Genomic DNA, 57,671 nt, shown 5'->3' on the forward strand with positions numbered 1-57,671 from the left:
TGGATGCGTTTTTGCAGCCGGTGCCGGTGGGGGTGCGTGGTGAGTTGTATGTGTCGGGGGTGGGGCTGGCGCGGGGGTATGCGGGGCGTGCTGGTCTGACGTCGGGGCGGTTTGTGGCGTGTCCGTTCGGTGTGGATGGTGGCCGGATGTATCGCACGGGTGATGTGGTGCGGTGGTTGGCGGATGGGCAGTTGGAGTTCTTGGGGCGTGCGGATGAGCAGGTCAAGATCCGTGGGTTCCGGGTGGAACTGGGCGAGGTCGAGGCCGTCCTCGCCGCCCACCCGCAGGTCGAGCAGGCCGTGGCCGTCGTACGGGATGCGCGGCTGATCGGGTACGTCGTCGGCGACACGGATGCCGCCGCTCTGCGCGCATTCGCTGCCGCGCGCGTGCCGGATTACCTGGTGCCTTCCGCGGTCGTCGTCCTGGACGCGTTCCCGCTGACGGTGAACGGCAAGGTCGACCGTGCTGCTCTGCCGGTGCCGGACCTGGGTGCCGGTGCGTCTCGCGGGCCCGCGACTCCGACGGAGGAGACGCTGTGCGGGCTGTTCGCCGAGGTGCTCGGCCTGGAGCGGGTCGGCGCCGAGGAGAGCTTCTTCGAGCTGGGTGGTGATTCGCTGCTGGTGATGCGCCTGATCGCCCGTATTCGCTCGGTGCTGGAGGCGTCGGTCGGAGTCCGGGAGGTCTTCGCGGACCCGACCGTGGCCGGTGTGGCGCGGTTGGTCGACACCGTCGGGGCGTCGGCGGGCGTGATGCTGGCCCGCCGGGAGCGTCCCGAGCGCGTACCCCTGTCCTTCGCCCAGCAGCGGATGTGGTTCCTCAACCGGATGGACGAGGTGGCGGCTTCCGCCTACAACCTTCCTTTCGCTCTACGGCTGACTGGCAGCCTCGACGTCGAGGTGCTGAAGTCGGCACTGGGTGATGTGGCGGATCGGCACGAGAGCCTGCGCACGGTCTTCCCGGACGCGGAGGGAGTGCCGTATCAGGAGATCCGTGAAGGCGCCGAGGGGCGCCCGAAGCTGGTCGTCGTCGAGGCCGGCGAGCGGTGGCGTGAGGCCATGCAGGCAGAGGCGGGGCGCGGGTTTGACCTGGCGGTCGAACTCCCGTGGCGGACAACCCTATTGAGGGTCTCGGAGGCGGAGTGGGTGCTGCTGCTGGTCGCCCATCACATCGCGACCGACGCCTGGTCGATGGGCGTCCTCGCGAACGACCTCCAAGCCGCCTATTGCGCACGGCTGTCGGATGCCGAACCCGGATGGGAGCCCCTCCCCGTCCAGTACGCCGACTACGCGCTCTGGCAGCGGGAGGTGCTCGGCGAGCTGGACGACCCGGAGAGCCCCGGGGCTGGTCAGATCGCCTACTGGCGGCGGGTGTTGGAGGGTGCGCCGCAGGAGACGGTGCTGCCCTTCGACCGGCCGCGTCCGGCGGCGCCCTCGTTCCGCGGCGGTCAGGTGCCGGTGCGGGTGGACGCGGAGACGCATGCCCGGTTGGTAGAGCTGGCCGCGCAGGGCGGCGCGACGATGTTCATGGTCGTGCACGCGGCGCTGTCGGTACTGCTCTCCCGTATGGGCGCGGGAGAGGACGTCTGCATCGGCACCCCCGTCGCGGGCCGCTCCGACGCACAACTGGAGGGGCTGGCCGGCCTCTTCATCAACACGCTCGTCCTGCGCTCCGACTTGGCGGGGAATCCGTCGTTCCGGGATCTGCTGGCGCGGGTGCGGGAGGCCGACCTGTCGGCGTACGCGCATCAGGACGTGCCCTTCGAGCGGCTCGTGGACGAGCTGAACCCGGAGCGCTCCGCGGCCCGCAACCCGTTGTTCCAGGTGATGCTGGCCCTCCAGAACGTGCCCGAGCCGCACTGGAACCTAGAGGGGCTGACGGTCGAGCAGGTTCCGCACGCAGAGGACCTGGCGGCCCGCTTCGATCTGTCCCTCTCGCTGAGCGAGCGTCGGTCGGAGGGCGGCACGGCCGAGGGTCTGAGGGGCGGCATCCTGTACGCGGCCGACCTGTTCGACGAGGCGACGGTGCGGGGGCTGGCCGGGCGGCTGGTGCGGGTGCTGGAGCAGGTCGCGGCTGATCCGGAGCTGCGGCTGAGCGACCTGGACCTGCTGGAGGAATTCGAGCGGGCTGCGGTCGTGGACGAGTGGAACGCCACCGCGAGCGAGGTGGACACCTCGACCGTGCTGGCGCGGTTCCGCGCCCGTGTGGCCGTGGCGCCGGAGGCCGTCGCGGTGTGGTCCGAGGGGCGGGGCCTGTCGTATGCCGAGTTGGATGCGCGGTCGGATGCGGTGGCGCGTGGGCTGGTGGCGCGGGGCGTGGGCGCGGAGTCCCGGGTGGGCCTGTGCCTGCCGCGCGGGGCCGAGATGATGGTGGCCATGCTGGGGGTGTGGAAGGCCGGTGGGGCGTACGTCCCGCTGGACCCCGAATACCCCACTGAGCGGCTTGAGTTCATGGTCGCGGACAGCGGTGCCGAGGTGGTGCTGGTCACGGAGGAGACAGCCGGGCGGGTGGCCTCGGGTGTGCTGCTGGATGAAGTGGGGAGTGAGGCCGGTGTGCTGCCCGAGGTGGGTGGCGATCAACTGGCCTATGTGATCTATACGTCGGGGTCGACGGGGCGTCCGAAGGGTGTGGCCGTCGCGCACGCCTCGGTGGCCAACCTGGCATCCGTGATGCGTCCGGTGCTCGGCGTCGAGCCTGGGGTCACGGCGTTGCAGTTCGCGTCGTTCAGCTTTGACGCGGCGGTGCTGGACGTGGCGGTCACGCTGGCTGCCGGGGGCACGTTGGCGATCGCTTCGGCGGAGGAGCGTCGGGATGCGGCGGCGTTGGCGGCCATGGTGGAGGCGGCCGGTGTCGATGTGGCGAGTGTGGTGCCGTCGCTGTTGGGGGTGCTGGAGCCGGAGATGGTCTCCGGGATCGGCAACTGGGTGCTGGGCGCTGAGCGTCTGGAGGCCGGTCTGGCCGCCAAGTGGCGGGAAAGCGCCCGGGTGTGGAACACCTACGGGCCCACCGAGGCGACCGTCATCACCACCGCCGTACTGCTGGGTGAGGGCATCACGGGTGAGGACGCCCCGCCCGCCATCGGGCGGCCCCTTGGGAACGTCCGCACCTACGTCCTGGACGCCTTCCTGCGCCCTGTCCCGGTGGGTGTGACGGGTGAGCTGTATGTCGCCGGGGACGGTCTGGCCCGCGGTTACGTCAACCGCCCGGACCTGACGGCGGAGCGCTTCATCGCCTGCCCGTTCGAAGCGGACGGTGGCCGGATGTACCGCACCGGGGACCTGGTCCGCTGGACGCCAGAGGGTCAGCTGGCCTTCGTCGGGCGGGCCGATGAACAGGTCAAGATCCGTGGCTTCCGGGTGGAACTCGGCGAGGTCGAAGCCGTCCTTGCCGCCCACCCACAGGTCGCCCAATCTGCCGCACAGATTTACGACGGCCGCCTGATCGGCTACGCCGTCGGCGCCACCGACACGGACGATCTCCGTGCCTTCGCCGCCACCCGGCTGCCGGACTACATGGTGCCGTCCGCCCTCATGCTGCTCGACGCTTTGCCGCTGACGGTCAACGGCAAGGTCGACCGTGCCGCGCTCCCGGTGCCGGATCTGGGCACCAGTGCTTCCCGTGGGCCAGTGACTCCGACCGAGGAGGCGCTGACTGCTCTCTTCGGCGAGGTACTGGATCTGGAGAGCGTCGGTGCGGAGGAGAGTTTCTTCGAGCTGGGCGGCGATTCGCTGAAGGTGATGCGGCTGATCGCCCGTGTCCGTTCGGTGCTGGAGGTGTCGGTCGGGGTCCGTGAGGTGTTCGCGGAGCCGACGGTCGCGGGCATCGCCCGGCTGGTCGACACCGCCGGCGGGTCGACCGGTGTGGTGCTGGCGCGTCGGGAGCGCCCGGACCGCATACCGCTGTCCTTCGCGCAGCAGCGGATGTGGTTCCTCAACCGGATGGACGAGACGGGTGCCTCCGCCTACAACATGCCCTTCGCCCTGCGCCTGACCGGCACCCTCGATGCCGAGGCCCTCCAGGCCGCGCTGTGGGACATCGCCGACCGGCACGAGACCCTGCGTACGGTCTTCCCGGACGTGGAAGGGGCGCCGTATCAGGAGATCCGCGAAGGCTCCGCAGGCCGCCCCCGGCTCCAGGTCATCGAAGCCGGCGAACAGTGGCGGGAAGCGATGCGGGGCGAGGCCGAGCGCGGCTTCGATCTGGCGGTCGATCTTCCGTGGCGGACCACCCTGTTGAAGGTCTCCGACACGGACTGGGTCCTGCTGCTGGTGGCTCACCACATCGCCTCCGACGCCTGGTCGATGGGCGTACTCGCCCGCGACTTGCAGACGGCCTACCAGTCGAGGCTGGTCGGTCGGACGCCGGGATGGGAGCCCTTCCCCGTCCAGTACGCGGACTACGCGCTGTGGCAGCGCGACGTGCTCGGCGAGCTGGACGACCCCGACAGCGCCGGGGCGGGGCAGATCGCCCACTGGCGACGGGCGTTGGAGGGGGCGCCGCAGGAGACGGTGCTGCCGTTCGACCGGCCGCGTCCGGCGATGCCGTCGTTCCGCAGTGGGTCGGTGCCGCTGGACGTCGACACGCAGACGCACGCCCGGCTTGCCGAACTGGCCGCGCAGGGCGGCGCGACGATGTTCATGGTCGTACACGCGGCGCTGGTGGTGCTGCTGGCCAGGATGGGGGCCGGAGAGGACATCTGCGTCGGGACTCCCGTCGCCGGGCGCTCGGACTCCCAACTGGAGGGCTTGGCCGGCTTCTTCGTCAACACCCTTGTCCTGCGCTCGGACATGGCGGGCGACCCGTCGTTCATCGAGGTGCTGCGGCGGGTGCGTGAGACGGACCTGTCGGCGTACGCCCACCAGGACGTGCCGTTCGAGCGGCTCGTCGACGAATTGAACCCGGCCCGTTCCGCCGCCCGTAATCCGCTGTTCCAGGTGATGCTGGCCCTCCAGAACGTGCCGGAGGCGCACTGGGAACTCGAAGGGTTGACCGTCGAGCAGATTCCGCCGGCGGAAGACCCCCCGGCCCGCTTCGACCTCTCCCTGACGCTGAGCGAGCGCCGCTCGGACAACGGCTCGGTCGATGGTCTGCGGGGCGCGATCCTCTACGCCGCCGATCTCTTCGACGAGCAGACGGTCGGCCGGCTCGCGGAGCGGCTCGTGCGAGTCCTGGCGCAGGTCGCGGCCGATCCGGAGCTGCGGCTGAGCGCCGTGGAGGTGCTGGAGGAGTCCGAGCGGGCTGCGGTTGTGGACGAGTGGAACGCCACCGCGAGCGAGGTGGACACGTCGACCGTGCTGGCGCGGTTCCGCGCCCGTGTGGCCAGGACACCCGAGGCGGTCGCGTTGTGGGCGGAGGGCCGGGGCCTGTCGTACGCCGAAGTCGACGCACGCTCTGATGTGTTGGCGCGTGGGCTGGTGGCGCGGGGTGTGGGGCGGGAGTCCCGGGTAGGGCTGTGCCTGCCGCGTGGCGCGGAGATGGTGGTGGCGATTCTGGCGGTGTGGAAGGCCGGCGGGGCGTACGTCCCACTGGACCCCGAATACCCGTCCGAGCGGCTGGTGTTCATGGCGGCCGACAGTGACGCCGAGTTGGTGCTGGTGACGGCCGACACCGCGGACCGCCTGTCGGCGGAGGTCGACACCGTCCTGCTGGATGAGCTGGCGAGTGATGCCGGTGCCCTGCCGGAAGTCGGCGCCGATCAACTGGCCTATGTGATCTATACGTCGGGGTCGACGGGGCGTCCGAAGGGCGTGGCCGTCGCGCACGCCTCCGTCGCCAACCTGGCATCCGTGATGCGCCCGGTGCTCGGGGTCGAGCCTGGGGTTACGGCGTTGCAGTTCGCGTCGTTCAGCTTCGATGCGGCGGTGCTGGATGTGGCGGTCACGCTGGCTGCGGGCGGCACGTTGGCGATCGCCTCGGCCGACGAACGGCTGGACGCGGCGGCTCTGGCCCGCATGATCGAGGCGGCGGGAGTGAGCACGGCGAGTGTGGTGCCCTCTCTCCTCGGCGCGCTGGAGCCGGAGATGGTCTCCGGGATCGGCAACTGGGTGCTGGGCGCCGAGCGTCTGGAGGCCGGGCTGGCCGCCAAGTGGCGTGAGCATGCGCGGGTTTGGAACACCTACGGGCCCACCGAGGCGACCGTCATCACCACCGCCGTACCGCTGGAAGACGGCATCACGGGTGAGGACGCCCCGCCCGCCATCGGACGGCCCCTGGGCAACGTCCGCACCTACGTCCTGGACGCCTTCCTGCGCCCTGTCCCCGTGGGTGTGACGGGCGAGCTGTACATCGCCGGGGACGGTCTGGCCCGCGGTTACGTCAACCGCCCCGATCTCACCGCCGAGCGGTTCGTTGCCTGCCCGTTCGACGCGGACGGTGGCCGGATGTACCGCACCGGGGACCTGGCGCGCTGGACGCCAGACGGTCAGCTGGCCTTCGTCGGGCGGGCCGATGAACAGGTCAAGATCCGTGGCTTCCGGGTGGAACTCGGCGAGGTCGAAGCCGTCCTCGCCGCCCAGCCACAGGTCGAGCGAGCCGTGGCACAGATACGCGACGGCCGTCTGATCGGCTACGTCGTCGGGGACGCGGACGCCGAGGACGTCCGAGCCGGTGCGGCCATCCGGCTGCCGGAGTACATGGTCCCGTCGACGGTCGTCGTCCTCGACACCTTCCCGCTGACCGCCAACGGCAAGATCGACCGTGCCGCCCTCCCCGCCCCCGACCTCGGCGCGAGCGGCGGTCGCGCACCTGCGACCCCGACCGAGGAGGCGCTGGCCGCTCTCTTCGGCGAGGTACTGGATCTGGAGAGCGTCGGCGTGGAGGAGAGTTTCTTCGAGCTGGGCGGTGATTCGCTGAAGGTGATGCGGCTGATCGCCCGTGTCCGTTCGGTGCTGGAGGTGTCGGTCGGGGTCCGTGAGGTGTTCGCGGAGCCGACGGTCGCGGGGATCGCGCGGCTGGTCGACACCGCCGCCGCGTCGGCCGGTGTCGTGCTGGCGCGTCGGGAACGGCCGGACCGCATACCGCTGTCCTTCGCGCAGCAGCGGATGTGGTTCCTCAACCGGATGGATGACACCGGGGCCTCCGCTTACAACATGCCCTTCGCCCTGCGCCTGACCGGCACCCTCGATGCCGAGGCCCTCCAGGCCGCGCTGTGGGACATCGCCGACCGGCACGAGAGCCTGCGCACGGTCTTCCCGGACATCGAGGGAGTGCCGTACCAGGAGATCCGCGAGGGCTCCGCAGGCCGCCCCCGGCTCCAGGTCATCGAAGCCGGCGAACAGTGGCGCGCGCTCATGCAGGAGGAGGCCGGGCGTGGCTTCGACGTCCGGGCTGATCTTCCGTGGCGGACCACTCTGCTGAAGGTTTCTGACACGGACTGGGTCCTGCTGTTGGTCGCGCATCACATCGCGTCCGACGCCTGGTCGATGGGCGTACTCGCCCGCGACCTCCAGGGTGCTTATCGCGCCCGTCTTCTCGGGGCGGCCCCGGCGTGGGAGCCGCTCCCCGTGCAGTACGCGGATTACGCGCTGTGGCAGCGGGAGGTGCTGGGCGACGTGGACGACGAGGGGGCCGGGGCGGGGTCCGCGCAGATCGACTACTGGCGTGGGGTGTTGGAGGGTGCGCCGCAGGAGACGGTGCTGCCGTTCGACCGGCCGCGTCCGGCGGCGCCGTCGATCCGCAGTGGGTCGGTGCCGGTCGAGGTCGATGCGGAGACGCATGCCCGGCTGACGGAGCTGGCCGCGCGGGGCGGGGCGACGATGTTCATGGTCGTGCACGCGGCGCTGGTGGTGCTGCTGGCGCGGATGGGTGCCGGGGAGGACGTCTGCATCGGCACCCCCGTCGCGGGCCGGTCCGATGTGCAACTGGAGGATCTCGCCGGGTTCTTCGTCAACACGCTCGTCCTCCGCTCCGATGCCTCCGGCGACCCCACCTTCGGTGACCTGCTGGCGCGTATCAGGGAGGCCGATCTCTCGGCGTACGCGAACCAGGACGTGCCCTTCGAGCGGCTCGTCGACGAACTGGGCGTGGCGCGGTCCGCGGCCCGTAATCCGCTGTTCCAGGTGATGCTGGCCCTCCAGAACGTGCCGAAGGCACAGTGGGATCTCCAGGGGCTGGCGGTCGAGGAGATACCGCCCGCGTCCGATCCGGCCGCGCGCTTCGATCTGTCGGTGGCGCTGAACGAGTTCCACACCGCCGAGGGCGAGCCGGAGGGCATGCGGGGCGGCATCCTGTTCGCGGCCGATCTGTTCGACGAGGAGACCGTGCGCCGGCTGGCCGAGCGGCTCGCCCGGGTGCTGGAGCAGGTCGCGGCCGATCCGGAGCTGCGGCTGAGTGCCGTGGAGGTGCTGGACGAGGCCGAGCGCGCCACGGTCGTGGCGGAGTGGAACGCCACGGCCCGTGATGCGGACGACGTCAGCACGGTCGTCGAACGGTTCCGTGAGTGGGCCGCGCTGACGCCGACGGCGGTGGCGCTGCGCACCCTCGACCGGTCGCTGACCTACGCGGACGTGGAAGCGCGGTCGGATGCGTTGGCGCGTGGGCTGGTGGCGCGGGGGGTGGGGCGCGAGTCCCGGGTGGGGCTGTGCCTGCCGCGCGGTGCCGAGATGGTCGTGGCGGTCCTGGCGGTGTGGAAGGCCGGTGGGGCGTACGTCCCGCTGGACCCCGAATACCCCTCCGACCGGCTGGAGTTCATGGCCGCCGACAGTGACGCCCAGCTGGTGCTGGTGACGGCCGAGACCGCTGACCGTCTGTCCGCGGAGGTCGACACCGTCCTGCTCGACGAGCTGGCAGGCAGTGTGGGTGAGCTGCCGGAGATCGGTGCCGACCAACTGGCCTACGTCATCTACACGTCGGGGTCGACGGGCCGCCCGAAGGGTGTCGCCGTCGCGCACGCCCCGGTGGCGAACCTGGCCACCGCCATGCGCCCGGTGCTGGGCGTCGAGCCGGGGGTGACGGCGTTGCAGTTCGCGTCGTTCAGCTTCGACGCGTCGGTCCTGGACGTCGCGGTGACGCTGGCCGCAGGGGGCACGTTGGCGATCGCGTCGGCCGAGGAGCGGCTGGACACCGCCGCCCTGGCCGCCCTGGTGGAGACCTGCGGGGTCGAGGTCGCGAGCGTCGTCCCGTCGCTGCTCGGGGTGCTGGAGCCGGCGGCGGTCGCCGGGATCGGCAACTGGGTGCTGGGCGCCGAGCGTCTGGAGGCCGGTCTGGCCGCCAAGTGGCGGGCGCGGTCCCGGGTGTGGAACACCTACGGCCCGACCGAGGCCACCGTCATCACCACGGCGACGCTGCTCCCGAAGGGCCTCACCGCCCAGGACGCCCCGCCGCCCATCGGACGCCCCCTGGAGAACGTCCGGACCCATGTCCTGGACGCCTATCTGCGGCCGGTTCCGGTAGGGGTCGCCGGCGAGCTGTACATCGCCGGCGACGGACTGGCCCGCGGTTACATCGGACGCCCCGACCTGACGGCGGAGCGGTTCGTGGCCTGCCCGTTCGACGCGGACGGCGGCCGGATGTACCGCACCGGCGATCTGGCGCGCTGGATGGGCGACGGGCGACTGGAGTTCGTGGGCCGTGCCGACGAGCAGGTGAAGATCCGTGGCTTCCGGGTCGAACTCGGCGAGGTCGAGGCCGCGTTGGCCGCCCATCCGGAGGTGAAGACGGCCATTGCGGTGGTACGCGACGAACGGCTGATCGGGTACGTGCTGCCCGTGCCCGGGCGGGAGCCGCGGACGGACGCGGTACGGGAGTTCGCCGCCGGCCGGCTGCCCGACTACATGGTGCCGTCCGCCCTCGTGCTGCTCGACGCCCTGCCGCTGACCGTCAACGGCAAGATCGACCGCGCCGCGCTGCCCGAGCCGGAACGTGCGGCGGACGGCGGCCGTGGGCCTGAGACCCCGACCGAGGAGGCGCTGGCCCACCTGTTCGCCGAGGTGCTGGAGCTGGAGCGGGTCGGCGCCGAGGAGAGCTTCTTCGAGCTCGGCGGTGACTCGCTGAAGGTGATGCGGCTGATCGCCCGTGTCCGTTCGGTGCTGGAGGTGTCGGTCGGGGTCCGCGAGGTGTTCGCGGAGCCGACCGTGGCCGGTGTCGCACGGCTGGTCGACACCGCCGGAGCGTCGGCGGGCGTGATGCTGGCCCGCCGGGAACGCCCCGAGCGCATACCCCTGTCCTTCGCCCAGCAGCGGATGTGGTTCCTCAACCGCATCGAGGGCGCCGAGACCGACGGGGCCGGGGCGTCCGCCTACAACCTCCCCTTCGCGCTGCGCCTGACCGGCACCGTCGACACCGCGGCCCTGCAAGCGGCGCTGTGGGACATCGCCGACCGGCACGAGAGCCTGCGCACGGTCTTCCCGGACGTGGAAGGGGTGCCGTACCAGGAGATCCGCGAGGGCGCCGAGGGGCGCCCGGAGCTGGTCGTCGTCGAGGCCGGCGAGCGGTGGCACGAGCTCATGCAGGAGGAGATCGCGCGCGGCTTCGACGTCCGGGCCGACCTGCCGTGGCGGGCCTCCCTCCTGAGGATCTCGGAGACGGAGTGGGGCCTGCTGCTGGTGGCCCACCACATCGCCTCCGACGGCTGGTCGATGGGCGTGCTGGCGAACGACCTCCAAGCCGCCTATCGCGCACGGCTCTCGGGGGCCGAACCCGGATGGGAACCGCTCCCCGTCCAGTACGCCGACTACGCGCTGTGGCAGCGCGAGGTGCTCGGCGACTTGGACGACCCGGAGAGCGCCGGTGCGGGGCAGATCGCCCACTGGCGTGGGGTGTTGGAGGGTGCGCCGCAGGAGACGGTGCTGCCGTTCGACCGGCCGCGTCCGGCGATGCCGTCGTTCCGCAGCGGTCAGGTGCCGGTGCGGGTGGACGCGGAGACGCACGCTCGGCTGACGGAGCTGGCCGCGCGCGGCGGGGCCACGATGTTCATGGTCGTGCACGCGGCGCTGGTGGTGCTGCTGGCCCGGATGGGTGCCGGGGAGGACATCTGCATCGGCACCCCGGTCGCCGGCCGCTCGGATCTGCAACTGGAGGGGCTGGCCGGGTTCTTCGTCAACACGCTCGTCCTCCGCTCCGATGCCTCCGGCGACCCCACCTTCGGTGACCTGCTGGCGCGCATCAGGGAGACCGACCTCTCGGCGTACGCCTCTCAGGACGTGCCGTTCGACAAGCTCGTCGACGAGCTGAACCCGACCCGGTCGGCGTCCCGCAGCCCGCTGTTCCAAGTGATGCTGGCGCTCCAGAACGTGCCCGAGGCGCAGTGGGACCTCGAAGGACTGGCGGTCGAGCAGATCCCGCCCGCTGAGGACCCCGCGGCCCGCTTCGACCTCTCCTTCTCACTGGGGGAGCGGTGGTCCGAGCAGGGAGTCCCGGCCGGCATGGGCGGCGGCATCCTGTACGCGGCCGACCTGTTCGACGAGGCGACGGTCCGCGCCCTGGCCGGGCGGCTGGAGCGGGTGCTGGCGCAGGTCGCGGCCGATCCGGAGCTGCGGCTGAGCGACCTTGATCTGCTGGACGCCTCGGAGCGGTCGGCGGTCGTCGAGGAGTGGAACGCCACCGCGAGCGAGGTGGACACCTCGACCGTGCTGGAGCGGTTCCGCGCCCGTGTGGCCATGGCGCCGGAGACGGTGGCGTTGTGGTCCGAGGGGCGGGGCCTGTCGTATGCCGAGGTGGACAGTCGCTCGGATGCGGTGGCGCGTGGGCTGGTGGCGCGGGGCGTGGGCGCAGAGTCCCGGGTGGGGCTGTGTCTGCCACGTGGGGCCGAGATGGTGGTGGCCATGCTGGGGGTGTGGAAGGCCGGTGGGGCGTACGTCCCGCTGGACCCCGAATACCCCTCTGAGCGGCTGGTGTTCATGGCCGCCGACAGTGACGCCGAGTTGGTGTTGGTGACGGCGGAGACCGCGGACCGCCTGTCGGCGGAGGTCGACACCGTCCTGCTGGATGAGCTGGCGAGTGATGCCGGTGCGCTGCCGGAAGTCGGCGCCGATCAACTGGCCTATGTCATCTATACGTCGGGGTCGACCGGGCGTCCGAAGGGCGTGGCCGTCGCGCACGCCTCCGTGGCCAACCTGGCATCCGTGATGCGCCCGGTGCTCGGAGTCGAACCTGGCGTCACAGCCTTGCAGTTCGCGTCGTTCAGCTTCGACGCGGCGGTGCTGGACGTGGCGGTCACGCTCGCCGCGGGCGGCACGTTGGCGATCGCCTCGTCTGACGAACGGCTGGATGCGGCGGCTCTTGCGCGCATGATCGAGGCGGCGGGAGTGAGCACGGCGAGTGTGGTGCCCTCCCTCCTCGGCGCGCTGGAGCCGGAGATGGTCTCCGGGATCGGCAACTGGGTGCTGGGCGCCGAGCGTCTGGAGGCCGGTCTGGCCGCCAAGTGGCGGGAAAGCGCCCGGGTGTGGAACACCTACGGGCCCACCGAGGCGACCGTCATCACCACCGCCGTACTGCTGGATGAGGGCATTACGGGTGAGGACGCCCCGCCCGCCATCGGACGGCCACTGGGCAATGTCCGCACCTATGTCCTCGACGCCTTCCTGCGCCCAGTGCCGGTGGGTGTGACGGGCGAGCTGTACATCGCCGGGGACGGCCTGGCCCGCGGTTACGTCAACCGCCCCGATCTGACCGCGGAGCGGTTCGTGGCCTGCCCGTTCGACGCTGACGGTGGCCGGATGTACCGCACCGGTGACCTGGTCCGCTGGACGTCAGACGGTCAGCTGGCCTTCGTGGGCCGTGCCGATGAACAGGTCAAGATCCGTGGCTTCCGGGTCGAGCTCGGCGAGGTCGAAGCCGTCCTCGCCGCCCAGCCACAGGTAGAGCGGGCCGTGGCACAGATACGCGACGGCCGTCTGATCGGCTACGTCGTCGGGGACGCGGACGCCGAGGACGTCCGGGCAGGTGCGGCCATCCGGCTGCCGGAGTACATGGTCCCGTCTACGGTCGTCGTTCTCGACACCTTCCCGCTGACCGCCAACGGCAAGATTGACCGGTCCGCGCTGCCCGTCCCCGATCCGGAGAGCGACGGCTCGGGTCTCCTTCCCCGGAACGGCACCGAGGCGCTGCTGTGCACCCTGTTCGCCGGGGTGCTGGGCGTCGACCGGGTGGCCGCCGACGGCAACTTCTTCGATCTGGGCGGCAATTCGGCGCTGGCGATGCATCTTGCGGGCCGGGTCCGGTCGGAGACCGGGGCGGAGCTGAACCTGAAGCAGTTCTTCGGCGATCCGACCCCGATCGGCGCGGCACGCATCCTGGGCACCAAGTCGCGTCCCTCGCTGCTGCCGGTCGACCATGAGGGGGGCGAGGCACCGGCGACGGCCGGGCAGCGGTTCCTCTGGCGGCGGGCCGCGGCCGATCCGGGTACGCGGGCCCTTCAGTCGTCCGTCGCCCTGCGGCTGCGCGGGGAGCTCGACCGGGACGCGCTGCGGGCGGCGCTGGCGGATGTGGCCGCACGGCACGACATCCTGCGGACGGTCTTCGCCGAGACCCCGGACGGGGAGCTGGTCCAGCGGATCCTGGGCGCCGACGATCCCGCGGCCCGCCCGGAGCTCCCGGTCGTCACGGCGGCCGAGCGGGAACTGCCGGCCGTACTGGCCGATGGTGCCGCCCGCCGGTTCGACCTCGCGAGCGAAACGCCGTGGGCCGCCACGCTGTTCGAGCTCTCCGACACCGACCACGTGCTGCTTCTCGTACTGCATCGGATCGGTGGCGACGACGCGTCCCGTGACGCTCTCGTGCGCGATGTGTCCGTGGCGTACGGCGCGCGCTGGGAGGGCCGTGCCCCGGAGCGGGCGCCTCTGCCGCTCCAGTTCGCCGACTACGCGGTCTGGGAGAGCCGGCTGCTCGCGGACGCGGACACGGAGGTGGCGACCACGGCGGAGACGGCCGAGAGCGTGGCCGGTGAGCAGCTCGCGTACTGGAAGGAGGTGCTGGCGGACGCGCCGTCCGCGATCACGCTACCCGTGGACCGGCCGCGGTCCGGGCGGCCCGCCCGGCGGACCGGCGCGGTGCCGCTGCGGGTGCCGGCGCCGGTGCACGTCCGGCTGATGGAGACGGCCCAGGCGCTCGGCGTGACCTCGGTCGCCGTGGTGCACGCCGGGCTCGCGATGCTGCTCGCCCGGATGGGCGCCGGCACCGATCTGGTGGTCGGCGCGGTGGCGCCGCGGCCCACGGGCGAGGGTGAACTCGAGGCGGTCATGGGCCCGTTCGCCGGGTTGCTGCCGCTGCGCACGGACGTCTCGGGGGACCCGACGTTCCGGGAGATGCTCGGCCGGGTCCGGGAGACCACCGAGGAGGCGGAGCGGTCCCGGGACGTGCCGTTCGCGCGGATCGCCGAGGCCCTGGGGGTCGCGGACGCCGCACCGGGTGACCCGCATCCGCTGGTCCAGGTGGTTCTGGACGTCCGGGACGACACCGCGGCGAAGTGGGACGTCCCGGCGGTGCCGGGGCTGGACGCCTCGCTCGTCGGCCTCGGCACCCCGGCGTCCGGGTTCGATCTGACGGTACGGCTGACCGACCGGCACCGTGACGACGGCGGGCCCGACGGCCTCGACGGCAGCCTGGACTACGCCGAGGAGCTGTTCGACCGGGCCACCGCCGTCGCACTCGTACGGCGCCTGCTCCGGCTCCTCGGACAGGTGGCGGCCGAGCCGGAACTGCGGCTGAGCCAGCTCGACATCCTGCTCGGCGAGTCGGAGCGGCGGCAGCTGACCGAGGACTGGAACCGTGGCGCGGCCCGGGTCCCGGACGGCACCGTGCTCCCGGCGCTCGCCGAGGCCGCGGCCCGCGAGCCGGGCGCGCCGGCCGTCCGGGACCGGTACGGCTCCCTCAGCCGCCGGGCCCTGGACCGGGCCGCCGCGTGGCTCGCCGCCGGGCTGGACCGGCGCGGGGTGGGCGGGGGCGACACCGTGGTGGTGGCGGTACGGCCCGGCACCGACTGGGCGGTCGCCGTGCTCGGCGTGCTCCGGTCCGGCGCCGCGTGCGTGATCGCCGACCCCGGCGCCGCCGGGGGGCCGTTGGCGGCGGCTGCCGGACTGGGGTGCGTGGCGCCGGCCGCGCTCGTCGTGTCGTCGGGTGGCGGCCTGGGGGAGGTCGCCGGGTCGGAGGCGGTGCCCGTGCTGCGGGTGGCGGACGCGATCCGGGCCGCGGGCAGGAGGCTGCGCCGTCCCGCCGTACTCCCGGACCCGCGGCCGTCCCAGCCGGCCGTCCTGCTGCCCGCGGAGGCACCGGACGGCACGCCGGTGGGCGAGCTGGTGGACCACCGGTCCCTGCTCGGCCGGGTGATCGACCGTCAGGCGGCCTCCCCGTCGTCCGAGTCGACCGCCGCGACGCTCCACCTGGACGCGCACGCGCCGGTCACCGAACTGCTGGTGGGGCTGCTGGCCGCGTTGAGCGGGGGGCGTACCGCGGTGGTGGCGACCGCCGGGCCGGGCGAGAGCCCTGTGGGGGCCATCGCATCGGGTACGGGTTCCATCCCGGTCCCCGCGCTCACCCTGCCCCGTACCGCCCGCGCCTACGTGCTCGACGAGTGGCTTCGGCCGGTCCCGGTCGGTGTGGCCGGTGACCTGTACGTCGCCGGGCCGTCGCTGGCCCGCGCCTATGCCGGGGCCCCGGCCCGCACCGCGGGCAGTCTGGTCGCCGACCCCTTCGGGCCCGGCGGTGACCTGATGCTGCGCACCGGGCGGCGTGCCGCGTGGACCTCGGACGGGCTGGTGCAGCCGCGCGCCGCGCTGGACGGTGTGGCCGGGCTGACGGCGCCGCGGCGGGCCGGGCGGCGGCGGGACGACCTCGACGCGCTGCTCGCGCTGCAGCGCGGCGGGTCCCGGACGCCGTTGTTCTGCCTGCACCACAGCACAGGGCTGGCCTGGTCCTACGCCGCGCTGCTGCGCCACCTGCCGCAGGATCTGCCGGTCTACGGCCTCCAGACGCCCGGGTTCACCGACCGCAGGGCGATGCCGGGCAGCGTGCCGGAGCTGGTGGCCGACTACGTCGAGCGGATCCGCTCGGTGCAGCCCGAGGGGCCGTACCAGCTGCTCGGCTGGTCCTTCGGCGCGGTGCTGGCCCAGGCCGTCGCCGCGGAGCTGGAGGCGCAGGGGGCTGAGGTCGCGCTGCTGGCGCTGCTGGACGGCTACCCCGGCGGACACCACCGCAGGGACGAGGACGGCCCGCGCCAGGACGGCGACCGCGGTGACGCGGCCGGCGTGGACGGGACGCTCGTCCGGATCGACGGGGCCGCGGACCAGGAGGGGCGGGCCCTGCTCGACGGGCCCGGGGCGATGAGCCCGCCGGCCGACTCGTTCACGGTCAACGTGGAGGAGACGAAGGAGCACATGATCCGGCTGGCGCAGGGGCACACTCCCCGGCGTTTCGGCGGTGGCGCGCTGCTGTTCCTGGCCACCGAGGGCGATCTGGCCCAGGTGTCGCTCGCGGCGGCGCGCTCCACCTGGGAGCGGTACATCGCCGAGCCCATCGAGGGGATCGAGATCGCCGCCGACCACGTCGGGATGCTGCGGGGCACGCACGCCGAGACCATCGGCCGGGAGGTCGCCCGGCGCCTCGTGACCCCGGAAACGACGTCGTGACCCCGGAATCCATGTCGTGATCCCGGAATCACGTCGTGACCCCGGAATCCATGTCAGACCGCAAGCCCGTGTCAGAAAGGTAGGACTCGTATGACGCAGTCGTTCGAGCTTCCGGTGGACAAGCGCCGGGACGTGCTCGACCCGGTGCCGGAGCTCCTGGAACTCAGCGCACGGGCGCCGCTGTTCCGGCCGCCGGGCGGGATGCCGCACTGGATCGTGACCGATCGTGAGGTGGTGCGGCAGATCCTCGCCGACGCCGAGCGGTTCTCCAGCATGCCGCCGCCCGAGCCGGACGGCCGCAAGCCCGATCCGCATCCGGGGAGTCTGCTGCAGACCGACGGGGCCGAGCACAGCCGGCTGCGCCGGCTGGTGGCGCCGATGTTCACGGTGCGGCAGATGAAGGCGCTGGAGCCGATGATGGCGCGGATCGTGGACCAGCGGCTGGAGGTGCTGGAACGGGCCGGCCGCCCCGCCGACCTGATGCGCCACTTCGCCCGGCCGGTGTCGGGCCTGATCCTCGCCGAGCTGATCGGTCTGCCCCGCGACGACCTGTCCGAGCTGTCCCGGCTCGGCGACCACCGGGCGTCCGGGCACAGTCCCCGGCGCCATCCCGCGACGTCGGAGTACGTGGGGCACTTCCGGAAGCTGGCCGCGGCCCAGCGCCGCGATCCGGGCGAGGGCCTGGCCGGGATGCTGATCCGGGAGCACGGGGACGCGGTGTCGGACGAGGAGGTCGCCGGCATCTGCGAGAGCGTCGCCAACGGCTCGATCGAGAACACGGCGGAGACCATCGGCCTCGGGGTCCTGGCGCTGCTGTGCCATCCCGACCAGCTGGCCCTGCTGCGGGAGCGGCCCGAGCTGATGGACCGGGCGGTGGAGGAGCTGCTGCGCTATGTGTCGGTGGTGGCGTCCGTGTCGCCGCGGACCGCGCTGGTGGACGTGGAGATCGGCGGGGAGCTGATCAGGGCCGGTGAGGTCGTGTCGTGCTCGGTGTTCGCCGCGAACCGCTGCCCGTACGGCGGCGACGACGGCACCGCGGACCGGCTGGACATCGCCCGGGAGCCCGGCAACCATCTGGCCCTCGGCTTCGGCGTGCACTTCTGCCTCGGTGCGGCGCTGGCCCGGCTCCAGCTGCGGATCGCGCTGACGGGGCTGCTGGAACGCTTCCCCGGCCTGCGGCTCGGCACCGGGGTGGCGGAGCTGCGGTTCCGGTCGCTGGCGCCGCAGTTCGGCGTCGAGACGCTGCCGGTCCTGTGGTGAGACCGGTGGCGGACACGGCAGACACGGGGAATGCGGCCGTCACCGCCCGCGTACGCATCCAGGTCGACCGGGACAGCTGCGTGGGCTCGGGCGCCTGCGCGCTGTTCGAGCCGGAGTTCTTCGACCAGTCGGAGGACGACGGCCTGGTCGTGCCACGGGCCCGGGAGGCGGGCCCCGAAGCGCTGCCGGCGCTGCGCAGGGCCGCGTCCCGCTGTCCCGCCCGCGCCATCGCGCTGGTGCCGTCGGAGGGACAGGGAAGTGCCGGGTGGGACCGGTCTGACTGAGCGGTCCCGCGGGGCGCCCGTTGCAACCCTGGTGTGACCGGGCGCCCCGTAGAACTTCTGGTATGCCGAATAACCATCAGAAGCGCATGACCGGGCCCCTCCTGGCGGTGCTGTCCGTGATGACGGCCGGAGCACTTCTCGCCGGCTGTTCGTCGGGCGACAAGGACGCGAACGTGACCAGCGAGGGCGGCGCGGACTCCTCCTCTTCCAGTACGGGCGGCACGGAGAGCGCGGGCGTGGCCTACGCGCAGTGCATGCGCGAGCACGGTGTCTCGGAGTTCCCCGACCCGGAGAAGGACAGCGGGGGCGGCGTGAAGCTCGTCATCCCGCAGGGCGTCGACCAGAACTCGCCGACCTTCAAGTCGGCCCAGTCCGCCTGCCAGGGCCTGCTGTACCAGGGCGACACCGGTGACGCCGCCGGCAGCCGGGCCTTCGACGCGACGAAGGTCGCCGCCTGGGCGAAGTGCATCCGTGAGAACGGCGTACCCAACTTCCCCGACCCGCAGGTGAACGGGAACACGATCGTCATCGACGCCAACGCCTCCGGCCTGACCGGGCGGGACGATCCGAAGTTCGCCAAGGCGGCCGAGGCCTGCTACAGCATCCGGCCCGGCGGCACGCTCGCCTTCATGGGAGGGCCGCAGGGATGACCAGTCAGGAGGAGGGGACCGTCGCGCGGACGGCCCCCGAGGAAGCGCCGGGCGTGGACGGCGGGGAGCTGGAGCTGCGGACCGAGGCCATCCCCTCCCCCTCCTTCGACGGGAGCGGCGGGGACCTCGACCCGGCACCGGCGGACCGCCGCCGTCGCCGCCGCGGGGTGCGGATCGCCCTGGTCGTCGCGTGTGCGGCGGTGGTCGCCGCGGCCGCGGCCGGTGCCGCCCTCGGGGTGTTCGGCGGCGGGGACGACGGGACGGAGGCGACGGCGCCGTCCGGGCCGCCCGCCACGACGCAGGTGAAGCGGACGACGCTGACCAGCTCGCAGGCCCTGGACGGGCAGCTCGGGTACGGCGACACGGTGGCCGTGCAGGCCCCGGCCGCGTCCGGCTCCGGGCAGTCCGGGCAGGCGCAGGGCGGGGGCGGGGCGGGCGCCGGGATCGTCACCTGGATGCCCTCCGACGGCGACACCGTCACCCGCGGCAAGCCGGTCTACAAGGTCAACCAGCAGTCGGTGCCGCTGCTGTACGGCTCGGTGCCGCTGTACCGGACGCTGAAGCCGGGCGTCAGCGGCAGCGACGTCAAGATGCTGGAGAAGAACCTGAAGGCGCTCGGCTACGACGGCTTCACGGTGGACTCCGACTACACCTCGGACACGGCAGCCGCCGTCGAGGAGTGGCAGGACGACCTCGGCCGTACGGAGACCGGGGAGGTCGGGCCCGGTGACGCGGTGGTGGCGTCCGGCGCGCGGCGGGTCGCCAAGGCGGGCCTCGCCGTCGGCGACAGCCTCACCGGTGACGTGCTCACCTGGACGGGCATCGACCGGGTCATCTCCGTCGACCTGCCCGTGCAGTACGCGGACCTGGCGAAGAAGGGCGGGAAGTCGACCGTCACGCTGCCGGACAACACCACGGTGACCGCCGTGGTGACGGACATCGGCACGCCGACCTCGTCGGGCGACTCCGGCGGTGAGGGCGGGGACCAGCAGAAGTCCTCGGGCTCGGGTTCCTCGAACGCCACCGTGCCGGTGGAGCTGAAGGTCGAGGACGCCAAGAAGCTCGGCGCCTACCAGGCCGCCTCCGTCAGCGTCGAGTTCGCGGCCGAGGCCCGCTCGAACGTGCTCGCGGTGCCGATCAGCGCCCTGTTCGCGCGGCCGGGCGGCGGCTACGCGGTCGAGGTGGTGACCGGGTCGAAGACGGAGTACCGCGATGTGAAGCTCGGCATGTTCGGCAACGGCATGGTCGAGGTCTCCGGCACCGGCATCACCGAGGGCACCGTCGTGGGGGTCCCGAAGTGACCGTCACCGCCCACCCGGTGATCGAGCTGGCCGGGGTCGGCAAGTCGTACGGGGACGTGGCCGCCCTCGTCGAGGCGGACCTGGTGGTCCACCGCGGCGAGATGCTCGCGGTCGTCGGCCCCTCGGGCTCGGGCAAGTCCACGATGCTCAACATCATGGGCACTTTGGACCGGCCCACCTCCGGGACGGTGGCGATCGCCGGGCACGAGGTGGACTCCCTCAACGACCGTGAACTGTCGGCGCTGCGGGCCGGCACCATCGGCTTCGTCTTCCAGCAGTTCCATCTCGCCTCCGGGGTGTCCGCCCTGGACAGCGTGGCGGACGGCCTGCTGTACAGCGGGCGGCCGCGCCGGGAGCGGCGCCGGGTCGCCGAGGTGGCGCTGCGCCGGGTGGGCCTGGGGCACCGGCTCTTCCACGAGCCGCAGCAGCTGTCCGGCGGTGAGAAGCAGCGCGTGGCGATCGCCCGGGCGGTGGTCGGCGATCCGCCGCTGCTGCTGGCCGACGAGCCGACCGGCGCCCTGGACTCCCGCTCGGGGACGGTGGTGATGGAGCTGCTCCACGAACTGCACGAGGCCGGCACGACGGTCGTCGTCATCACCCACGACCGGGACATCGCGGCGTCCCTGCCGCGCGAGGTCAGGGTGCGGGACGGCCGGATCGAGCACGACTCGGGATCACCGGGGCCGCGGGCCCTGACGCACACGGGGGTGGGGCGATGAGCACGGGGTATCCGGCGCTGCCGGCCGAACGGCAGCGGCCCTGGGCCGATCTGCCCCCGCCGCCGCGTCCCCGGGCGGCCCGGCTGAGCCTGTCGGACGTGGCCCGGGTGGGCGGCTGGGGCCTGCGCTCGCGGCCCATGCGGGTCTTCCTGTCGGCCCTCGGCATCGCGATCGGCATCGCCGCGATGATCGGTGTGGTGGGTATCTCGACCTCGTCGACCAACGATCTGAACAAGCAACTGGCGGCGCTCGGCACCAATCTGCTCACCGTCGCCCCCGGCACCACGATGACCGGCGACAACGCCCATCTGTCCGAGGACGCCGTCGCGATGATCGCGAACCGGCCCGAGGTGATCTCGGCCTCCGCGACGGGCACCACGGACGCCAAGCTCTACCGCAACGACCGGGTGCCGGCGGTGGAGTCGGGCGGCCTGACGGTCAGCGCGGCCCGCACGGACCTGCTGCGCTCCATCGGCGGGAAGATCGTGGACGGCCGCTGGCTCAACAACGCCAACAGCCGCTACCCGGCGGTGGTGCTGGGCGCGGAGACGGCGCACAGCCTGGGCATCCACCGGGCCGGGACGGACGTCCAAGTGTGGCTCGGCAACCGCTGGTTCACCGTGGTGGGGCTGCTGGCCCCCAACGAACTGCTGCCCGCCCTTGACACCCAGGCCTTCGTCGGCTGGACGGTGGCGGAGAAGGAACTGTCCTTCGACGGCTACCCGACGACCGTCTACACCCGGGCGAAGGACGCGGACGTCGAGACGGTGCACAGTGTGCTGGGCCCGACGGTCTCCCCGGAGGACCCCAACGAGGTCAACGTCTCCCGCCCGTCCGACGCGTTGGCCGCCAAGCACGCCGCGGACAAGTCGCTGAGCGGGCTGCTCCTGGGCCTGGGCGGGGTCGCGCTGCTGGTCGGCGGGGTCGGGGTGGCGAACACCATGGTCATCTCGGTGCTGGAACGCCGCTCGGAGATCGGACTGCGCCGCTCGCTCGGCGCCACCCGGGGCCAGATCAGGATCCAGTTCCTGGCCGAGGCGCTGCTGCTGTCCGGGCTCGGTGGCCTCGGCGGTGTCCTGCTGGGCATCGGGGTGACCGACGGCTACGCCGCCTACCAGGGGTGGGCGGCCCTGGTGCCGCTGTGGGCGATGGCCGGCGGGCTCGCCGCCACCCTCGCCATCGGCGGACTGGCCGGCTTCTATCCCGCGGTCCGCGCGGCCCGGCTCCCTCCGACGGAGGCCCTCGCGACCAACTAGCCGCCCTGGACGGTGGCTTGACATCCCGGACCGCGGCGCCTCCGTTGCCATCCCCCGCCGGCGGGGGTGCCGCACCCCGGTCGTCCGGTGTCCAACTGCCCGGGTCGGCCGGTTGGACGACCTGTCGCGCCGGGCGGCCGCAGGTCAGACTGTGAGCCGGCTGTGCCCGGCCCACCCCAAAAACAAATACCTATTGCCGCGGAATGCCCTCGAATTGGCGAACCTTGTTCGGCTCATATGGCTCGGGCTAAGGTTTTCCTATCCATCGAGGAATTAATTCGATCCCGCGGGAGTGACTAATGGCGAACCCGTTCGATGACGAAGACGGGACCTTTCTGGTGCTCGTGAACAGGGAGAATCAGCACTCGTTGTGGCCTGCATTCGCTGAAATTCCGAATGGCTGGCGGCTCGTTTTCGGAGAGGCCTCGCGCAAGGAATGCCTCGCCTATGTGGAGGAGAGCTGGACGGATCTCCGTCCGCAGAGCCTCATCGACGCCATGAAGGAGACCGAGGCGGCCCGCTAGTGGCCCGCCCGACCGCAGCGACGCTACCCAGGGAGTACCCGTGGCCATGATGGGCGGACCCGTCATGATCCGGTCCGACGGGCCGGATTCCTCGAACAACACCCAGCGGGCGAAGCCCGGAACGACGAGAAGGATCATCCCGTACACCCGCGGACACCGCCGCGCCATCGGCTTCCTCGTGGTCTGCACCACGCTGAACGCCCTGTGCGCGGTGGCCCCGCCCCTGCTCCTGAAGTACCTGATCGACGACGGCATCATGGCCGGCGACAACGGGACCGTGGCGTGGCTCGCGGGCGCGGTCGCCGCGGTCTCGGTCCTCGCCGCCGTGGTGGGCTTCGGGGAGAGCTGGTTCTCCGCCAAGGTCAGCGAGGGACTCGTCTACGACCTGCGGGTGCAGGTCTTCGACCATGTGCAGCGCCAGTCGCTCGCCTTCTTCACCCGCGCCCAGACCGGCGCGCTGGTGAGCCGCCTGAACACCGACGTGATCGGCGCCCAGCAGGCGGTCACCCAGATGCTCTCCACGGTGGTCTCCGCCGGGCTGACCGTCCTGTTCGTGCTCGGCACGATGTTCTACCTGTCCTGGACGATCACCCTGATCTCCCTGGTCCTGGTCCCGTTCTTCATCCTCCCCGGCCGGCTCGTCGGCCGCCGGCTCCAGGGCCTGGCCCGGCGGCACATGCAGGTCAACGCCGAGATGGGCTCGCTCATGCACGAGCGGTTCAACGTCGCCGGCGCGCTGCTGGCCAAGCTCTACAGCCGCCCGGACCGGGAGACCGCCGGCTATGCGCGGCTCGCCGCCCGCGGCCGGGACATCGGCGTGCGCAACTCGGTGTCGATGAAGCTGCTCTTCCTGTCGAGCATGTTCATCGGCTCGATCGCCACCGCCGTCGTCTACGGGGTCGGCGGGACCCTCTCCGTGAACGGCGTCTTCGAGGTCGGCACCCTGGTCGCCCTCGCCACGCTGCTCACCCGGCTGATGGCACCGGTCGGCCAGCTGTCGAACGCCCAGGCCGACGCCATGACGGCGCTCGTCAGCTTCGACCGGCTCTTCGAGATCCTCGACCTGAAGCCGCTGGTCACCGAGAAGCCCGACGCGGTGGCGCTGCCCCCCGCGAACACCCGCGAGACGGCCCCCGGCATCGAGTTCCGCGGGGTGTCCTTCCGGCACCCGCGGCCCGCCGACGTCTCGCTGGCCTCCCTGGAGGACTTCGCCACGCCGACGCGCGAGCAGGACGGCGACAGCTGGGCGCTGCGCGACCTCAGCTTCACCGTGCCGGCCGGCAAGCTCACCGCGCTGGTCGGCCCGTCCGGGGCGGGCAAGACCACCGTCACCCACCTGGTGCCGCGGCTGTACGACCCGGAGGAGGGCACCGTCCTCATCGACGGCCGCGACGTGCGCGACCTGACGCTCCAGTCGCTCAGCGACACCATCGGCATGGTCACCCAGGACGGGCACCTGCTGCACACCACCATCCGGGAGAACCTGCTCTACGCCCGCCCGGACGCCACCGAGGAGGAACTGGTCGCCGCCTGCCGGGCCGCCCAGATCTGGCGGCTCGTCGCCTCGCTGCCCGACGGCCTCGACACCATGGTCGGCGACCGCGGCTACCGGCTCTCCGGCGGTGAGAAGCAGCGCATCGCCATGGCCCGGCTGTTGCTCAAGGCCCCGCCGGTGGTGGTGCTGGACGAGGCGACCGCGCACCTGGACTCCGAGTCCGAGGCCGCCCTGCAACTGGCCCTGAAGACCGCGCTCGCGGGCCGCACCTCCCTGGTCATCGCGCACCGGCTCTCCACCATCCGGGACGCGGACCAGATCATCGTCCTGGACCAGGGGCGGATCGCGGAGCGCGGCACCCATGACGAACTGCTCGCGCTCGGCGGGCTCTACGCCGAGCTGTACCGCACCCAGTTCGCCGTGCCGGCCCTGGCCGACGAGGAGGTGCCCGAGATCGAGGAGGCGCCGCAGCAGCGGGTCCCGGAACCGGTCGGCCACGGCCACGGGGGGCCGGTCTTCTTCGGCCCCGGCGGCCCCGAGGGCCCGGGCGGTCCGGGCGGACCCGGCGGACCGGGGATGCCGGGCGGACCGGGGATGCCCGGACCCGGCCCCGGACCCCGGCCGGTCGTCTTCGGCCCCGGCCCGCAGGGACCCGGCGGGCCGGGCGGCCCCCGGCCCCACTGAGTACGACCCCGGAAGACCGGTGCCCGCGACGCTCCCACGGCGTCGCGGGCACCTCTTTGTCCAGCTCACGCCCACACCCCCTAGAGGTAGGGGGGAGGACCGCTCGAACCGCAGGGGTTTCGCCCAGGATGTCAGGCTGTTAATTTCGGTCACATCTGAAGCATGCAAATGTCGACCTTGTGAAATCGCTCCCCCCACATGCTGGCCACCGGCGATGGATTTTCGGCAGAAAGCGTGCTCGGACGAGAAATTCTTCTTCGTGGACGGCAACCGCCTTTCGCAGCAGCGTGGGGATGTAAGGAGCTGTGGTGGAGTCCGAGGGAGCAATAAGTCAGCAGCCCGTCGTGGAGGTCGAGATCGGCTCGTTGAGCCTGTCCGGATCACCACGGTTGGCCGGAGAGAGAACGGAGCACATTCAGGTACTCGCGGCGGCGCAGAATCCGCTGCCGCCGATCACGGTGCACCGGCAGACGATGCGGGTCATCGACGGCTACCACCGGCTGAAGGCCGCCCGGCTGCGCGGCGAGAGCAGGATCGCCGCCCGGTTCTTCGACGGCGACGAAGCCGCGGCCTTCGTCCTGGCGGTCCAACTCAATGTCCATCACGGCCTTCCGCTGGCGCTCGCCGACCGCAAGCGCGCCGCCGAGCGCATCGTCGTCTCCCATCCGCAGTGGTCGGACCGCAGGGTCGCCTCGGTCACCGGGATCGCCCCCGGGACCGTCGGCGAGATCCGCAAGCGGGTCGTCCAGCTGCCGGGGCCGGAGGGGCGGCGGCTCGGTCAGGACGGCAGACTGCGGCCGGTCGACGGCAGTACCGGCCGCATCCTGGCGGGTGAACTGCTCACGGAGAACCCGGAGCTGTCGCTTCGTCAGGTCGCCCGGGCGGCGGGGATCTCCCCCGAGACGGCCCGGGACGTCCGCAACCGGCTGCGCAACGGCGAGGACCCGCTGCCCCGGCAGCGCCGGCGCAAGCAGGACCGGACCGAACCCGGGGAGCCGCCCGGCCGCGGGGAGTTCGGGGCGCTGCGACTCGCCCGGCCGGCTCCCCGGACCCGCCCGGACATGACGCAGGCGCCGGACCGCGCCGTGCTCATCAAGCGGCTGAAGGCCGACCCGGCACTGCGCTTCACCGAGACCGGCCGCAACCTGCTGCGCCTGCTCGTCCTGCACTCGCTGCGCAAGGAGGAGTGGGAGGCGATCGTCAACAACGTCCCGCCGCACTGCAGCGACATCGTGGCCGATCTCGCCCGGCAGTTCGCCGACCTGTGGTCGGATTTCGCCGAGCGGGTCAGGGACGACGTCGCCCAGATCGGCTGACACCGCATTTCGGAATGTCGACCGTCGCGAAAGTTGCCGCTTTCGCGACGGTTTTCCTGTGCGGTACTCCGCCGAGGTCGGCGCGAATCCTTCGCCCGTCATTCACCGATGGACTCCGTGTATTCCTTCTGAGTTCCCCATGAATTATCGGCCGACCGCTGTCCGAAAATCGCCCCCATTCGTCTCGCCGAGTGGCCGAAATCTTGCCGTGCTGGCGCTAATGAGCCGGTATCCTGGCGATGTACTTGCAGGTCAGAGAGGGTTTGGTTCTGGCCTCAAATACTCACGGGTCGGCGTAGGTACGGGGGGTACCTGTGAAGCTCCATGAAAGGGACGGAGAACTCGGTCTGCTGCGAGAGCTCTACGAGGGGTGCGTGGCCGGAAAGGGAGCCCTGGTCATCGTCAACGGCCCCGTGGGCTGCGGTAAGACCACCCTGGTCCGGGCGTTGTCCGAGCAGGTCACACAGCGGGGAGGAACCTTTCTGTCGGTGACCGGCGCCGCGAGCGAGAGCCTCGACAGACTGGGACTGATCGACCAACTCGTCACCGCGATGCGGGCGACGGGCCCGGCCGACGGACCACCGGCCGCCACGGAGCTCGCCAAGGCCGCGGAAGCGAGCGGACGCGTGCCGCGCGCCCTCATGCAGCGCCTCCACCGCTCCGTCGCCGAACTCGCCGGCCGCGGACCGCTCGTCCTGCACGCCGACGACGTGCACTTCGCCGACGAGGCATCCCTGCAGTGCCTGCGCTATCTCGTACGACGCATCGACGCACTGCCCGTCCTGGCCGTCCTGACCGAGACCGCCGGCCACGACCGGACCCTCGCGACGCTGCACGCCGAGACCCTGCACCTGCCGCACTGCCGACGGCTGCGCATCGGACCGCTCGGCGTCGACGGGGTCGCCGCCCGGCTGGCCGGACATCCGGCGGCGCCCACCGCGGCGCCGGAGACCGTCGAGCTGTGGGCCAAGGCCAGTGGCGGGAACCCCCTGCTGCTGGAGGCACTGATCGAGGACACCGCGACCTGCGGCACACCGGAGGCCGTCAGACGCGGCGCCCCCATGCCCCACGAGGCGTTCCGCAACGCCTACCTGCGCTGCCTCCACCGCGGTGAACCCACCCTGCTCGCCGTCGCCCGGGCCGCCGCGGTCCTGGACGAGTCGGTCACCCCGGCCCTGATCGGCACCCTTCTGGGGGCGGACGCGACCTCCGTGCGCTGGAGCATCACCGAGCTGCGCGCGGCCGGTCTGTTCTCGGGCGCCTGGTTCGGCCACGAACGCGCCCGCCTGACCGTCCTGGCGGACATCCCCGAACCGGACCTCGCCACCCTGCGCACCCGGGCCGCCGAGGTGCTCCGCGAGAGCGGCGCCCCGGCCGCGGTGGTGGCCCGGCAACTCCTCGCGGCCCACGACCCGGCCAGAGCCGCCTGGCAGCTCGACATCCTGCGCGAGGCCGCGCGCGAGGCGCTGGCCGCGGGCGACCTCGCCGCCGGCGTCGAGCATCTGCGGCACGCCTCCGGCCTGTGCACCGACGCCGACCAGGAGGCGGAGGTCATCGCCGCCCTCGCGGAGGCCCAGTGGTCCATGGACCCCGCGAAGGCGTCCCGGTACCTCCCGCAGCTCGGCCGGATGGTGCGCGCCGGCCGGCTGACCGGCGCCGACGCCCTGGTCGTCGTCAAGCAGAAGGTGTGGCGGGGCGAGTTCGCGCAGGCCGACGACCTGCTGCGGATCATCGAGGCACGCGAGGGCGCAGGCCCGGAGCAGGCCTGGGACACCGCGGGCTACCCGCCCGCCCTCAACCGCTCGGACCCCGCCCTGGTCCGGCTCTGGCTCTCCTTCTGCTGCCCCGGCCTGCGCCACGTCCCCAGAGCGGCGACCCGTACGCCGGCCCACGCGCGGACGGCGGCGGAACCGGCGGGCCGGCCGGCCGCGATGTCGCCGCGTACGTTCCTCACCCTCGCGGCCGACCTCGTCGAGTTCGAGAAGGGCCGGGCCGCCGGCCGGCTGCTGCCCGGCCCCGGCAGTGTGACCCCGTTCGCGGACCCGCTGCCGGCCCTGCTCTTCCTGATCGGGGCCCAGCGGCTGGACAAGGCCGTGCTCCAGGCGGAGCGGCTGCTGGACGAGCCCCGCACCCGGCGCATCCCCCTGGGGCACGCGCTGCTGGAGACGATCCGGGCGGCCGCCGCCCTGGGCCGCGGGGACCTCGAGAGCGCGGGCGAGGCCACCAGGACCGCGCTCGACCTCGTCAGCCCCGAGGCCTGGGGCATCGCGATCGGCCTGCCGCTGGCCCTGGCGATCCGCGCGGCGACCGAGGCCGGTGACATCGAGGCCGCGCGGGCCTTTCTCAACGTGCCCGTCCCCATGGTCATGTTCGGCACGCCCTTCGCCCTGCCCTACCTCCACGCCCTGGGCCGTTTCCGGCTCGCCCTGCACCGGCCGCGCGCGGCCCTGCGGGACTTCGAGTCGTGCGGCGAGCTGATGGCGAAGTGGGAGCTCGACTCCCCGGAACTCGTGGACTGGCGCAACGACGCGGCCGCCGCCCTCATCGCCCTGGGCGACCGCCGGCACGCCCGGGAGCGGATCGAGGAACACCTCACCCGGCTCGGCACGCGGCCCAGCCGGGCCCGTGGCACCGCCCTGCGCCATCTCGCGGCGGTGACCACGCCCCGGTACCGGCTGCGGCTGCTGCAGGAGGCCGAGCGCGTCCTCGACGCCTGCGGCGACGGTCTGGAACTGCGCCGGGCCCGCGCCGACGCGCAGGCCGCCCGGCACATGGCCCGGGCCGACGGCGCTGAGGTGCTGGACTCCGTGGAGCCGTCGGCCGGGCTGTGGGACGCCTCGTCCCCGCCGGACCGGGAGGCGCTGCCCGCGCCGCTGGCCGAACTGACCGACGCCGAACTCCGCGTCGGGGCGCTCGCCGCCGCCGGCCGCACCAATAGGGATATCGCCGACCGGCTCTCCATCACGGTCAGCACCGTGGAACAGCACCTGACAAAAATATACCGGAAATTGAAGGTGCGCGGCAGAGCCGATCTTCCGGCGGCAATCACCGGTCTTTCCGAGGCTTCCTGCTCGCCGAATGTCAGGTGAATAACTCCCCGTCCAAGTGACGGTTCCGGGCTGTTGGACAGAGTTGTGACCAGGATTGCGGTCGTGTGATTCTGGGTGCCGAAATCAACCTGCCAAATCCGAATCCGCCGGGGGAATTCATGGGCCTGTATCCAGTGCTGGAAGAATCCCCGGAAACCGTGGTCCAGGCGCTGCGCAAGGACGATCTGCACCCCAGCCTCTCCGACCCCGTCCTGGACACGATGACCTTCCTCAACGAGGTCACCCACCGCTTCCCGGACGCGATCTCCTTCGCGCCCGGCAGGCCCTACGACGGGTTCTTCGACACCGAGCAGATCTTCACGTACCTGCGCCGCTACCTGGACCACCTGGCGGCGCAGGGCGCCACCGAGCAGGACATCCGCACCGCCATGTACCAGTACGGGCCCACCGCGGGCCAGATCCGGGAGATCGTCGCCGACTCGCTGCGCAAGGACGAGGACATCGACGTACCGCCCGAGTCGATCGTGATCACGGTCGGCGCCCAGGAGGCCATGCTGCTGGTGGTGCGGGCCCTGACCGCCGGGCCCGAGGACACGCTGCTGGTGGCGAGCCCCTGCTACGTGGGCATCACCGGCGTGGCCCGGCTGCTGGGCGTGCCGGTGACCGCCGTGGAGGAGCGGGAGGACGGGTTCTCCCGCGCCGACCTGGAGGCCGCGATCCTGCGCGAGCGCGCCCGCGGACGGCGGCCCCGCGCCCTCTATGTGATCCCCGACCACTCCAACCCGTCCGGGACCACCATGGACCTGCCGACGCGCCACGCGCTGCTGGAGGCGGCCGAGCGGCACGGCATCCTCCTCATCGAGGACAGCCCGTACCGCCGGGTGAGCCCCGGCACACCGCTGCCGACGCTCAAGTCCCTGGACCGGGCCCGCCGTGTCGTCCACCTCGGCTCGTTCGCCAAGACCGTCTTCCCCGGCGCCCGGGTCGGCTTCGCCGTCGCCGACCAGCAGGTGGTCGACGCCGAGGGCCGGACCGGCCTGCTGGCCGCCGAACTCGCCAAGATCAAGAGCATGGTGACGGTCAACACCTCGTCGCTGAGCCAGGCCGCCGTGGCGGGCGCCCTGCTGGCCGGCGACGGCCTGCTGTCCGTGCTCAACGCGGAACCGGCCGCCTATTACGGCGACGCCCTGCGCACCACGCTGCGCGCCCTGGACGCCCGGCTGCCCGAGGCCCGGCGGACCGCGCTGGGCGTGCGCTGGAACGAGCCCACCGGCGGCTTCTTCCTCACGGTCCACGTCCCCTTCCGGGCGGACAACGCGGCCCTGACCCGGTCGGCACAGGAATTCGGCGTCATCTGGACGCCGATGAACTACTTCTATCCGCAAGGCGGCGGCCATCAGGCCCTCCGTCTCTCCACCAGCTATCTGACGACCGCCGATATCGAAGAAGGCACCGAGCGGCTCGCGCGGTTCATCGAGGCACAGGCTTCGGCGTCGTAACTCTCCGGAAAGGCGAGGCAAGTGAGCGGGAACAGCCATGCACAGCGATCGCGGTCCAAGCCGCGAATGTGGGGGTGGACTTTTCGATGACAGTCAGCGTGGACCGGCCGCCGCTGGCCCTGACCGGTGACGGCGCCCTGAAGACGCCGTACCGGCCGCGGATCCTCGGAGTGGGGACGGCCACCTCGGCCGCCGTCTACTCCCAGCAGGAAGTGCTCGACGCCTTCCGCATCGACGACCCGAGAATCCGGTCCGTCTTCGCCAACAGCGCCATCGACCGGCGCCATCTGACCCTGCCGGAACCGGGCGCCGACGGTGTCCGGGTCCCCGAGCCGCAGGGCGATCTGCTCGACAAGCACAAGGCCATGGCGGTCGAGATGGGCGCCGAGGCCCTGCGCGCCTGCCTGAAGCGGGCCGGCGCCGAACTCTCCGACCTGCGGCACCTGTGCTGCGTGTCGTCGACCGGCTTCCTCACCCCCGGCCTCAGCGCCCTGATGATCCGTGAGCTGGGCATCGACCGGCACTGCAGCCGCAGCGACATCGTCGGCATGGGCTGCAACGCCGGCCTCAACGCGCTGAACGTGGTGGCCGGCTGGTCCGCCGCCCACCCCGGCGAACTCGCCGTCGTGCTCTGCACGGAGGCCTGCTCGGCGGCGTACGCGATGGACTCCTCGATGCGCACCGCGGTCGTCAACAGCCTGTTCGGCGACGGCGCGGGGGCGATCGCCCTGATGAGCGGGCCCGGTGACGAGGCGTCCGGGACCACGGAGGGCCCGACCGTCCTGAAGTTCGCCAGCTGCATCATCCCCGAGGCGATCGGCGCGATGCGCTACGACTGGGACCGCGAGCTGGACCGCTTCAGCTTCTACCTCGACCCCCAGATCCCGTACGTCGTCGGCGCGCACGCCGAGATCGTCGTCGACCGTCTGCTCGGGGACACCGGTCTGCGGCGCAGCGACATCGCCCACTGGCTCGTGCACTCCGGCGGCAAGAAGGTGATCGACGCGGTCGTGGTCAACCTCGGGCTGACCCGCCACGACCTGCGGCACACCGTCGGCGTCCTGCGGGACTACGGCAACGTGTCGAGCGGGTCGTTCCTTTTCTCGTACGAACGGCTCCTCGACGAGCAGGTGACCCGGCCCGGCGACTACGGAGTGCTCATGACCATGGGACCGGGCTCCACGCTCGAGACGGCGCTGGTGCAGTGGTGACAACAGGAGAGAGTGCAGTGAGCGACCTGAGCGATGTGACGACACTGACCGTCGACGGCTCCCAGCCGCTGTCGATCAAGGCCATCAAGGACGTCACCGTCCTGTGCGACACGGTGGAGGACCGGGGCGGGGCCGTGGTCCTGCGCGTCGCCGGCGCCCCCGCGCCGGGCTGGACCGACGGGCTGGACGTCGCCCTCGTCACCAAGTGGGAGCGGGTGCTGCGGCGGCTGGAGCGGCTGCCCGCGGTGACCGTCGCGGTCGCGACCGGCGACTGCGGCGGCACGGCCCTCGACGCCTTCCTCACCGCCGACATCCGGATCGCGACCCGCAGCAGCCGGCTGCTCCTGCCCTTCGAGGGCGAGGCCACCTGGCCCGGCATGGCCGTCTTCCGGCTCGCCCGCCTGGCCGGTGCCGCGCGCGCCCGCCGAGCCGTCCTGTTCGGCCTGCCGATCCAGGCCCCCGAGGCGCTGATGCTCGGCATCGCCGACGAGCTGACCGAGACGCCCGACACCGCGGCGGCCGCCACCGTACAGCGCCTGGAGGGCCTGTCCGGCAAGGAGATCGCCCTGCGCCGCCAGCTGCTCTTCGACGCGGCCACCACCAGCTTCGAGGACGCCCTCGGCCCCCACCTGGCCGCCTGCGACCGGTCCCTGCGCCGCGCCGCCGAGGAGGCGGCCTGATGGGCGGGACCGGCGACGGGACACAGGAGTGGCCGGCGCTGACGGAGGCCGCCGAGCAGGTGGACAAGACGCTCGCGGCCCTTCCGGAGCCGACCCGCCGTACACCGCGCCAGCGTGAGGAGGCCGAGGCGGCGAAGAACCGGGCCCGCGCCCTGCGCGCCCGCTTCCTCGACGCGCACGCCGACACCGTCTACGACCGCCTCACCGCAGGACGCACCCGCCACCTGCGCCTCGCCGAACTCGTCGAGGCCGCCGCGACCGCCTACCCCGCACTGCTGCCGGACGTCGACCGCCTCGCCCAGGAGCGGAGCCGCCCGCAGGCCGACAAAGAGGGCCACGAGATAGACCAGGGCATCTTCCTGCGGGCCGTCCTGCGGTCGCCCACGGCCGGCCCGCACCTCCTCGACGCCATGCTGCGGCCCACGGCCCGCGCCGAGGGGCTCCTCGCGGAGTTCCGGCGCACCGGCGTCGTGGAGCTGGAAGCGGTCCGTCTGGAACGCCGGGACGGCGTCGCACGGCTGACGATGTGCCGGCACGACCGGCTCAACGCCGAGGACAACCAGCAGGTCGACGACATGGAGACGGCCGTCGACCTGGCCCTCCTCGACCCGGACGTGCGGGTCGGGCTGCTGCGCGGCGGGGAGATGAGCCACCCCCGCTACCGCGGCAAGCGGGTCTTCAGCGCCGGCATCAACCTCAAGAACCTCAGCTCCGGCGACATCTCCCTGGTCGACTTCCTGCTGCGCCGCGAACTGGGCTATCTCCACAAGCTGGTCCGGGGCCTGCGCGTCGAGGGTGCCGACGCCCCATGGCACTCGCCGCACGTCGAGAAACCCTGGGTCGCCGCCGTCGACGGCTTCGCGATCGGCGGCGGCGCCCAGCTGCTGCTGGTGTTCGACCACGTCCTCGCCGCGTCCGACGCCTACCTCAGCCTCCCGGCGGCCAAGGAGGGGATCATCCCCGGCGTGGCCAACTTCCGCTTCAGCCGGTACGTCGGGCCCCGGCTGTCCCGCCAGGTGATCCTGGAGGGCCGCCGCATCTGGGCCACCGAGCCCGCGGCGCGGCTGCTGGTCGACGAGGTCGTGGACCCGCAGGAGCTGGACGACGCCGTCGAGCGGAGCCTGGCCCGCTTCGACGGGGACGCGGTGCTCGCCAACCGGCGGATGCTCAACCTCGCCGAGGAACCCGCCGACGCGTTCCGCGCCTACATGGCGGAGTTCGCCCTCCAGCAGGCGCTGCGGCTCTACGGGGAGGACGTGATCCACAAGGTCGGCAGGTTCGCGGCGAGGTCCGCGTGAGCGCCGCCGACCGACCCCGGGTGCGGTACGAGAAGAAGGACCACGTCGCCCACGTCACCCTCGACCGGCCCGAGGTCCTGAACGCGATGGACCTGCGCATGCACGAGGAACTCGCCGAGGTCTGGGACGACGTGGAGGCCGACGACGACCTCCGCGCGGTCGTCCTGACCGGCGCGGGCGAGCGGGCCTTCTCCGTCGGCCAGGACCTGAAGGAACGCAGCCGCCTCGACGGCGCCGGCGTCCCGCGCACCACCTTCGGCAGCCGGGGTCTGCCCGGCTGGCCGCGGCTCACCGAGCGGTTCACCCTGTCCAAGCCGGTGGTGGCGCGGGTCAACGGCTACGCCCTCGGCGGCGGCTTCGAGCTGGCGCTCGCCTGCGACCTCGTCATCGCCTCGCACGACGCGGTGTTCGCCCTGCCCGAGGCCAGGCTCGGCCTGGTCCCGGGGGCGGGCGGCGCGTTCCGGCTCGCCCGCCAGCTGCCCCTGAAGACCGCGATGGGGTACCTGCTCACCGGGCGCACCATGGACGCGGCGACCGCACTGCACTTCGGACTCGTCAACGAGGTCGCCGACGCCGAGGAGGGCGACCTGGACCGCCGGGTGACCGCCTGGACGGACGACCTGGTCCGCAGTGCGCCCCTGTCGGTGCGGGCCATCAAGGAGTCCGTGATGCGCTCGCTCGACCAGCCGCTGGAGGAGGCGTTCGCCACCCGCTACGTGTGGGAGGAACGGCGCATGCACAGCGCGGACGCCGTGGAGGGCCCCCGGGCCTTCGCGGAGAAACGCGCCCCGGTGTGGTCCGGCCGCTGAGCCGGAGGACCCGGTCCGTTCTCCGTCCTCACGGCCCCGATCTTCTGAACTCCTGATTTCCGACGGCGGAAGGACATGCCGATGCCGATCGCGCACGTCAACGGGATCGACCTCAGTTACGACGTCCACGGCCCGGCCGGCCGGGCGGCACCCGTGGTGATGCTCGCCGGCACCGGCGGCCCGGGACGGATCTGGCGCAGCCATCAGGTCCCCGCCCTCAGGGCGGCCGGCCACCGGGTGATCACCCTCGACAACCGGGGCATCCCGCCGACGGGACCGTCCCCCGGCGGCTTCACCCTCGCCGACATGGCCGACGACGTCGCCGCCCTGATCGAGCGTCTGGGGATGGGCCCCTGCCAGGTCGTGGGCCACTCGCTGGGCGGTCTGATCACCCAGGAACTCGTGCTCGCCCGGCCCGAACTCGTCAGCCGCGCCGTGCTGATGGCCAGCTGCGGACGGGCGGACGCGCTGATCGCCGCCATGGCGGCCGCCGACATCGAACTGGCCGACAGCGGCGTCAAGATCCCGCCCTCGGTGACCGCGTACCAGCACGCCCTGCAGAACCTGTCACCCCGCACCCTCAACTACGAGGACGGGCTGCGGGACTGGCTCGGCATCTTCGAGGTGTCCGCGCCCGACCCGTCGACGATCCGCTCCCAGCTCGGCCTCGAGGTCATCCCGAACCGGCTGCCGTACTACCGCTGGATCACCCGCCCCTGCCTCGTCATCGGCTTCCAGGACGACCTGGTCGTCCGTCCGCACCTGTCGCGGGAACTCGCGGAGGCCATCCCGGGCGCCGAGTACACGGAGATAGCCGGCTGCGGCCACTACGGCTATCTGGAGCGGCCCGACGCCGTGAACGAGGCCCTCCTCGCCTTCCTCGCCGACTGAACGGCTCCCGGCGGACGGCTCAGGCGTCCCGCAACCGCCGGGCGATCTCCAGCTGCTGCGCGTCCATCGGGCGGCCGTCCTCGGTCTCCCACAGCGAGGTCTGGAGCACACGTCCCAGCGTCCACGCCCGCGCCCGTGCCCGGTCGAGACCCAGTACGTCGGTCATGGCGTCGAAGCGCCGGATGACGTCGTCGGCGTCGAAGCGGTTCCACAGAGCGGGCAGCAGGTCGAAGCCCGGGTCGCCGGCGAGGGGCTTGGGGTCGATGGCGAGCCAGTCCGCGCGGTCGGCGCCGAGGACGTTGTCGTAGTGCAGGTCCCAGTGCAGCAGCCGGTCGCCGGGCTCGTCCGCGACCTCCCGTACGGCGGCGGCGCAGTCGCCGACCAGCCTGCGTGCCTCCGGGTCGGCGATCCGCTCCAGTGCCCGGGGCGTCCGCTCCAGCATGGCCCGCGTGATGTCGCCGAGCCGGCGCATGCCCGCCGGAGCCGGAAAGGCCGTCAGGTGGGCGAGGAGGCGGGCGATGACGAGGACGGCCTCGTGGGTGCCGGGGACGGAGGACAGCATCCGGTCGGGGTCGAGGCGTTCCAGGAGCAGGGTGCCGGTGGTCTCGTCGTGGTCGAGGAGGCGTACCGCTCCGTCGCCGTCCCAGACGCGCAGGGCGACCGGCTCGCCCGCGCTCTCCTCGTCGAGGAATTGCAGCTTCAGGACGGCTCCGCTGCCGTCGGCCCGCAGGACGGGCAGGACGAGGGCCGCGACACCGTGCATGGCGTCGCCGTCCGGCCGTAGGTCCCACTCCGCCAGGAAGCGCTCCGCCCGCTCCGGCAGCCCGGCGATGAACGCCCGCCCCGCCGCTCCGTTGAACTTCTCCTGCGCCGCCGCGAGTCCCTCCGGGATGTCGATCACGCGCCGAGCGTATCGACGTGGGTAAATCGGCTCATGGGAATGACCCGGGGCCCGCACAGGGTGTGGACGTACGTGCGCGGCGCGCCCGGCACGTACATCTGGCTGGCGGTCCTGTTCGTGACGACGGTGGCGCTGCATCACATGTCGCCGGACTTCGAGGCGGAGTTCCTGCGGCAGCGTTCGACGAACATCCGTGAGCTGTCCGGCAACCCGGTGCGGGTGCTGGTGTCCAGCGCGATGTGGATCGACGGCGGACGGTGGTTGCCGTACGCCGTCCTGTACTCCGTCATCCACGCGCCCGCCGAGCGCTGGCTGGGGACGGCGCGCTGGCTGGCGGTGTGTGCGGCGGCACATGTGCTGGCGACGCTGATCAGCGAGGGCGCGCTGCTGTGGGGGATCCGGCACGGGATGGCGCCGGAGTCGGCGGTGAACACGCTCGACGTCGGGGTGAGTTACGCGCTGGCCGGGGTGGCGGCGGTGCTGGCGTACCGGATTCCGGTGCCCTGGCGGCCGCCGTACGCCGCCGCCGTGCTGATCGTCTACGGGGTGCCGCTGGTGACCGGGCGGACCTTCACCGACCTCGGGCACTTCACCTCCGTGTTGATCGGGTTCGCCTGCTATCCGCTGGTCAGGGGCCGTGCAAAACCACGAAATCCGAAGGAGACAGCGGCGGCCGCGCAGGGTTAACGTCCCGGCATGAGCAGCTCGGCCACCGCCGTCGTGAACGGCGGCATCTCGTTCTGGTTCGCCGACGACGGTCTCCCCGCGGTGCGGGAGCCGCTGACCGGGGACGCCACGGCGGACGTGGTGATCGTCGGCGGCGGGTACACCGGCCTGTGGACGGCGTACTACCTGAAGAAGGCCGCCCCCTTCCTGCGCGTCACCGTCCTGGAGCAGAAGTTCTGCGGGTACGGCGCCTCCGGCCGCAACGGCGGCTGGCTCTACAACGGCATCGCCGGCCGCGACCGCTACGCGAAGCTGCACGGCCACGAGGCGGCGGTGCGCCTGCAACGGGCGATGAACGACACCGTCGCCGAGGTCGTCCGGACCGCGGAGGCGGAGCGCATCGAGGCGGACATCCACCAGGGCGGGGTGCTCGAAGTCGCCCGCACGCCCGCCCAGTTGGCCCGGCTGAAGGACTTCCACGCGCTCGAGCTGTCGTACGGCGAGAAGGACCGCGAGCTGTACGGCGCCGGTGAGACCGCCGAGCGGATCCGGGTGGCGGACGCGGTCGGTTCGACCTGGACACCGCACGGGGCGCGGCTGCACCCGGTGAAGCTGGTCAAGGGGCTGGCCGCGGCCGTCGAGGCGCTGGGCGTGGTCATCCACGAGCGGACGCCGGTGACGGAGATCCGGCCGAAGCACGCGGTGACGCCGTACGGCATGGTCCGCGCCCCGTACGTCCTGCGCTGCACCGAGGGGTTCACGGCGAGCCTGAAGGGGCAGCGGCGGACCTGGCTGCCGATGAACTCGTCCATGGTGGTGACCGAGCCGCTGACGGCCGAGCAGTGGGCGTCGGTCGGCTGGGACGGCCGGGAGGCGCTCGGCGACATGGCGCACGCGTACATGTACGCGCAGCGCACCGCCGACGGGCGGATCGCGCTGGGCGGGCGCGGGGTGCCGTACCGCTTCGGGTCGCGGACGGACAACGACGGACGGACGCAGACGGCGACGGTCGAGGCGCTGCGGGAGATCCTGGTCGGCTTCTTCCCGTCGCTCGCCGGGGTCGCCGTCGAGCACGCCTGGTCGGGGGTGCTGGGGGTGCCGCGCGACTGGTGCGCGACGGTCACCTTGGACCGGGCGACGGGGCTGGGGTGGGCCGGGGGGTACGTGGGGTCGGGCGTGGCCACGACGAACCTTGCCGGGCGGACTCTGTGTGACCTCGTCCAGCTGGACTCCGGGCAGGGTGGGCGGACCGAGCTGACCTCGCTGCCGTGGGTTGGGCACAAGGTGCGTAAGTGGGAGCCGGAGCCGTTGCGGTGGCTCGGGGTGCAGGGTCTGTACGCGACTTATCGGGCGGCTGACCGGCGGGAGAGTGCGTCTGATGCGGCGACGTCTTCGAAGTTGGCGCGGGTTGCGGATCGGGTTTCGGGGCGGCACTGAGGGGTGTTGGCTGCGGGCCGGTGGGGGCTTGGCGCGCAGTTCCCCGCGCCCCTAGGTGAGCTATGCCGCCGTTTGTGACAGGGGAGCCGGTGTCTCTGCTTCCCGCCCGGCGGGCTTCGTTGTCACCATCAGGGCCGCCACCAGCCCCGCCAGCAGCATGATGCCCGCCGCCCACCAGATCGCGACCGTGTACCCGTGCACGACCGCCTCCTTCGCGACCAGGTCCTGGTCGGCGCCCCTGGTCAGATGGGCCGTGAGATAGGCCGTGCTGCTGGTCGTGGCGATCGTGTTGAGCAGGGCCGTGCCGATCGAACCGCCCACCTGCTGGGAGGTGTTGACGGTGGCCGAGGTGACGCCGGAGTCCTGCGGCGCGACGCCCGCCGTCGCGGTGGCGAAGACCGGCATGAAGGTCAGGCCCATGCCGAGGCCCATGAGGAGCAGGGCGGGCAGGATCTGCGTCGCGTAGTCGGAGTGGATCGTCATCCGGGTCAGGATCAGCATGCCGCCCGCGGCCAGGACCATGCCGGGAGCCATCAGCAGCCGGGGCGGCACCCGGTCCATCAGACGGGCCGAGATCTGGGTGGAGCCGACGATGATCGCGGCCGTGAGGGGCAGGAAGGCCAGGCCGGTCTTGACGGGCGAGTAGGCGAGGATCACCTGCAGGTAGTAGGTCATGAACAGGAACAGGCCGAACATGCCGATGACGGCCAGGCCCATCGTCAGGAAGCATCCCGCACGGTTGCGGTCCTTGACGATGTGCAGGGGGAGCAGAGGAGAGGGGGCCCTGTTCTGCCACCACACGAAGACCGCCAGCAGGACCACACCCCCTGCGAGGAGCCCCAGGACCAGCGGGTCGCTCCAGCCGCGCGGCTCCGCCTCGCTGAAGCCATAGACGATGGCGACGAGGCCGCCGCAGCCCAGCAGCACGCCGGGCACGTCGAGGCGGGCGCCCGCGTGGCCGGGACGGTCGTGCAGGAGGGCGAGGGCGCCGAAGACGGCGATGACGGCGATGGGGACGTTGACGTACAGGCACCAGCGCCAGTCGAGGTACTCGGTGAGCAGTCCGCCGACGATGAAGCCGATGGCGGAGCCGGACCCGGCGAGGGCGCCGTAGATGCCGAAGGCCTTGCCGCGTTCCTTCGGGTCCGTGAAGGTCGTCGTCAGCAGGCTCAGCGCGGACGGGGCCAGGACGGCGGCGAACACGCCCTGGAGGGCGCGGGCGCCGAAGAGCATGCCGGAGGTCTGCGCGGCGCCGCCGAGCGCGGAGGCGGCGGCGAAGCCGACGAGGCCGATGACGAAGGTGCGCTTGCGGCCGACGAGGTCGGCGATCCGGCCGCCGAGCAGGAGAAGGCCGCCGAAGGCGAGGGTGTAGGCGGTGATCACCCATTGCCGGTTGCCGTCGGACATGCCCAGGTCCTCCTGCGCGGAGGGCAGGGCGATGTTCACGATGGTGGCGTCGAGGACCACCATCAGCTGGGCGAGAGCGATGATCACCAGGCCCCACCAGCGGCGCGGGTCGGCCTGATCGGGTTCACCTGTTCGGGTGACACTCACCCCGCCAGAAGACCATGAATCGGGACGTATCGCATCTGCGACGGGTGTCTTGCGGTTGCTCATGGTTCGAGTACGACCTTTCCGGTGGTGGCGCGTGTCTCCAGCGCCCGGTGCGCGGCGGCGGCCTCGGCCAGCGGGAAGCGCTGCACGGCCGGGGTGAGGCGGCCCGCGGCGGCCTCGGCGAGGGCGCGGAGCTCGAGGGTCTGTACGGGGTGGGGGCCGCCGGCCTTCCGCATCATCACGGGGCCGAGGACCTGCTCGGAGACGCCGTCGACGAGGTAGGGCCCGCCGCCCTGGATGCCTTCGGCGGACCAGCCGAACACGACGTGCCTGCCGCCGGGGGCGAGGAGGCCGACGGCCTCGCGGGCGACGCTGCCGCCGACACCGTCGAAGACGACGGTGACCTTGTCGCCCCCGAGGTGGGCGCGGACCTTGTCGGGCCAGGCCGGGTCCTTGTAGTCGACGGCGAGGTCGGCGCCGTTGGCCTCGACGCGGGCGGTCTTCTCGGGGCCGCCGGCGAGGCCGACGACGGTGGCGCCGGCGTTCTTCGCGTACTGCACGAGCAGGGTGCCGATGCCGCCGGCGGCGGCCGGGACGAGGGCCACGGAGTCGGGGCCGAGCTCGGCGAACTGGAGGATGCCCATCGCCGTACGGCCCGTCCCGATCATGGCGACGGCCTCGGCGAAGTCCAGGTTGCCGGGGATCTCGTGGACCCGGTCGACGTCGGTGACGGCGAGCTCGGCGTATCCGCCGGGCGCGAACCCGAGGTGGGCGACGACCCGCTTGCCGAGCCAGAGCTCGGCCACCCCCTCGCCGAGGGACTCGACCACGCCGGCGACCTCGCGGCCGGGGATCGTGGGCAGGCTGGGAAGTTCGGGCAGCGGGCCCTGGGCACCCTCGCGCAGAGCGGTGTCCAGGAGGTGGACCCCGGCGGCCCGTACGGCGACACGGACCTGGCCCGGGCCGGGGCGGGGATCCTCGGTCTGCTCGAAGGTGAGGTTCTCGGCCGGACCGAAGGCGTGCAGGCGGATGGCGTGCATGAAGGGCTCCCTGGACGGTTGCTGTCTAGGCCCCCAGCCTTCAACCTCAAGCATGCTTCAGGTCAAGGGCGTTAGGGCCTGGGGCCTGTCCGGCGGATCAAGTCGCGGGAAAGGGGGCGACGGTGAGGGACGTCCTGCCAGGTCAGGGCGTTGGTGTCGGGGCGTTGTCAGTGGCGGGGTGCAGCATGGGGGAATGGCGAGCAGAGCGGCGGGCGGGACGGGTGTGAAGGGCGCGCGGCGACCGGAGGTGCGGTTGCCGGCGTTGGAGGCGTTCGACGGGGGTGCGCTGGAGCCGGACGGGGACTACGACGGGCTGGAGTTCCGGGAGCTGGACCTCGCCGGGCAGGACGGCGGGGGCGCCCGCTTCATGGACTGCGCGCTGACGGGCTGCGCGCTGGACGGGACGCGGCTGAGCCACGCGCGCTTCCTGGACTCGGTGCTCACCGGCGTCCGGGGCGTCGGCACCGACCTGTCCGACGCGACCCTGCGGGACGTCGAGCTGGTGGACGCCCGGCTGGGCGGCGTGCAGGTGCACGGGGCGGTGCTGGAGCGGGTGGTGATCCGCGGCGGCAAGATCGACTACCTGAACCTGCGCACGGCCCGCCTGAGAGACGTCGTCTTCGAGAGCTGCGTACTGGTGGAGCCCGACTTCGGAGGCGCCCGCCTGGAGCGCGTCGAGTTCATCGACTGCGCGCTGAAGCACGCGGACCTGACCGCGGCGACCCTGACGGACGTCGACCTGCGCGGCGCGGTCGAACTGGACATCGCGCGGGGCGTGGAGCGGTTGGCGGGGGCGGCGATCAGCACAGCCCAACTGATGGACCTGGCACCGGTGCTGGCGGCCCAGATGGGGATCCGGGTGGAGGGCTGACGGCCCCGGCTCAGCTCACCCGGGGGAACTTCGCCTGCAGACTCCAGATCGCCGGGTTCTCGCCCAGGTCCTCGTGGAGGTCGATCAGGTCGGCGATGAGGTCGTGGAGGAAGTCGCGGGCCTCGCGGCGGAGTTCGGCGTGGGAGAAGGTCAGCGGGGGTTCCTCGGCCGGCATCCAGTCCGACTCGATGTCCACCCAGCCGAAGCGGCGCTCGAAGAGCATGCGGTCGGTGGACTCGGTGAAGTCGAGCTCGGCGTGCTGGGGACGGGAGGCACGGGAGCCGGCCGGGTCGCGGTCGAGGCGTTCCACGATGTCGCACAGCGCCCACGCGAAGTCGAGCACCGGCACCCATCCCCAGGCTGTGGACAGCTCCCGGTCCGCCTTGGTGTCGGCGAGGTAGACGTCCCCGCAGAACAGGTCGTGCCGCAGCGTGCGGACGTCCACCCGGCGGTAGTCCGTCTGGGGCGGGTCGGGGAAGCGGTTGGAGAGGGCGTAGCCGATGTCGAGCACGTACGAGATGGTGTCACGCCGCCGGGGCCGGGACCTCGGCGCGCCATAGGATCGCTGACATGTCCAGATCCGTACGCCTTGTCCCGGCCTGTGTCGCCGCCCTCACCGCCCTCGCCCTCACGGCCACGGCGTGCAGCGGCGGCGGTGCCGGCGTGCAGGGCACCCCGGGCGGGGCAGGGCTCCGGGACCCGTACTTCCCCAAGGCCGGCAACGGCGGCTACGACGTCGGCCACTACGACCTGCGGCTGTCCTACGACCCCGGCACCGAACAGCTCTCCGGCACCGCCGCCCTCACCGCCCGGGCCACCCAGGACCTGTCCGCCTTCGACCTGGACCTGAAGGGCCTGGACGTCGGGAAGGTCACCGTCGAGGGCAGGGCCGCCCGCTTCAACCGCACCGGGCAGGAACTGACCGTCCGCCCCCACGACGACCTCGACGACGGCGAGACCTTCGAGGTGGAGGTCCGCTACTCCGGCACCCCGCGCACCCTCACCGACGCCGACGGCTCCCACGAGGGCTGGCTGCGCACCGCCGACGGAGCCGTGGCCCTGGGCGAGCCGATCGGCTCGATGACCTGGTTCCCCGGCAACCACCACCCCTCGGACAAGGCGTCGTACGACATCACGGTCACCGTGCCGGAGGGCCTGGAGGCCGTCTCCAACGGGGAGCTGCGCGGCGAACAGACCCGCGACGGACGCACCACCTTCTCCTGGCACACCGCCGAGCCCATGGCGAGCTACGTCGCCACGCTCGCCATCGGTGACTACGCCATCCGCCGGTCCACCGCGGGCGGCGTACCGGCCTACACGGCCGTCCAGGAGGGCGAGAGCGCGAAGGCCCTCGCCCGGCTGCCCGAGGTCATGGACTGGGCGGAGACCAACTTCGGCCCGTACCCCTTCTCCTCCACCGGCGCGATCGTCGGCGGCGAGGACGACGCCGAGTACGCGCTGGAGACCCAGAACCGGCCGTTCTACCCGGGCGCCCCCGACACCGGGCTGCTCGTCCACGAGCTGGCCCACCAGTGGTTCGGCGACTCCGTCACACCGAAGAGCTGGCGGGACATGTGGCTCAACGAGGGGTTCGCGACCTACGCGGAGTGGCTGTGGGAGGAGGACGAGGGCGGCGACAGCGCCCAGGACACCTTCGACGAGCTGTACGAGGAGGGCGAGGACGAGTACCCGGACCTGTGGGCCTTCCCGCCGGCCGAGCCCACGAGCGGAGCGCACATCTCCGACGACCCCGTCTACCAGCGCGGCGCGATGGTCCTCCACAAGATCCGGCAGACGGTCGGGGACGACACCTTCTACGACATCGTCCAGGGCTGGACGTCCGGGCACCGGCACGGCAACGCCGGCACCGACGACTTCACGGCCTACGTCGAACAGCAGGCGCCCGACGAGGACTTCGACGCGATCTGGGACGAGTGGCTGTACGGAGAGGGCAAGCCCGCACGGCCGTAACGGTCTCCACATGGCCACAGAACGATCCCAAGCGGTCGGAAACGGGCACCTTGCGCAGGGGCGCCCCGCGCGCGCATCGGTATACCTAGGGTGAGCGCCCGGGGCAGGTATCCGCTCACGCTGCCGAGGGGGCGCCATGGACAGCTTCGTACAGCCCGCGCTGCCGGCCCATGACACGGACGACACCGGGCTGCCCGCCGAACTCACCCGGTTCATCGGCCGCGAGGCCGAACTCGCCGAGATCCACGACGTGTTGCGGCGGGAGCGGCTGGTGACGCTGATGGGCCCGGGCGGGGTCGGCAAGACCCGGCTGGCGCTGCGCACGGCCCGGCGGATGCGGGAACGCTGCCCGGACGGCGTGTACTTCGTGGAACTGTCCGAGCTGCGCGACCCGGAGCTGCTGGCCAACGCGGTCGCCGCGGTCGTGGAGCTGCCCGAGCAGTCCGAGCGGGCGGCCCGCACCCCGCTGGAGGCGCTCATCGCCTACTTCGGGACCCGCGGGCTGCTGCTCGTCCTCGACACCTGCGAGCATCTCGTCGACGCCTGCGCGGTGTTCGTCCAGTCCGTACTGCGCCACTGCCCGCAGACGCGCATCCTGGCGACCAGCAGGCAGCCGCTGGACGCGCCCGGCGAACGGGTGCTCCAGGTGCTGCCGCTGCCCGTCATCGACCCGGACGACGACGCCCGCCCCGGCGCCGGACCCGGCGACGCCATGCTGCTGTTCGCCGAACGCGCGGCAGCGGTGGTCCGGGGCTTCGCCCTCACCGAGGCCAACCGCGGCCAGGTGGCTCGCCTGTGCCACCGCCTGGACGGCATCCCGCTGGCCATCGAACTGGCCGCCGTACGCCTGCGGGCACTCTCCCTGGAACAGCTCCTCGCCCGTCTCGACCACCGCTTCCGCCTCCTGTCCGGCGGCAGCCGCGGGGTCCTGCCCCGCCACCAGACGCTGCGCACGGCCATCGACTGGAGCCATGGACTGTGCACCGAGCAGGAGCAGTTGCTGTGGGTGCGGCTGTCGGTGTTCGCGGGGGAGTTCGAACTGACCGCCGCCGAGGAGGTCTGCGCCGGGCCCGGGCTGCCGCCCGAGGAGATCCTGGAGTGCCTGATCGGCCTGGTCGACAAGGCGATCGTGCTCCGCCTCGACGACGAGGGCGACGGCGGCGACGCCCGCTACCGCATGCTCGACACCATCCGCGAGTACGGCCGCGAGCGCCTCGCCGAGAGCGGCGCGGAGCCGGCGTACCGCATCCGCCACCGCGACCACTGCCTCGCCCTGGCCGAGGAGTTCGACGCCCGCTGGCTCACCCGCGACCAGGTGGTGTGGATGCGCAGGGCCTGGCGGGAGCGGGCCAGTCTGCGCTCGGCACTGGAGTTCTGCTGTACCGAACCCGGCGAGGCCGCCGCGGGCCTCCGCCTCGCCGCCGCCCTGTGGGGCCTGTGGCTCGGCACCGGACGCACGGTCGAGGGCCTGTACTGGCTGGAACGCCTGCTCCCCCTGTGCCCCGAACCGCACCCCGCCCGGGTGACCGCCCTGCGCGTGGCCGGCCATCTCAGCCTCATGTCCGGCGCCCACGGCCGCGGCCTGGAGCTGACCGCCCGCGCCGAGGACACCGCGCACGACGGCGGCGACTCGGTCGACGCGGCCTACGTCGTCTTCAACCGCGGCCTCGCCCACACCCTGGTCGGCGAGGCCGACTGGGCGCTGGAACGGCTCACGGACGCCCGCGAGCGCTTCGCCGCCCTCGGCGAACGGGGCGGCGAGGCTTGGATGCTGGGCACGATGTGCGGGGCGTACGTCTGCGCCGGCGAGTACGACAAGACGCTCGCCACCTGCGAGGAGACCCGCCCGGTCCTGGAGCCGCTGGGGGAGCGCTGGGTGCAGGGCTGGGTCGGCTGGATCCGGGGCTGCGCCCTGTGGGGGCTGGGCCGGCACGAGGAGGCGGCCGCCGCACTGCGTTCCGCCCTCACGATGTGCCTGGAGATCAACCACACCCAGGGCATCGCCTTCTCCCTCGACACCCTCGGCTGGATCGCCGCCGCCGAGGGCCGCTACGGGCGGGCGGCCGCGCTGCTGGGCGCCGCCGACCGGCTGTGGGAGAGGTTCCACGACCCGCGGCTCGGCATCCCCGCCATGCACCGGGCCCACGCCGAGGCGACGGCCGCCACCCGAGGCGCCCTCGGCGAGCGCCGCCACGAGGAGCTGTACGCCGCCGGGGCCGCCCTGTCCCTTCAGGAGGCCGTCGACCGTGCTGTCGCCGAGAGCCGCACGGCGGCCACGAGAACGGGCGCCGAACGTCCCCGGAACCACGGAGGGTGGGCCGCGCTCACCGCCCGGGAGCGAGAGATCGCGGCCCTGGTCGCGGAGGGCCTGTCGAACCGCCGTATCGCCGAACGGCTCAGCATCTCCAAGCGCACCGTGGATTCGCACATGGAGCACATCATGGGCAAGCTCGGCTATGCGTCCCGCACCCAGATCGCCACTCTCGCGGTGGCCCAGCCCGTCGCCTGAGGCTGAGGGGCCGCCCGGCGCGTGCTGATGATCCGCCGACAGATCACCGTACGCACCGGACGGCCTCGGGCCCCTTCGGCGGCAACGCCGGACAGGGCGATGCCGTCGTCGCCGATCACCATGACGAGCGGGCTCTGTGGTCGCACCCCGCACAGTCTGTGCCCGGTCCGCCGCCACCCGCATCGGCAACAACACCGAATCCGGATACCTAAGCCGCCGAGGCGGACGACCTGGGTATGCCCACGGGAGCCGTACGGCTACTGGACGTTGACGGCCTTCCAGGCCGCGGCCACCGCGTTGTACTCGGCGCTGCCCGCGCCGTACAGGTCGCTCGCCGCCTTCAGGGTGCCGGTGCGGGCGCCCGCGTAGTCGGTCGAGGAGGTGAAGTACGTCGTCAGGGCCTTGTACCAGATCTGGTAGGCCTTGGCGCGGCCGATGCCGGTGACCGTGGAGCCGTCGTACGTGGGCGAGTTGTAGCTCACCCCGTTGATCGTCTTCGCGCCGCTGCCCTCGCTCAGCAGATAGAAGAAGTGGTTGGCGACGCCGGACGAGTAGTGCACGTCGAGCCGGCCCACAGTGCGCGACCAGTAGTCGGCCGAGCCGCCGTCCTTGCTGGGCTTGTCCATGTAGCGCAGCGGGGTGCCGTCGCCGTTGATGTCGATCTTCTCGCCGATGAGGTAGTCACCGGCGTCGGCGGAGTTGTTCGCGAAGAACTCCACCGAGGTGCCGAAGATGTCGGAGGTCGCCTCGTTGAGGCCGCCCGACTCCCGGCTGTACTTCAGTCCCGCGGTCGCCGCCGTGAGCCCGTGGCTCATCTCGTGCCCCGCGACATCGAGCGAGGTCAGCGGGTGGGAGTTGCCCGAGCCGTCGCCGTACGTCATGCAGAAGCAGCTGTCGTTCCAGAAGGCGTTGACGTACGCGTTGCCGTAGTGCACCCGCGAGTAGGCGGCCTTGCCGTCACCGGCGATGCCGTTGCGGTTGAACGCGGACTTGTAGAAGTCCCAGGTGACGGCGGCACCGTAGGCCGCGTCCACGGCGGCGGTCTGCCGGTTGGCCGGGTTGCCGTCGCCCCAGGCGTCGTCGGCGTCGTGGAAGAGGGTGCCGGTCCCGGACGTACCCCCGTTCAGGTCGTACGTCTTGTGTCCACCACGCCCGGAGTCGACGAGGTCGAAGCCCCCCGACCCGGAAGCGGTGGTGCCGAGCGCCACGGTCCCGCTGTACTCACTGGTGCCCGTGCCGGTGTCGATGCCCTGGTACTCGTAGATCTTCTTGCCGGTCGTGGCGTCGGTGATGACGTGCAGCTCGCTCGGGGTGCCGTCGTGCTGGAGCCCCTTGACGACGGACTCGTAGGCGAGGACGGGCCTGGCCCCGGCGGCCCAGACCACCTTGCGGGCGGAGGCACTCCCGGAACCGGCGTCGGCGAGCGCGGCCTTCTTGGCGGCGCCGGCGGATATCCGGGCGTCCGTCGACGCGACGGCTATCCGGGCGCCGGTCGCCTTGCTGACACCCTTGAGCGCGCCGCCCTTCGCCACGTGGGTGACCAGGTCGCCGCCGAGGACGGGCAGACCGGCGTAGGTGCGCTCGTAGCGGGTGTGGACGGTGCCGTCGGCGTCCTTCACGACGTCCCGGACGACGAGCGCCTCCTGGGCGCCGAGCCCGAGCTCGGCGGCGGTCGAAGCGGCAGCGTCCTGCGCCGACTTCAGCGCGGCGGCACGAGCCGAGGCGCTGAGCGGGAGGGCGTGCGCCCCGCCGGCGGACTCGGGGGCCGCGGTGGCGGCACCGTTCTGCAGCGCGAGCACGACCATCGCCGCCGAGCCGATGAGGGCGGCGGCGCGCAGGGTGGTCGTACGGGGAGTGCGGGAGGCGCTGGGGGTGCGGGACTGCAGTCTCACTCGGTCTCCTTCGGGCCGGCCCCGCAGGTGTCGAGGCACAGGCGAGGCACATGGCTGGCACAGGTGGGGCACAGAGTTGCGGCGAGCGAGGAGAGGGTGACACCCGGAACGGCCCGTTTGACAGGCCGCCGTCAAGACTTTACGTGTTCTTGTCCGAAAGTCAGTAGCCGAGATCCGCTATGCGGACACCTGACCCATGGTCAACTCTCCGCTTGTTCAGCGGAGTCGGTGCCGAAACTGTCACTCCTGGCGCAGCACCTTGCGCAGAACGGCACAGGGGCGGCCGAGCTGGAGGTCGGCGCGGTGCCCGATGACCTCGAAACCGAGGGCCGTCCAGAAGGCGAGTGCCTTGGGGTTGTTGTCGAGGACGGCGAGACGCACGGCGGTGCGGCCGGCCGCGCGGAACCGCTCCTCGACAAGACCCGCGACCTGGGTGCCGACCCCCTGCCGATGCGCGGCCGCGTCGACCATCAGCAGCCCGATCCAAGGATCGGGGTCGTCGGGATCGGGATGACGGGCGAGAGTGATCACCACCCCCACCACCCTGCCCGCGCTCCGGGCGAGCAGCACCTCCGCACCCGGGTCGGCCAACTCGTCGGCCAGCGCGGCGGCCACCTGCTCGGGACGGATGTCGTCCGGGTCGGGGAAGTCGCCGCTGAGGGCGTGGAACTCGCGGTTGGAGGCGTAGAGCGCGGTGAGTTCGGTGAGCAGGGGGGCCGGAATGTCGTGATCGGCCGTCAGGGGAAGCGATTCGAGGCGCACGCGGCGACGCTACCCCCGGACAAGCGGGAACCCCCGGCCGAAGCCGGGGGTTCCCGCTGCGATCCGACGAACGTCAGACGTTGACGCCGAAGTCCTGTGCGATACCGACCAGGCCGGAGGCGTAGCCCTGGCCGACGGCGCGGAACTTCCACTCCGCGCCGTTGCGGTACAGCTCGCCGAAGACCATGGCGGTCTCGGTGGCCGCGTCCTCGGACAGGTCGTAGCGCGCGATCTCGGCGCCGCCGGCCTGGTTGACGATGCGGATGTAGGCGTTGCGGACCTGGCCGAAGTTCTGCGAGCGGTTCTCCGCGTCGTAGATCGAGACCGGGAAGACGATCTTGTCGATGTCGGCCGGCAGACCGGCCAGGTTGACGTTGATCGCCTCGTCGTCGCCCGCGCCCTCGCCGGTGCGGTTGTCACCGGTGTGGACGATGGTGTTGTCCGGGGTCTGCTTGTTGTTGAAGAACACGAAGTGGGCGTCGGAGTAGACCTTGCCCTGCGTGTTGACCGCGATCGCGGAGGCGTCGAGGTCGAAGTCCGTACCGGTGGTCGTGCGGACGTCCCAGCCGAGGCCCACGGTGACGGCGGTCAGGCCCGGAGCCTCCTTGGTGAGCGAGACGTTGCCACCCTTGGACAGGCTTACAGCCATGGTTGGGAGTCCTTTCCCTCGTTTATGTACGGCTCGAAGCTACATCTACCCCTATGAACGCCGAGAGGGGTAGCGAAGGTTCCAGCTGTCTTTACTTTCTTTACCGAACGGACGGTGAACGATATTCGCGTGACGTGTGCCGGTCAGACGAGGGACGATGGGCGGCATGTCCGGTCCTTACGTCATCCGCGGCTCCGTCTCCCTCCCCGAGGCCGAGCTCCAGTGGCGTTTCTCGCGCTCCTCCGGACCCGGCGGCCAGCACGTCAACACCAGCGACTCCCAGGTGGAACTCCGCTTCGACCTGGCCAACACGGACTCGCTCCCGGACGTCTGGAAGGCCCGGGCCCTGGAGCGGCTGGCGTCCCGCCTGGTGGACGGCGTCATCACCGTCCGCTCCTCCGAGCACCGCTCCCAGTGGCGCAACCGCGAGACCGCGGCGGTGCGCCTGGCGGCGCTGCTGGCCGAGGCGACGGCTCCGCCGCCCAAGCCCCGGAAGCCGACGCGCATTCCGAGGGGCATCAACGAACGCCGGTTGAGGGAGAAGAAGCAGCGCTCGGAGACGAAGCGAGGCAGGACGGGCCGGGACTGGGGCTGACGGCGGTCGGCCGACTGCGGTCCGGTCGCGCCCACGCGACGGAGCCGCACATGGAGACAGCCCCGCGCCCCTGAGGGCGTTGCAGTCAGACGCGTACCCCCACGGCGCGGCACCCGGCGACGGCGGGAAGGGGATGTGTCGGGGGGTGTCCGCCCGCAGCGGTTGGCGCGTCAACACGGGCGCCCTCTAAAAGTGACCGATTCCGCGCCGTTCCGAGGACGGACACCCCCCGGCGCGGCCCCGCCCCCCACCGAACCGCACCCGCCCCCCGCCCCCCACCGAGCCGCACCCGCCCCCCGCCCCCACCGAACCGCACCCGCCCCCGCCGTCACAGCCCGAGCACCCCCACCACCTCACCCTCCACGGTCTCCCCGTTCGGCCGGAACCCCAGCCCGAGATAGAAGTTCTCGGGGCCGTGCTCCCCGGGATGCCAGGTGACGTACAGCTCGTCGCCGCCCCGCCGCCGGATCTCCGCCGCCACCGACTCCACCGCGAACCGCCCGTACCCCCGCCCCTGCGCGCCCGCGTCGATGTTCAGCCGCCACAGCCCGGACCGGATGACGGTGCCGGCGTCGCCCCAGTCGATGTCGAGGAAGGCCATGAGGAAGCCGACCGGACGGGCGTCGTCGCCGTCGACGATGAGGCGCGGCCAGGCGGTGCCGGGATGGACGTACGCCTCGGCGAGCGACTTCACCACCGGGGACACCGCGAATTCCTGCTCGGGGCGGACGCGAATAGCGAGGGCGGCGTCGATATTGCGCGGGGTTATTTCTTCGAGACGGGGGCCGGAGCCGGACACGATCATGCGGGGCACCCTAGAACGGTCCCCGCTCGCCCACACCCCGATTACCTCACCCCAACTGCCGGTAGCGCCCCCGGAAATACGTCAGCGGCCCCCCGTCCGCACTCGGCACCCGTGCCGTCAGGACGCGCCCGATCACCAGCGTGTGGTCCCCGGCCGTGACGCGCTGCTCCGTGCGGCACTCCAGGGTCGCCAGCGCGCCCCCGACGAGCACGGCGCCGGTCGCCGAGCCGCGGACGTAGGGGATGTCCTCGAAGAGCAGACGGTCGCTGAGCCGGCCCTTCATCGCGAAGCGCCCCGCGATGTGCCGCTGGCTCTCGGCGAGGACGGAGACGGCCCAGAAGGGCTGTTCGTCGAGGAGGTCGTCCATGCGGGAGCCCTCACGCAGGCTGACCAGCACCAGCGGCGGATCGAGGGACACCGACATGAACGAGGTCGCCGTCATGCCGACGTCCTCGCCCTTGGGCCCCTCCGCGTCCAGCGGTGGCTCGAAGGCGGTCACCAGGACCACACCCGCGGCCAGCCGGGACATGGCGGCGCGGAACTCGTCGTTGCTCACCCCCTCAGGATGCCCGGAGGGGAGGACGGTGGCGGTGGGGGCTGTGTTCGGCACGTCGGGAACGCTAGTGTCCGCCCGGTGGCCGCCGCATCGGACCTCAGCCCGAACCCGGACCTAGGACCCCCGACCTACCGGCTCATAGGCACACCGCACATGCCTACAAAGTTTGCGTTCAGTAAACGCACAGCGAAAACGCAGAAACTCCACTCAATTGTTCATCTTTAGCTGTGACTTGAGTCACAAGGGGCATTAATTGTTGACCCTGTGTACCGAGTGGGCAGCGCGCTGTGATTCAGTGGCGGGGAAGCTGCCAGAACGATACGCCGATGAGAACCCTTGATTCGCTGCGAGGTCTCGGGGGGAGGGCGAGCATGGAGACCGAGTCGGAGCCCTACGTCCGTCTTGCCTCTCTGCGGCAACTGCATCAGGTCATGGCGGACATGAACACCGCCCGGTCTCTTGCGGACACCCTGCAGACGGTCGCGGACGGCGTCGTCAACGGCCTCGGCTACGAACTGGCGTGCGTCAACCTCGTCCGCCCCGACGGCGACCTCGTCGTCGCCGCCTTCGCCGGCAACCCCGCCGCCGAGGCGCTGATCACCGGCCGGGTCGGCTCCCGCGAGTCCTGGGAGCGCCGGCTGAGCATGGGCGAGAACTGGGGCGACCTGGTCTTCATCCCGCACACCGAGGGCTGGGTCCTCGACGACGACGACGTGCCGCAGTGGTACACCGACGGCCCCGCCCCCCGCTTCGAGGACGAGTGGCACCCCTCCGACCGGCTCTTCGCGCCCATGTTCACGCCGGGCGTGCAGGGCGGCTCGTGCGGCGAGCTGATCGGCGTGCTGTCGGTGGACCGGCCGCGCAACGGCCGACGACCGGGCGCGTGGGGGCGTGAAGCGCTCCAGATGTACGCGTTCCAGGCCGCGATCGCGATCAGCAACGCGCGCCTGAGGGCCAACATGCAGCGCGCACTGGTCAGACTCGAACGCGAGCAGCAGGCCCTGCGCGCCAGCGAGGAGAGCTTCCGGCAGGCCTTCGAGTACGCCCCCTCCGGCATGGCCATCGCCGAGATGGGCGGCGACCAGCACGGCCGCATCCTCAGGACGAACGACGCGCTGTGCCGCCTCCTCGGCCGCCCCGCGTCCGCGATGCGCCGCTACTCCTTCTCCGACCTCGTCCACCCCGAGGACATAGGCACCCTGCTGCGCACCTCGGCGGAGGGCGGCCGCGCGGAGCTGCGCCTGGGCCGGCGCGACGGCACGTACGTCTGGGTCTCGCTGCGCAACTCGGTCGTCGCCGACGCCGCGGACGGCCCCCGCTTCCTCCTCACCCACGTCGAGGACATAGAGGACCGCAAGCGCCGCGAGCTCCAGCTCGCCCACCGCGCCTCCCACGACTCCCTGACCGGCCTGCCGAACTCCGCCGAACTGCGCGCCCGCCTCTCCTCCCGCCTGTGCCAGCGCCCCGCGCATCCGGGCGCCCTGGAGTCCCTGGACGCGGCCTACGGCCACCCCGCCTTCGACGCGCACGGCCACGGCTTCGACTTCCGGCCCGGCGCCGATTCCTTCGACGCCTACGACCACCATGTGCACACCGTCGCCCCCGAGAGCGACCAGGACGACGGCACCAAGGGGCTCGCGGTCCTCTTCTGCGACCTCGACGGCTTCAAGTCGATCAACGACCGGTTCGGGCACAACGCCGGTGACGCGGTTCTCATCGAGGTCGCCCGCCGGCTGACCCGGCAGGTCCGCGACGGCGACACCGTCGCCCGGCTCGGCGGTGACGAGTTCGTCATCCTCGCCGACGGCCTCGGCCGCGCCGACGCCGCCGACCTCGCCGTCCGCCTGCGCAACGAGATCATCCAGCCCATCCGCGCCGAGGGCCGGGCCGTCCGGGTGGGCGCCAGCTTCGGCATCGGCTGGGCGCACTGCGGCATGACCGCCGACGAAGTGCTGAAGTCGGCCGACGAGCGGATGTACGTAGAGAAACGATCTCGTCCCAAACAGCACAGGCGCGCGGGATGATCCCCAGGTCAGAGAGCTGATGCGATCCGAGTCACCCGTTTGGGTCAGCTGGAGCGGGTAGGCTCGCCCTTCTGACCCCGTGTATCGCATCCGCCCGCACCTGGTGAGGAGTACCAAGGGATGACGTCCGGCAACAACGGCGCCAGCACGCCCGAGGACGACGACCCGTTCGGCTACCTCTACGCCGACGGGCAGGCCAACGGAGCCCAGCCGCCCTCCGGCGGCTACGGCTACCCGAACACCGTCAACCGGGTACGCCCCGTCGGACAGCGCCAGTACGGCCAGCAGCAGGCGACCGCGCCGTACGGACAGGTTCCGCAGCAGCAGGCACCGCAGCAAGGCGCCTACGGCCAGCCGACCAACGCGCACTACGCCGCTCCGGAGACGTTCCCGGGCGGCGCCCCCACCACGCAGCAGCAGCCGTACGGCGGCCATGGCGGCAACGGCGGCGGCCGCGGCCGCGGGCCCAACACCAAGGGTCTGCTGATCGGCGCCATCGCGGTGGTCGCCGCGGTCGTCATCGGCATCGGCGTGGCCATGCTCGGCGGTGACGACGACAAGGACGCGGGCGGCAGCGACGCCTCCAGCACCCCGTCCGCCCAGCAGAGCAGCGAGCCGAGCCCCTCGAAGACCTCCACCGAGGTGACCGAGGAGGACCTGCCGAAGATCGACGCGAAGGCGCTGTCGCTGAGCCCGGGCATCACCACCGCGTCCGACGTCGAGGGCGCCAAGGCCGACGGCGGGATCTACCTCAACGGCTTCAACCAGGTCGGCGCCTCGGTCACGTGGAACGTGAGCGGCATCCCGAAGAGCGGCAAGTACACGCTGTACACGGGCTACAGCGTCCCCGGCAAGGACGCCACCGCGACCCTCTCGATCAACGGCACGCCCTCCACCACCCCGGTCGGCATGGACAACTACGCCCACGCCGCCGAGGGCGACTACGCCAAGGGCTGGACGCAGACGTACAACTACGTCCAGCTCAACAAGGGCAGCAACACCATCAAGATCTCCTGCGAGCAGGGCAACCAGTGCGACGCCCTCCTCGACCAGCTGTGGCTGGTGAAGGGCTGGGTCAAGTAGGAGCCGGTCAGGCCGCGTTGACCCCGCCGGTCACCGCGACCCGCCCCAGCAGCTCCTCGTAGGCCTTCCGGTCGAACTCGCCCGCCGCCGGCGCCGCGACCGTCGCCGCCGACAGGGCGACCGCGCGGGCCAGCCGGTCCGGCCACGGCAGGTGTTCCACCAGCCCCGACAGCAGTCCCGCGACCGCCGAGTCGCCGGCGCCGGTCGGGTTGCCGTGGACGCGGGCCGGCGGGGCGGCGCGCCAGCGGCCCTCGGGGGCGGCGGCGAGCAGGCCGTCGGTGCCGAGGGAGGCGACGACCGCGCGAGCGCCACGGCGCAGGGCGTCCTGCGTGGCCCGCAGCGGCTCGTGGGAGCCGGTCAGCTCGGCCAGTTCGTCGGCGTTCGGCTTGATGAGGTCGGGGCGGGCGGCCACGCCCCGGCGCAGCGGCTCCCCGCTGGTGTCGAGGAGCACCGGGACCCCGGCCGCCCGAGCCGTCCGTACCAGTCCCGCGTACGCGCCCACCGGCACGCCCGGCGGCAGACTGCCGCACAGGGCCACCGCGTCCGCCGACGCCAGGAGATCCTCGTACGCCTCCTGGAAGGCCGACCACTCCGCCGGGGTGACCGCGGGGCCCGGTTCGTTGAGCTGAGTCGTGTCGCCGGTCTGCTCGTCGACGACGGCGATGGTGCGGCGGGTGGCGCCGGAGACCGGGAGCAGCGCGTCGACCACGCCGGGCGTCGCGGTGAGCCGGTCCTGGATGACCCGGCCGGTGGCGCCGCCCGCGAAGCCGGTGACCGTCACCTCGTGCCCGAGGGCCGCCAGCACGCGGGCCACGTTCAGGCCCTTGCCGCCGGGGCGTTCCGTGACCTCGGAGACCCGGTGGGAGGCGTGCGGCTTGAGGGTCTGCACACGGTAGGTGATGTCGAGAGCGGTGTTCAGTGTGACCGTGAGGATCACCTGGGCCGACCTCCCCCGAAGACGTTGCTGAGCCGTTTGGTGGGGTGATCATGCCAAACGGACGGCGGTCGGCCCAGTCTCCCAGGACAACCGCCGCCCTCAACAGATGGACAGATCAGCCCAGTTGGGGATCGACCACCCATTCACCCCGGCGCATCACGCCCTTGAGTTCGAAGTCGGCGTCGAGAAGGACGAGGTCGGCGTACCTGCCGGGCTCCAGGGAGCCGACGCTGTCGGACATGCCCAGCAGCCGGGCCGGGTTGGCGGACAGCGCCGCGACGGCGTCCTCGACGGGCAGCCTGTCGACCGTCACGGCGCGCTTGAAGGCACGGTCGAGGGTGAGGGTGGAGCCCGCGATCGAGCCGCCCTCCACCAGCCGGGCCACGCCCTCACTCACCTCGACCTCCAGCGGACCGAGCATGTAGCGGCCGTCACCGAAACCGGCCGCGTCCATCGCGTCCGTGATGAACGCGACCCGGTCCGCGCCCTTGTGATGGAACGCCAGCTGGAGGGCGGCCGGGTGCAGATGCGTACCGTCGTTGATCAGCTCGACCGTGATGCGCTCGTCCTCCAGGAGGGCGGCGATCGGGCCGGGAGCGCGATGGCCGAGGGCGGGCATCGCGTTGAAGAGGTGGGTCGCGACGGTGGCGCCCGCGTCGATGGCTTGCACCGTCTGCTCGTACGTCGCGTCCGTGTGCCCGATCGCCGCGATGACGCCGTGCTCGGCGAGCAGCCGTACGGAGTCGAGGCCGCCGGGGAGTTCGGTGGCGAGCGTGACCATCCGGGCCTGGCCCCGTGCCGCGTCGATCAGCTTGCGGACCTCGGCCGGGTCGGGGTCGCGCAGCAGCTCCTCCGAGTGCGCGCCCTTGCGGCACGGCGAGATGAACGGGCCCTCGAAGTGGATGCCGGCGATGTCGCCCTGCTCGGCCAGCTCGGAGAGGAGACCGGCGCGTTGGGCGAGGAAGTCCATGTCGCCGGTGACGGTGGAGGCGACGAGGGTGGTGGTGCCGTGGAGGCGGTGGGTGTGGATGCCGCGGACCACGTCGTCCGCGGTGCCGGAGGTGAAAGAGGCTCCGCCGCCGCCGTGGTTGTGGATGTCGACGAACCCTGGGATGAGCCAGTGGCCGGTTACGTCGGTGATCTGGGCGTTCTCGGGTGCGCTTCCGGCAATGCGGGTGCCCTTGATGATCACTCGGCCGTTTTGGACGGTTCCGGTGGGGAGGACGACCGTGGCGCCGGACAGGATGAGGGGGGTGCTGTTCGATGCGGGGTGCGAGTCCGTCGTGGTTGATCGCGCAGTTCCCCGCGCCCCTAGCGGCGTTGCCATCAGGTCGCTACCTCCATGCCGTCAGTTGTTGTGAGGAGATCCCAGGCCAGTAGCCCGGCACCCAGGCAACCCGCCGTGTCGCCCAGTGCCGCCGGGACCACCGACGGCAGCTTCTGGAAAGTGATGCGTTGCCGGATCGCGTCCCGCAGTGGTGTGAACAAGGTTTCCCCCGCCTCCGCCAGGCCGCCACCGATGATCAGGGTGCTGGGGTCCAGGAGGGTGAGGGCGGTGACCAGGCCGTCGGCGAGGGCGTCGACGGCGTTCTGCCAGACGTCCCGGGCCCGAGCGTCACCGGACTCGACCGCTTTCGCGCAGTCGGCCGCGCCCGCCTCCGGGTCCCCGGTCGCCGCGGCCCATGCGTCGCTGACCGCCGCCGCCGAGGCGTACCGCTCCAGGCAGCCGGCCTGCCCGCACGGACACGGGGTCCCTCCCGGCCGTACGACGATGTGGCCGATCTCGCCCGCGAAGCCGTGGGCCCCCGCCTCCACCCGGCCGCCGATGCCGATGGCGCCCGCGATGCCGGTGCCGAGGGGGACGAAGAAGAAACGGTCGGCGCCCTGACCGGCGCCGATCCGGCCCTCGGCGAGGCCGCCGGTGCGGACGTCGTGG

36 protein-coding genes and 1 pseudogene (1 of these 37 running past the window's edge) are annotated in these 57,671 nt (G+C 72.0%); 25 read left to right on the forward strand and 12 right to left on the reverse strand.

Going from position 1 to position 57,671, the window contains the following annotated elements; all coding sequences use genetic code 11:
* Window positions 1-32: 32 nt before the first annotated feature.
* From ACFUO4_RS27600 to ACFUO4_RS27680, 17 genes are all read left to right on the forward strand, one after another.
* Window positions 33-16,556: an amino acid adenylation domain-containing protein gene (locus ACFUO4_RS27600; protein ID WP_383490728.1), complete on the forward strand. Its 16,524-nt coding sequence runs from the start codon at window positions 33-35 to the stop codon at window positions 16,554-16,556.
* A 90-nt stretch (window positions 16,557-16,646) separates the two neighbouring features.
* Window positions 16,647-17,816 (forward strand): cytochrome P450, encoded by a 1,170-nt coding sequence (locus ACFUO4_RS27605; protein ID WP_383489836.1) that lies wholly within the window; start codon window positions 16,647-16,649, stop codon window positions 17,814-17,816.
* 5 nt (window positions 17,817-17,821) lie between these two features.
* Entirely contained in the window at window positions 17,822-18,100 is a 279-nt protein-coding gene (locus ACFUO4_RS27610) for a ferredoxin (RefSeq protein ID WP_079306994.1), read from the forward strand.
* Between the two features lie 86 nt (window positions 18,101-18,186).
* Complete coding sequence (locus tag ACFUO4_RS27615) at window positions 18,187-18,750, forward strand: hypothetical protein (RefSeq protein ID WP_079306992.1); 564 nt, start codon at window positions 18,187-18,189, stop codon at window positions 18,748-18,750.
* The gene (locus tag ACFUO4_RS27620; protein ID WP_383489841.1) at window positions 18,747-20,051 is read left to right on the forward strand and encodes a peptidoglycan-binding protein; all 1,305 of its coding nucleotides are present in this window, start codon (window positions 18,747-18,749) and stop codon (window positions 20,049-20,051) included. The genes ACFUO4_RS27615 and ACFUO4_RS27620 overlap by 4 nt, the downstream gene beginning before the upstream one ends.
* Window positions 20,048-20,770 carry an ABC transporter ATP-binding protein gene (locus ACFUO4_RS27625; protein ID WP_079306991.1) on the forward strand — a complete coding sequence of 241 codons (723 nt, stop codon included), beginning with the start codon at window positions 20,048-20,050 and terminating at the stop codon, window positions 20,768-20,770. Before ACFUO4_RS27620 ends, ACFUO4_RS27625 begins: the two co-directional genes overlap by 4 nt.
* On the forward strand, window positions 20,767-22,026 hold the full coding sequence (locus ACFUO4_RS27630) for an ABC transporter permease (protein ID WP_383489845.1): 1,260 nt from the start codon (window positions 20,767-20,769) through the stop codon (window positions 22,024-22,026). Before ACFUO4_RS27625 ends, ACFUO4_RS27630 begins: the two co-directional genes overlap by 4 nt.
* 299 nt (window positions 22,027-22,325) lie before the next feature.
* Window positions 22,326-22,550 carry an MbtH family protein gene (locus ACFUO4_RS27635; RefSeq protein WP_079306987.1) on the forward strand — a complete coding sequence of 75 codons (225 nt, stop codon included), beginning with the start codon at window positions 22,326-22,328 and terminating at the stop codon, window positions 22,548-22,550.
* Window positions 22,551-22,596: 46 nt separating this feature from the next.
* Complete coding sequence (locus ACFUO4_RS27640) at window positions 22,597-24,729, forward strand: ABC transporter ATP-binding protein (RefSeq protein ID WP_383489849.1); 2,133 nt, start codon at window positions 22,597-22,599, stop codon at window positions 24,727-24,729.
* A 344-nt stretch (window positions 24,730-25,073) separates the two neighbouring features.
* Entirely contained in the window at window positions 25,074-26,045 is a 972-nt protein-coding gene (locus ACFUO4_RS27645; protein ID WP_383489853.1) for a streptomycin biosynthesis protein, read from the forward strand.
* A gap of 314 nt (window positions 26,046-26,359) precedes the next feature.
* Window positions 26,360-29,134, forward strand: a complete 2,775-nt coding sequence (locus ACFUO4_RS27650; RefSeq protein WP_383489856.1) for an AAA family ATPase — start codon at window positions 26,360-26,362, stop codon at window positions 29,132-29,134.
* Window positions 29,135-29,253: 119 nt separating this feature from the next.
* The gene (locus ACFUO4_RS27655; protein ID WP_383489859.1) at window positions 29,254-30,594 is read left to right on the forward strand and encodes a PLP-dependent aminotransferase family protein; all 1,341 of its coding nucleotides are present in this window, start codon (window positions 29,254-29,256) and stop codon (window positions 30,592-30,594) included.
* A gap of 86 nt (window positions 30,595-30,680) precedes the next feature.
* The gene (dpgA, locus tag ACFUO4_RS27660; protein WP_383489862.1) at window positions 30,681-31,805 is read left to right on the forward strand and encodes a 3,5-dihydroxyphenylacetyl-CoA synthase DpgA; all 1,125 of its coding nucleotides are present in this window, start codon (window positions 30,681-30,683) and stop codon (window positions 31,803-31,805) included.
* Window positions 31,806-31,822: 17 nt separating this feature from the next.
* A complete protein-coding gene (gene dpgB / locus ACFUO4_RS27665; RefSeq protein WP_383489865.1) occupies window positions 31,823-32,485 on the forward strand; it encodes an enoyl-CoA-hydratase DpgB in 663 nt (220 codons plus the stop codon).
* Entirely contained in the window at window positions 32,485-33,783 is a 1,299-nt protein-coding gene (dpgC, locus tag ACFUO4_RS27670) for a (3,5-dihydroxyphenyl)acetyl-CoA 1,2-dioxygenase DpgC (RefSeq protein ID WP_383489868.1), read from the forward strand. Before dpgB ends, dpgC begins: the two co-directional genes overlap by 1 nt.
* Window positions 33,780-34,592 (forward strand): enoyl-CoA-hydratase DpgD, encoded by an 813-nt coding sequence (gene dpgD / locus ACFUO4_RS27675; protein ID WP_383489871.1) that lies wholly within the window; start codon window positions 33,780-33,782, stop codon window positions 34,590-34,592. The genes dpgC and dpgD overlap by 4 nt, the downstream gene beginning before the upstream one ends.
* An 81-nt stretch (window positions 34,593-34,673) precedes the next feature.
* A complete protein-coding gene (locus ACFUO4_RS27680) occupies window positions 34,674-35,483 on the forward strand; it encodes an alpha/beta fold hydrolase (RefSeq protein ID WP_383489874.1) in 810 nt (269 codons plus the stop codon).
* Between the two features lie 19 nt (window positions 35,484-35,502).
* Here ACFUO4_RS27680 and ACFUO4_RS27685 read toward each other — a convergent pair whose 3' ends face one another.
* Window positions 35,503-36,411 carry an aminoglycoside phosphotransferase family protein gene (locus ACFUO4_RS27685; RefSeq protein WP_383490730.1) on the reverse strand — a complete coding sequence of 303 codons (909 nt, stop codon included), beginning with the start codon at window positions 36,409-36,411 and terminating at the stop codon, window positions 35,503-35,505.
* Between the two features lie 6 nt (window positions 36,412-36,417).
* Between ACFUO4_RS27685 and ACFUO4_RS27690 the strand changes: the two genes are divergently transcribed.
* Together ACFUO4_RS27690 and ACFUO4_RS27695 are read left to right on the forward strand one after the other, a co-directional pair.
* Window positions 36,418-37,071: a rhomboid-like protein gene (locus ACFUO4_RS27690; RefSeq protein ID WP_383489877.1), complete on the forward strand. Its 654-nt coding sequence runs from the start codon at window positions 36,418-36,420 to the stop codon at window positions 37,069-37,071.
* Window positions 37,072-37,080: 9 nt separating this feature from the next.
* Window positions 37,081-38,487, forward strand: a complete 1,407-nt coding sequence (locus ACFUO4_RS27695) for an NAD(P)/FAD-dependent oxidoreductase (RefSeq protein WP_383489880.1) — start codon at window positions 37,081-37,083, stop codon at window positions 38,485-38,487.
* 60 nt (window positions 38,488-38,547) lie between these two features.
* On the opposite strand, the gene ACFUO4_RS27700 is transcribed toward ACFUO4_RS27695, so the two are convergent.
* The gene (locus ACFUO4_RS27700) at window positions 38,548-40,041 is read right to left on the reverse strand and encodes an MFS transporter (RefSeq protein WP_383489883.1); all 1,494 of its coding nucleotides are present in this window, start codon (window positions 40,039-40,041) and stop codon (window positions 38,548-38,550) included.
* Window positions 40,042-40,100: 59 nt separating this feature from the next.
* Window positions 40,101-41,081 carry a zinc-binding dehydrogenase gene (locus ACFUO4_RS27705; protein WP_079306970.1) on the reverse strand — a complete coding sequence of 327 codons (981 nt, stop codon included), beginning with the start codon at window positions 41,079-41,081 and terminating at the stop codon, window positions 40,101-40,103.
* 193 nt (window positions 41,082-41,274) lie between these two features.
* Between ACFUO4_RS27705 and ACFUO4_RS27710 the strand changes: the two genes are divergently transcribed.
* A complete protein-coding gene (locus ACFUO4_RS27710) occupies window positions 41,275-41,952 on the forward strand; it encodes a pentapeptide repeat-containing protein (RefSeq protein WP_383489887.1) in 678 nt (225 codons plus the stop codon).
* 10 nt (window positions 41,953-41,962) lie between these two features.
* Here the strand turns inward: ACFUO4_RS27710 and ACFUO4_RS27715 are convergent, their stop codons facing one another.
* Window positions 41,963-42,463 (reverse strand): hypothetical protein, encoded by a 501-nt coding sequence (locus ACFUO4_RS27715; RefSeq protein WP_079306967.1) that lies wholly within the window; start codon window positions 42,461-42,463, stop codon window positions 41,963-41,965.
* Window positions 42,464-42,522: 59 nt separating this feature from the next.
* On the opposite strand from ACFUO4_RS27715, the gene ACFUO4_RS27720 reads away from it, so the two are divergent.
* The gene (locus tag ACFUO4_RS27720; RefSeq protein WP_383489891.1) at window positions 42,523-43,923 is read left to right on the forward strand and encodes a M1 family metallopeptidase; all 1,401 of its coding nucleotides are present in this window, start codon (window positions 42,523-42,525) and stop codon (window positions 43,921-43,923) included.
* A gap of 136 nt (window positions 43,924-44,059) precedes the next feature.
* Window positions 44,060-46,432: a LuxR C-terminal-related transcriptional regulator gene (locus tag ACFUO4_RS27725; RefSeq protein WP_383489894.1), complete on the forward strand. Its 2,373-nt coding sequence runs from the start codon at window positions 44,060-44,062 to the stop codon at window positions 46,430-46,432.
* A gap of 257 nt (window positions 46,433-46,689) precedes the next feature.
* Here the strand turns inward: ACFUO4_RS27725 and ACFUO4_RS27730 are convergent, their stop codons facing one another.
* The 3 genes and pseudogenes from ACFUO4_RS27730 to ACFUO4_RS27740 form a co-directional block, all read right to left on the reverse strand.
* The gene (locus tag ACFUO4_RS27730) at window positions 46,690-48,237 is read right to left on the reverse strand and encodes a M4 family metallopeptidase (protein ID WP_383490732.1); all 1,548 of its coding nucleotides are present in this window, start codon (window positions 48,235-48,237) and stop codon (window positions 46,690-46,692) included.
* 333 nt (window positions 48,238-48,570) lie between these two features.
* Window positions 48,571-49,086, reverse strand: a pseudogene (locus ACFUO4_RS27735) (GNAT family N-acetyltransferase); the annotation flags it as partial.
* Window positions 49,087-49,159: 73 nt separating this feature from the next.
* Complete coding sequence (locus tag ACFUO4_RS27740) at window positions 49,160-49,735, reverse strand: TerD family protein (RefSeq protein WP_059195829.1); 576 nt, start codon at window positions 49,733-49,735, stop codon at window positions 49,160-49,162.
* Between the two features lie 157 nt (window positions 49,736-49,892).
* Between ACFUO4_RS27740 and arfB the strand changes: the two genes are divergently transcribed.
* Window positions 49,893-50,330: an alternative ribosome rescue aminoacyl-tRNA hydrolase ArfB gene (gene arfB, locus ACFUO4_RS27745; protein ID WP_079306961.1), complete on the forward strand. Its 438-nt coding sequence runs from the start codon at window positions 49,893-49,895 to the stop codon at window positions 50,328-50,330.
* Window positions 50,331-50,658: 328 nt separating this feature from the next.
* Here the strand turns inward: arfB and ACFUO4_RS27750 are convergent, their stop codons facing one another.
* Window positions 50,659-51,135, reverse strand: coding sequence for a GNAT family N-acetyltransferase (locus ACFUO4_RS27750; protein ID WP_383489897.1), 477 nt, complete (start codon window positions 51,133-51,135; stop codon window positions 50,659-50,661).
* A gap of 46 nt (window positions 51,136-51,181) precedes the next feature.
* The gene (locus ACFUO4_RS27755; protein WP_383490734.1) at window positions 51,182-51,664 is read right to left on the reverse strand and encodes a flavin reductase family protein; all 483 of its coding nucleotides are present in this window, start codon (window positions 51,662-51,664) and stop codon (window positions 51,182-51,184) included.
* Window positions 51,665-52,062: 398 nt separating this feature from the next.
* Between ACFUO4_RS27755 and cdgB the strand changes: the two genes are divergently transcribed.
* Together cdgB and ACFUO4_RS27765 are read left to right on the forward strand one after the other, a co-directional pair.
* Complete coding sequence (gene cdgB, locus ACFUO4_RS27760) at window positions 52,063-53,715, forward strand: diguanylate cyclase CdgB (protein WP_079306957.1); 1,653 nt, start codon at window positions 52,063-52,065, stop codon at window positions 53,713-53,715.
* 120 nt (window positions 53,716-53,835) lie between these two features.
* Window positions 53,836-54,798, forward strand: coding sequence for a CBM35 domain-containing protein (locus ACFUO4_RS27765; protein ID WP_079306955.1), 963 nt, complete (start codon window positions 53,836-53,838; stop codon window positions 54,796-54,798).
* A gap of 7 nt (window positions 54,799-54,805) precedes the next feature.
* Here the strand turns inward: ACFUO4_RS27765 and ACFUO4_RS27770 are convergent, their stop codons facing one another.
* The 3 genes from ACFUO4_RS27770 to ACFUO4_RS27780 all read right to left on the reverse strand — a co-directional run.
* Complete coding sequence (locus ACFUO4_RS27770) at window positions 54,806-55,735, reverse strand: 1-phosphofructokinase family hexose kinase (RefSeq protein ID WP_383489901.1); 930 nt, start codon at window positions 55,733-55,735, stop codon at window positions 54,806-54,808.
* 115 nt (window positions 55,736-55,850) lie between these two features.
* Window positions 55,851-57,062, reverse strand: a complete 1,212-nt coding sequence (nagA, locus tag ACFUO4_RS27775) for an N-acetylglucosamine-6-phosphate deacetylase (RefSeq protein WP_079306954.1) — start codon at window positions 57,060-57,062, stop codon at window positions 55,851-55,853.
* A protein-coding gene (locus tag ACFUO4_RS27780; RefSeq protein WP_383489904.1) for an ROK family protein crosses the window boundary here: on the reverse strand, window positions 57,062-57,671 show its 3' portion. The gene runs 332 nt beyond the window's last position; 610 of the gene's 942 nt are visible here — the last part of the coding sequence; its start codon lies beyond the right edge, outside the window; its stop codon occupies window positions 57,062-57,064. The genes nagA and ACFUO4_RS27780 overlap by 1 nt, the downstream gene beginning before the upstream one ends.

It is taken from the genome of Streptomyces sp. NPDC057280 (assembly GCF_042668605.1).
GTDB lineage: Bacteria > Actinomycetota > Actinomycetes > Streptomycetales > Streptomycetaceae > Streptomyces.

Excerpts from the sequence above, each read along its gene's own strand:
- ACFUO4_RS27630 (WP_383489845.1), top strand. The coding sequence starts at position 20,767 with ATGAGCACGGGGTATCCGGCGCTGCCGGCCGAACGGCAGCGGCCCTGG.
- ACFUO4_RS27740 (WP_059195829.1), bottom strand. The coding sequence starts at position 49,735 with ATGGCTGTAAGCCTGTCCAAGGGTGGCAACGTCTCGCTCACCAAGGAG.
- dpgA (WP_383489862.1), top strand. The coding sequence starts at position 30,681 with ATGACAGTCAGCGTGGACCGGCCGCCGCTGGCCCTGACCGGTGACGGC.
- ACFUO4_RS27765 (WP_079306955.1), top strand. The coding sequence starts at position 53,836 with ATGACGTCCGGCAACAACGGCGCCAGCACGCCCGAGGACGACGACCCG.
- ACFUO4_RS27720 (WP_383489891.1), top strand. The coding sequence starts at position 42,523 with ATGTCCAGATCCGTACGCCTTGTCCCGGCCTGTGTCGCCGCCCTCACC.
- ACFUO4_RS27695 (WP_383489880.1), top strand. The coding sequence starts at position 37,081 with ATGAGCAGCTCGGCCACCGCCGTCGTGAACGGCGGCATCTCGTTCTGG.
- nagA (WP_079306954.1), bottom strand. The coding sequence starts at position 57,062 with ATGGCAACGCCGCTAGGGGCGCGGGGAACTGCGCGATCAACCACGACG.
- ACFUO4_RS27705 (WP_079306970.1), bottom strand. The coding sequence starts at position 41,081 with ATGCACGCCATCCGCCTGCACGCCTTCGGTCCGGCCGAGAACCTCACC.
- ACFUO4_RS27620 (WP_383489841.1), top strand. The coding sequence starts at position 18,747 with ATGACCAGTCAGGAGGAGGGGACCGTCGCGCGGACGGCCCCCGAGGAA.
- ACFUO4_RS27680 (WP_383489874.1), top strand. The coding sequence starts at position 34,674 with ATGCCGATCGCGCACGTCAACGGGATCGACCTCAGTTACGACGTCCAC.
- ACFUO4_RS27730 (WP_383490732.1), bottom strand. The coding sequence starts at position 48,237 with ATGGTCGTGCTCGCGCTGCAGAACGGTGCCGCCACCGCGGCCCCCGAG.
- ACFUO4_RS27640 (WP_383489849.1), top strand. The coding sequence starts at position 22,597 with ATGATGGGCGGACCCGTCATGATCCGGTCCGACGGGCCGGATTCCTCG.
- cdgB (WP_079306957.1), top strand. The coding sequence starts at position 52,063 with ATGGAGACCGAGTCGGAGCCCTACGTCCGTCTTGCCTCTCTGCGGCAA.
- dpgC (WP_383489868.1), top strand. The coding sequence starts at position 32,485 with ATGGGCGGGACCGGCGACGGGACACAGGAGTGGCCGGCGCTGACGGAG.
- ACFUO4_RS27725 (WP_383489894.1), top strand. The coding sequence starts at position 44,060 with ATGGACAGCTTCGTACAGCCCGCGCTGCCGGCCCATGACACGGACGAC.
- ACFUO4_RS27655 (WP_383489859.1), top strand. The coding sequence starts at position 29,254 with ATGGGCCTGTATCCAGTGCTGGAAGAATCCCCGGAAACCGTGGTCCAG.
- ACFUO4_RS27615 (WP_079306992.1), top strand. The coding sequence starts at position 18,187 with ATGACCGGGCCCCTCCTGGCGGTGCTGTCCGTGATGACGGCCGGAGCA.
- ACFUO4_RS27710 (WP_383489887.1), top strand. The coding sequence starts at position 41,275 with ATGGCGAGCAGAGCGGCGGGCGGGACGGGTGTGAAGGGCGCGCGGCGA.
- ACFUO4_RS27605 (WP_383489836.1), top strand. The coding sequence starts at position 16,647 with ATGACGCAGTCGTTCGAGCTTCCGGTGGACAAGCGCCGGGACGTGCTC.
- arfB (WP_079306961.1), top strand. The coding sequence starts at position 49,893 with ATGGGCGGCATGTCCGGTCCTTACGTCATCCGCGGCTCCGTCTCCCTC.
- ACFUO4_RS27750 (WP_383489897.1), bottom strand. The coding sequence starts at position 51,135 with ATGATCGTGTCCGGCTCCGGCCCCCGTCTCGAAGAAATAACCCCGCGC.
- ACFUO4_RS27755 (WP_383490734.1), bottom strand. The coding sequence starts at position 51,664 with ATGTCCCGGCTGGCCGCGGGTGTGGTCCTGGTGACCGCCTTCGAGCCA.
- ACFUO4_RS27635 (WP_079306987.1), top strand. The coding sequence starts at position 22,326 with ATGGCGAACCCGTTCGATGACGAAGACGGGACCTTTCTGGTGCTCGTG.
- ACFUO4_RS27690 (WP_383489877.1), top strand. The coding sequence starts at position 36,418 with ATGGGAATGACCCGGGGCCCGCACAGGGTGTGGACGTACGTGCGCGGC.